The following is a 56,166-nucleotide window of genomic DNA, read 5'->3' as shown; positions in this document are numbered from 1 at the left end:
CGGCCGAAGTTCAACTCGTCGGCCACGGTGACGAAGTAGCGCAGCTGTCGCAACTCCACACGGTGAGCCTAATGCAGTGAGAGCCTGCGCCTACCAGGAGCGAGCGAATCGGTCCTGCACCGACGGATTGCACGCGTCCGGCGGCACGTTCCGATGAGTACCAGCACACGAAGGGAACGCACCATGACAACTGACCCCCGCGTAGCACTCATCACCGGCGCATCGCAAGGAATAGGAGCAGGCCTGGAGGCCGGCTACCGCAAGCTCGGCTACGCCGTCGTGGCCAACTCGCGCACCATCGACGGCGGGGACGACCCGATGGTGCTCGCCGTGCCCGGCGACGTGGCGCAACCTGGTGTCGGCGGCCGCATCGTGGACGCGGCGGTGCAGCGCTTCGGCCGCATCGACACCGTGGTCAACAATGCCGGCCTGTTCATCGCCAGGCCGTTCACCGACTACACAGACGAGGAGTACGACGCCATCACCGGTGTGAATCTCCGCGGCTTCTTCGAGATCTCGCGCGCGGCGGTAGCCCGGATGCTGGATCAGGGTGGCGGCGGCCATCTGGTCACGATCTCGACGACGCTGGTCGAACACGCCAACTCCGCCGTGCCGTCAGCGCTGGCGTCGCTGACCAAGGGCGGCCTGAACGCCGCCACCCGTGCTCTGGCGGTCGAGTACGCGACACAGGGAATCCGTTCCAACGCAGTGGCACTCGGAATCATCCGCACACCCATGCACCAGCCGTCCGACTACGATGCGCTGGCGACACTGCATCCGGTCGGCCATGTCGGCGAGGTCTCCGACGTCGTCGACGCCGTGCTCTACCTGGAGAACGCTCCGTTTGTCACCGGCGAGATCCTGCACGTCGACGGCGGCCAGAGCGCGGGCCACTGACATGGACGCCGCTCGAGTCGTCCTCGGTGTCATGGACGCATGGAAGGCGGGAATCGATGCCGGAGATCCCGCGCAGGTGGCCGCCGCATTCACCGAAGACGCCGTATTCCAGGGCCTGCGCCCGTACGGCGTAGGCAGGCATGCGGTGGCCGACTACTACGGGTCGCAGCCCGCCGGTATGACGGTCACCTACCACCTGCTGGAAAGCCGGCTCCTTGCAGACGATGTCGCGCTCGGCTACCTGACGGCGACCTTCTCCTACCCGGACCGTCCCCCGGTGGACCTGGCGATCGGCGTCACCCTCGTCCGGCTGGGCGGCGAATGGCAGGTGGCGCAGTACCAGGCATCTGCCGGCCAGCCCGCAAGTGCGGGCCGTTCACGGCTCGGGCACCACGGGCACGACAGGCGTTGACCTGATCTCCGCTCCGGCGGGAGGCGGGACCGGAGGTGGTTGCGCTGCGACGATCGGCGTTGCGGCGCCTGGGTTCTCGTCGTCGGAAAGTGGAGGCCAGTCCACCGAGGTAGGAGGCCACATCTGGACACTGCTTGTCGCCGGCCTCGACTCGGCGCTTTTGTCCTCGTCGTCGTCGCTGTCATCCGCGGACGCCTCGTCGCCTTCCGTGGCCACCACCCAGCCTTCCTATACCAATGTCGTACAGACCATTTCGGACAGGACGGGCTCGTCGTCGACCACGAGACGCGGATCGGGCCTCCTTCCGCGCGGCGCAAGGGCTGCCCACGCAAGGGCGCCGCGGCGCTCAGGGATGTCTCGAAGTACTGGGGCGCTGACACTCTGTGATCGTGGCGCGCGGGCGTGTACATCGCCTGTGACGACAGTGCGCCGCCCCTTTGGGGGCACCGTAGTACTTTCGGTGGCCGGCACACAGCGGCCACCAATGTCGCGCACATACGGTCCATAGGCTCCGCCACCAGACTGCACGTCGTGACGCACGTGCAGGTCGACTCGAGGCCGACGACCAGAGGAAACGATGACCGCATCTGAGACGCGCGCCCTGTCAGACCCGCGCTGGGTCAAGCCCTCACTCGGCGCGCTGCTGGTGGCGACCGCTGCCTTCTGGGCCGTGGGGCTGAGTCGCAACGGCTGGGGAAACACCTTCTACGCGGCGGCGGTACAGGCAGGGACGCGCAGTGGGAAAGCGTTTCTGTTCGGCTCCTCCGATGCCGCGAACTCGATCACCGTCGACAAGCCGCCGGCCTCGCTGTGGGTCATGGAGATCAGCACGCGGCTGTTCGGCGTCAACTCCTGGGCCCTGCAGCTCCCACAGGTTCTGCTTGGCGTCGCGTCGGTGGGACTGTTATATGCCGCTGTGCGAAAGCCTTTCGGCCCCGCGGCGGGATTGATCGCCGGCGCGCTCTTGGCGCTGACACCGGTGGCCACCCTGATGTTCCGATACAACAATCCCGACGCGTTGCTGGTGTTCCTGATGGTCGCCGCGACATGGGCGCTGCTACGCGGAGTCGACAGCGGGCGGACACGATGGGTTGTGCTGTGCGGTGCGCTGATCGGCTTCGGCTTCCTCACCAAACAGCTCCAGGTGATGCTGATCCTGCCTGCTCTGGCGATCGCCTACCTGGTCGCCGGTACGCCGCGCCGGTGGTGGGCACGACTGCTGCAGCTGTTCGCCGGATTGGGCGCGGCCGTCGTGGCCGCCGGCTGGTGGGTGGCGCTGGTGGAGCTGTGGCCGGAGGCGGACCGACCGTACATCGGCGGTTCCGCGAACAACAGCTTTCTGCAACTGACGCTCGGCTACAACGGCTTGGGCCGCATTTTCGGCGGCGGTGCGGGCGGAGCGGGTGGGCTGCCCGGCCCCCCTCCCGGTAATGCCGGGCCGGGACCTGAGGGTCCGGCGATGTTCGGCTCTGCAGGCATCACCCGGATGTTCAGCACCGAGTCGGGCACGCAGATTTCCTGGCTCCTGCCCGCCGCGCTGGTGCTGCTCATCGCCGGACTGGTGCTGTGTGGCCGTGCACCGCGCACCGATCGACGGCGCGCGTCCTATGTCATTTGGGGCGGTTGGCTTTTGGTGACCGGCCTGGTGTTCAGCTTCATGTCGGGAATCTTCCACGACTACTACACCGTGGCGTTGGCACCCGGTGTGGCAGCGGTGGTGGGCATGGGGTCGGTGCATCTCTGGCAGAATCGCGACAAACGTTGGGTGACAATCGTCGTGGCGCTGGTCGTCGGACTGACGGCGGCGTGGGCGTGGATGCTACTCGGCAGGACCCCCGACTTCGTTCCCGCACTGCGGTGGATCGTCGCCGGCCTCGGCGCGGTGGCGACCACGGCGCTCGCCGTCTGTGCGGCCCGGCCCGGGGTGACGGCGGCGGGTCGCGATCTCACCTCATGGGCGGCGGCCCTGGGCGTCGTCGCCGCGTTGGCCGGACCGGTCGCGTTCTGCGTCCACACCGTCGGCAGCGCACACCACGGACCCATCGTCGTCGCAGGACCGTCGACGACCGGGGGGATGCCTGCATTCCCCGCGGCCGAGGGGCCGGACGGCCGCGCCGGCCCGCCGCCGGGGCAGAGCGAACCGTCCGAGGAGGTCTCTCGGCTGCTGGCTGTGGACAGCGAGGACTTCACGTGGGTGGCCGCAGCCAAGGGATCGTTGGACAGCGCGGGGTATCAGCTCGCCACGGGTGATCCGGTGATGCCGCTGGGTGGTTTCGGTGGCGCCGACCCCTCGCCAACCCTCGAGCAGTTCCAGGACTACGTCAAGCAACGGCGCATCCACTACTACATCGAATCGTCGCTCCCGGGGATGCCGCCTCGGGCCGAAGGCCCGGACTCGACATGGGAATCCGACCGGATCAGCGACTGGATCGCGCAGCGGTACACCGCGATGTCGGTGGACGGTGTCACGTTGTACGACCTGACCTCCCCACGCTGAGGAGCTACCCGCCTCGGGGCGTGGGCGCGAGGATGCGGGCGGCGGCTTCGACCGCGGCGGCCCGGGCCATCGCGTGGGTGGTCGCGTTGCCGGGAGGATCCTGCGGCCAGTGGGCCCAGGCCATCCCGATGCCGAACAGCAGGACCAGCAACTGTTCCGGCTCCCAGCGGTCATCGATGTGCCCCGCGGCCTGCGCGGCCGCGATGGCGGCGGTGTCTCGTTCGCGGATCGGCCGTCCGTCCACTTCGGGTTCACCGAGCGCAACGCCTTCCAGTCGTGCCCAGGTGATCATGCGGAGATGTTCGGGCCTGCTGACCGCCAGGTCATAAATGTCGCCAGCGAATTCGGCGACAGCGTCGGGTCGGACACCGACCGACCCGAGGAACTCGGCGGTGTCGGTGACGACCACCTGGCGGAACAGCGCCTCCTTGTCGCCGAAGTGCGCGTACAAGCGCTCCTTGCTGGCGCGGGCCGAGCGGGCGATGCGGTCGATCCGGGCACCGGCCAGGCCGTGCCGGGCGAACTCCGCGCGCGCGGCGTCGATGATCACGTCGCGTAACTCACTGGCGCTTCTCACAGCGAGATCATAACCAAACGAACCAGTTCGTTCGGTACCGTGGAAGTCACAACACCGACCGCTCGCTCGGTGCGCCGAGGAAGGACCATCCCCCGTGAGGAACGCCGCCGCCAGGACCGACCAGATCATCGATCAACCCGCGCGCGTCCAGGCGCTGCGCAAGGTGGCCGAAGTCGTTGCCGACGGGCTCTGGCCGGCGATCGATGTCACGCTCCCCTATGTCGACGGCACCGAGAACCTTCCGCTCGACGGGCGATTCCTGCTCGTGGGCAACCACACTCAGAGTGGGATGGCCGAGGCGTGGCTGACGTGCCTGTCGGTGCGACGAACGCTGGGTGTGCGCGTCCGGCCGCTGACCGAACGCGGTATGGGATCCATGCCGGGGCCGGCCGGCGACATGCTGGCCGCATGCGGCGGGGTCGTCGGCACACCCGAGAACGCGACGAAGCTGATGCAGAACAACGAGACGCTGCTGGTGTTCCCCGGGGGCGGTCGCGAGATCGGCAAGTTCAAAGGCGAGGAATACCAGCTCAAGTGGAACGGCCGGGCCGGCTTCGCTCGGGTGGCGATCGCCAACGACTACCCCATCGTTCCAGTGGGGCACGTCGGCGGTGACGACATCTACCGCAGCGTTGTCACGCGGGACAGCCTCCTGGGACGGCTCACCGAGAAGCTCGGCGCGGCTGTCACCGGAAAGCCCGACATGACAATGCCTTTGGTGCGCGGCGTCGGGCCTACGCTGGTACCCAGCCCACAGCGGATGTACCTACGTTTCGGCCAGCCGATCACCACCACGCAGCCGGCGGGTGTGTCCGACGACGAGTGGGTGGCGACGGTGAAGAAACAGACGCAGACGGCTCTGGAGACCGTCCTCGCGGAGTTGCAGGATGTCCGTGCCGCAGACCCGTTCCGCGCACTGAACCCGCTGGCATGGCGTGATGCCGTGCGGCCCGAGCGGGCTTCAGCCTAGCCGTCATTGCTTCGACATCGCAGCATAGGCTCGACGGGTGGCGGACTCCCTCGACCCCAGCCAGATGCGCACCTACTTCGCTCTCACGGAGGCGGTCAGCATGCTGCAGTTCGCCGTGCAGCAGCAACTGCGGGCCGACGGGGATCTGAGCTACGTGCAGTTCGAGATCCTGGCCATCCTTGCCGACGCCGAGCAGCCGCTGACCATGACCTACCTGGCCGATCGGGTGGTCTACAGCCGTAGCGGGCTGACCCATCAAGCCGGACTGCTGCAGAGGGACGGGCTCATCACCCGCGACACCAGCGCCGACGACCAGCGGGCCACGGTCGTGCGCATCACCGCCGCGGGCCGGGCCCGTGTCGCCGACGTCCTGCCCGGCCATATCCAGGTCGTCCGAGAGCTTCTCTTCGACTCGCTGTCCGATCGCGATGTGACGCTTCTGGGTGACGTCATGACCCGGGTGCGCGACCACGTGCGGTCGCTGCCGTCCCGATCCGCGCGGACTCCCCGCAGGCGCTGAGCGCCCGCGGGGAGCTGCCCCGGGGGAAACGCCTGTGGCCCAGAGCTACTGGCCGCTGGGCACCAGGATGGTCTTGCCGTGCAACCGGCCGGCGTCGGAGTCGGCGTGCACGGCCGCGCCCTGCCCGAGCGGGCGGCGGTCAGCGACGTCGATGCGCAGATCTGCGGCATCGACACGACTGACCAGAGCGGCGAGCTGGGCCGCGTCGGAGCGAACGAAGACCCGCTGTGTGCGCACCCCGCGTTCGGTGCGCTCAGGCCCCGCCGTCATGGTGCCGACGTGAAATCCCCCGTCCACCACCAGGCCGAGGAGAGCCTCTGTCTGCTCGGGCGTCGTGCTGACCAAGTTGAGCACCACGTCGAACGGCGCACCCTCGACGGTGACGGGTGAGTCCCCATAGTCCACGTAGTCGACGATTCGATCGGCGCCGTAACCGCGCAGACGCTCGGCGTCACGCGCCCTGGCGGTCGCGCTGACGACGGCGCCGGCCTGCTTGGCCAGTTGAATGGCGTAGCCGCCGACTGCTCCCGAGGCGCCGTTGATCAGGACCGTCTGCCCAGCGGTCAGTCCGGCGATCTCGAACAAGGATTGCCAGGCCGTCAGACCCGCCACCGGGAGCGCCGCCGCATCGGCCAGCGCCACCGAGTGGGGCGCGGCGGCCAGTACCTCGACCGGAGCCACCGCGTACTCCGCGGCGGCGCCATCGGCGTCGAGCGGCAGCATCGCGACGACCGCATCGCCGACAGTCCAGCCGTCGACGTCCGCACCGAGTTCGGCGATGGTGCCGGCCACGTCCACGCCGGGGGTGTGCGGGAAGGTGATGGCGTACACCTGTGACAGGTAGCCGCCGCGGATACCGGCGTCCACCGGGTTGAACGCCGCACCGGCCACCTTCACCAGGACCTGGCGCGGACCCGGGACAGGCCGGGCGATCTCGGCATACTCCAGCACGTCGCTGTCACCGTAATTGCGGAAGTAGAGAGCCTTCATGATGTTCCTCCTCGCCTCATTTGCTTCGACATCGAAGCAGTTACGGAGGGGATAACCGCTTCGATGTCGAAGTAATTCCGGCGAGGCGTGAACCCGGTCAGCTGGGCAGCAGCGACCGCGCGGTGTCGAGGATCGTCTCGTCGACCGGGCGGGGCGACCACCCGAGCAGCGCCTTCGCTTTCGCGTTGCTGATCCGCGGGCGCTTGCCGAGATGTATCAGCACATCCCGGTAGGCGGGCTCGGACACGGCGAGCCGGCGGATCTCGTCCTCGGTGTACTCACTCGTCGGCACCTTCTCACCGGCGTCGCCAAGACCGTCGCGAAGAATCGTGGCGAGGCCGAGAAAGCTCTGCGGAGGCCCGTCGGCGACAACGAGTATCCGTTCGCCTGCCGCCTCCGGGGCGGTCATGGCCCGCAGGTGGGCGTCCGCGGCGTCGCGCACATCGACCACGCCGAAGTACTGCGGGACAACACGTTTCAGATCTCCGCTGAGCATCGACTGGACGAACCGCACCGACGTCGACAGATGTGCGCCGAGCGTCGGACCGAAGATGCCGACGGGGATCACGCTGGTGAGTTCCAGGCCGCCACCGTCGCGCGCCACGAAATCCCACGCCGCGCGCTCGGCGATGGCCTTGGACCGGACGTAGGCCGTGTTCTCATCGGCCGGGTTCGTCCAGTCGTCTTCGGACCATTCGTCGCCGTCCTTCGGCGAGTAGCCGACAGCAGCGAACGACGAGGTCAGCACGACGCGCGAGCATCCGGCGTCGCGCGCCGCGGCGAGCACCCGCACGGTCCCGTCGCGGGCGGGGATGATGACGTCGTCGTCGTTCTCCGGGTTCTCGGCGGGGAAGGGGGAGGCGACGTGGATGACGTAGCGTGCCCCCTCGGCCGCCGCAGACCAGCCGTCGTCGGCAGCGAGATCGGCGACCGCGAACTCGACCCGCTCTGGGGCGAGGCCGGCCGCGGACACGTTGTTGCGCACCTCGTCTGCCCTGCCTTCGCTGCGGACTGCGGCGCGGACGCGGTAGCCGTCATGGATGAGTCGGTTCACCACATGACTGCCGACGTAACCGGCGGCTCCCGTCACAAGGACGAGGGTGTCGTCGCCATCACTCGATGCAGTCATCTCATCCAACTCCGTTCCTTCTCAGGGGTTTTCGAGCCATCTACGTCTGCGGTCGCTCCCGTACCTGCAGGGTCAGGGAGCCGAAGGGAACTCCTCGACGACAGCGGTCGCCGCCTCGTCGATGATCGCCCGCATCGCCTGCTCGGCTTGCTTGTCTTCGCCCATCCTGATCGCCCGTGCCACCTCGTCGTGCAGGGCGATCGCCGCAATATTGGGCTTCTCGGGCATCATTCCGTGTTGCGTTCGGCCGGTGAGCACTTCGTCGACCACCCCGGTCAACGCCCGGAACATCTCATTGCCACTGGCCGCCAGCAGCGTCTGGTGAAACATCTTGTCCGCCAACAAGTACGCATCCAGATCACCGGAGCGGCCATGAACCACCATGTCGGACACCGCGGACGCCATGACCCGGCACTGATGTGGGGTTGCCCGCCGGGCCGCCAGCGCCGCCGCTGCCGGCTCGAATCCCAGGCGCAATTCCGACAGCGAGACCAGCAGCGCCGTGCGATCGCCGACGTCGAGCCGCCACCGGATCAGCATCGGATCGAAGACATTCCACTTCTCCGCGGGCTGCACGGTGATCCCCACCCGGCGGCGGGATTCGACCATGCCCATGGATTCCAGCACCCGGATCGCTTCCCGGGCGACACTGCGCGACACGCCGTGCTCCGCATTCACCCCATCCAGGGTGAGAATCCGTCCCGGCGGGTACTGGCCGGACACGATGGCTTTCCCCAGGGCAGTCAGCAGACTGCCGTGAAGAGCACCGCCATTCGGCCGATCAAGCACGGATAGATGATGTCAGACGCCCCCTTCAGGCGGTAGAGGATTCATTTTTCGCCTCAGCCCCTTGCATTAGTATGACGATTGATGGATGCTGTGTGACGTCGAGCACATCAGGACAGGCGGAGTACATGGCATCACCAATCGTCGTCATGGGGGTTTCGGGGTCGGGAAAGTCGACCGTCGGGGCCGCGCTGGCACAGCGGCTCCGCGCGCCGTTCGCCGACGCCGACGACTTCCATCCGCCGGCGAACATCGAGAAGATGACCGCCGGCCACGCGCTCAACGACGACGACCGGCTCCCCTGGCTGGAATCGATCGGCGAGTGGTTGGCTGCGCACGAGGGCGGCGGAGTGATGAGCTGCTCGGCGCTCAAACGCAAGTATCGCGACCAGCTGCGCAGGCACTGCGCAGAGATCGAATTCCTGCACCTGGAAGGCACGCTCGAGACCATCGGCCGGCGACAAGCCAGCCGGCCGGGACATTTCATGCCGGCCGCACTGCTGGCCTCGCAGTTCGAGACGCTCGAGCCACTCGAGCCCGATGAGCGCGGTGTCGCTATCGACGTGGACCAGAGCATCGATTCGATCATCGAAAGTTACATCGCCACAACAGTTTCTGACGAAGGAGAGGACGACCGATGATTCGGGGCGCTGACATCACCGTGGTAGGGGGTTGCTGTGGAGAACATTGATCCGGCATACGGGACGACAACGCTGCTGCTGATCGCCGCAGGCGCCGTCGCCCTCCTGCTGTTCTTGATCATCAAGGTGAAGCTGCACGCCTTCCTGGCGCTGGTGCTGGTGAGCGCACTGACGGCACTGGCCGCCGGGATCCCCGTCGCCGATGTTCCGAGCGCACTGTCCTACGGATTCTCCAACACGCTCGGCTCGGTCGCGTTGCTCGTCGGATTCGGCGTGATGATCGGCCGGCTGCTCGAAATCACCGGCGGCGCTCAAGTTCTCGCCGACACCCTGATCGGGCGCTTCGGCGAGAAACGGGCACCCTTCGCGCTCGGCGTGGCCGCGCTGCTGTTCGGCTTCCCCATCTTCTTCGACGCCGGCCTGGTCGTCTTCCTCCCCATCATCATGACGGTGGCACGGCGCTTCGGCGGCTCGATCCTGCTGTACGCGTTCCCCGCCGCCGGTGCATTCGCCGCCATGCACGCCTTGGTTCCGCCCCATCCGGGTCCTGTCGCGGCCGCCGAACTACTCGGCGCCAACATCGGGCTCACCCTGATCATCGGTGCACCGGTGGCCGTCGTGTCCTGGTACGTCGGCGCCTACCTGGTGTCCCAGTTCATCGGCAGGCGGGTACATGTCGACATTCCCACCTCGCTGTTCGGTGAGATCAACGGCGGCCGCGGCACCGACGGCGGTGTCGAAGACGGCGGTACGTCCACCGCCGGGACGACAGGTACCGCGACGACCACCACCCGGACTGCCCCCGCCTTCATCACGGTGCTCGGCGTCCTGCTGCTGCCGTTCGTGCTGATCTCGTTCAACACCGTCCTGGACACGTTGATGACGGCCGGCGTCATCGAGGATGGCGCCACCTGGGCGGAGTACCTCAAGCTGCTCGGCACCACCTCGATTGCGCTGCTCATCACCGTCATCGTGGCGACCCTGGTGCTCGGACTGCGCAACCGGTCGATGGCCGACGTCACCGATATTCTCGACAACGCGCTCGGCCCGATCTGCGCGATCATCCTCATCACCGGCGCGGGCGGGATGTTCGGTGGCGTGCTGAGGCTGAGCGGCATCGGCGACGCACTCAGCGGCTCGCTGTCGAACCTCGGCATCTCACTGATCCTGCAGGCGTTCATCATCTCCACGCTGCTTCGCGTCGCACAGGGCTCGGCCACCGTGGCATTGACCACGACGGCGGGACTGCTCAGCGCGGCCGTCGGCGCCGCCGGACTGGGCAATGTCCAGCTCGTCGCGTTGGTCATGGCGATCGCGGCAGGCGCAACAGTGCTGTCCCACGTCAACGACTCCGGCTTCTGGTTGGTCAGCCGGTTCTTCGGAATGGACGTCAAGACCACCCTCAAGACCTGGACGGTCATGGAGACGACGCTCGGGCTCACCGCCTTCGTGCTCGCCCTCGGGTTGTGGGCCATCGGCTGACGGCGTGCGGCTGGGTCACGGTGCGGCATCGAACCGACATCGGCTCCGATCGGTTACATAAGTCCCAGTCGTCACATTGGTAACATCGCCCGGTGCCCATAACCCGGCGTGAAGCACTGCGCTGCGCCGGCGTCGCGTCGGTACTTGCCGGACTCGGCGCAGCGGCGGGTGTCCGCACGCCGACGGCGAGCGCCGCCGCTCCCACCCTGATCGACTACGCCATGCGCCAGATCCCGGCGCAGGACATCCGGGCCGCGGGACACGCCGGGGTGATCAACTACGTCTCGACGTCCCGGCCCGGCTCGTCCTTCGGCGCCAAACCGATCACCCTGCCCTACGCGCAGTCGCTGACCGCCGCCGGCCTGGTGATCGTCAGCAACTACCAGTACGGCAAGCCGGGCGGGACGGCGCCATCGGACTTCACCCGCGGCTATCCCGGCGGCGTCCTCGACGCGCGCACCGCCTGGCAGCTGCACAGCGCCGCCGGCGGTGGCCAGAGTGCGCCGATCTTCTTCAGCGTCGACGACGACATCGACCGTGAGGCATGGAACACCGTGGTGCTGCCGTGGTTTCGCGGAATCAACTCGGTGCTCGGTGCGCAGCGCACCGGGATCTACGGGGGCATCAAGGCATGCATGTGGGCCGCGGCCGACGGTGTGATCGGTAGGTCGCGTTCCCCCGGCCACGTCTGGGCCTGGCAGACCCGGTCCTGGTCCAACGGCCAGATCTACCCCGCCGCCGTTCTGTACCAGCGCATCATCGACACCGCGTCGAATCCCGGACCCGTGGTCGGTGGCATCCGCGTCGATGTCAACGACGTGCTGGCGCAGGATTGCGGCCAGTGGAACTTCCATCCGTGAAGACGGTCCGGGCCGACTAGCGCCGCGGCGTCACGGTGATGTGCACGTGGTCGTAGTGGCCATATCCCGACGCCTGCGGACCGGCCGGCGTGTAGTACGTGCCACGCCAGATCACGTCCTGCAGCCCGAATCGGCCCGCGTTGCTCATGGCGTACGCGAGTATCTGGTCACCGAGCGCGATGCCCTCGGGGCTGTCGGAGTTCGGGATCATGATGTCGATCGCCAGACCGCTGGGATGCCACGGCTTGGAGTCCGGCCGCACCCCGTCGATGTCGGCGATCTGCGGGAACTGCCGGCTGACGGCCCGGGCAGCCACGACGGCGTTCGGCTGCAATCCGGCCTCTGAGGCGACGCCGACAGGCAGCGCCTCCGGGATTTCCGCGACGGCTGCCGGCGGCGGCGGCGCCATGTCGCCGGGCGGCAGGCCGGGCAGTGCAGCGATCACCGGGCCCGCCGGAGGGGGCGCAGCCGGCGGGGGCGCCGCATCGACGATCGCCTGCTGTTGCGGTGTCAGCGCCGCGTACTGCGCCTCCGCGGCCGCGATCTGACGCAACAGTTCGCTCAGCTTGGCCTGCAGTTCTGCGCGCACCGCCGCGGCCGCCTCGACCGCGGCGCCGGCGTCGGCGGCCGACCTCTCCGACGCCTGGGCGGCGGTGGCCGCGCGCTCCCGTGCGGCATGGAACGCCGCCAGTTGATCGGCGATCCCGGCGCCCACCGTGCGGTGCAGCGACAGCTGATCGATCAGCTGTTGCGGAGACGGAGCGGTCAGCACCGCCGCGAACTGGCCGTCGCTCCCGCTCATGTAGGTCATCGCCGCGATCCGGTCGACAGCAGCTTGAAAGGGCCTCAGCTGGGAGTTCGCGGCGTCCAGGGCTGCCAGGTCGGCGCGGTGACGGTCCGCGGCCGCCACCTGCTCGGCCAGTTTGGCGTCGGCATCGCGCTGGGCAGCGGTGACGGCCTCGCGGCTCTGCACCGCCTGCTGGGACAACTCGGTGAGCCGGGACAACGCGTCGGCCGCCGGGTCCGCGGTGACATTCCCCGTCGGCATGCACATCACCAGGACCGCGGCAGACACACCGCACGCTGTCCGCCGAAGGGAGTGGCGCACCCGGGTCACGCGGATTGTCACGATCCTTCGGTCGAGGACCGACTTTGGCCCGGCTGACAACGTCCCGGCAAGGCTACGAAGTGACACCGACGATGTCTACTCGGACGTGCGGTGACCGCCGACGATGAGCGCCGCGGGTCAGTCGTAGATGACGTCGCGGCCGCGACGTCTGAGGTCGGCCAGGCCCGCCCGCATCGCCTCGAGCTGGTCGTCGGTGTGTCCCACCCAGTCGGTGATCTCGCCGACGATCCGCACGGGTTCGCGGGTGCGGTAGGAGCGGGTCGGATTTCCCGGCAACTTCTTGTCGGTCACATTCGGATCGTCCTCGACGGGACCCTGCGGCTCCACCATGAAGATGCGGCAGCGGCCGTCGCCGGCGGCCAACTCTGCGCCCCACACCGCGGCATCCAGGGTCTGGGTCACGTAGACGTGGTTCATGATGCGACCCTCCTCGTAGTTCGACGGGCGACCGGGCATCAGCAGATCTCCGACGGAGAGGTCCGCTCTGGTGCCGTGCAGGAACGCTCCTGACTCGTGCACCTCGAATGGCTTCGGTGGCTGTGGCACAACGATTCCCCCTGTCCGATCACGTGACGTCCGATCACGTGGCCGGACGAGTGTGCACCGCCGAGGGGGTCTTGCCGCAAGACCCCCTCCTCGCCATACTGTGAAAGGGGCAGGGCGCGAATTCTTCGTGCATCCGCCGATGGCCTTACTCGCCCGCCGCCCCGAGCCGTACTCATCACAAAACCGTTCGCCCTCAGCGGCTTTCGGCGATCATCGCGCTTCGCGGGGCACGTGCCACCTGGAACCCGGGGGCAGGGCAGGTCATCGACGCCGGGGTTCTGCGCTGATGCAGGACTCTGACATCGTGGTCCAGGTTGTGGCCCGTGCCTCCACCGCGGCGTCGACCCGATGGGATGTTTGTATCGGGGTGGCCCGCGATGGACGGGAACTACTCGAAGATCTTGCCGGGGTTGAGAATGCCCGCTGGATCGAGTGCAGCTTTGATCGCCCGGTGAAGTCCCATGACGGTTGGCGACAATTCGTGCACCAAACCGCCGCGTTTGAGCAGTCCGACCCCGTGTTCGCCAGTGATGGTGCCACCAAGAGACAGCGCCGCATCGAGAATGTCGTCGAAAGCGGCGTTGATCCGCCGCCATAGGACCGCATCATCGTCGGGCGGACCGATGATCAACGGATGCAGGTTGCCGTCACCTGCGTGCGCGATGTTCGCGATCTGCACACCGTGTTGCGCCGCCAGCGCCTCGATACGGGCCAGCATCTCCGGGACGTGATCCTTGGGCACGCAGACGTCCTCGGTGATCACCGGTCCGAGTCGCTCGAGCGCCGGGTAGGCCAATCGGCGGGCTGCGAACAAGGCCTCGGCTTCGTCCGGATCGGTCGACCGTTCCGCCCAGGACGCGCCGCTGGCGCGGAAGTGCTCGACGATGGCCTCGGCCAGTGCAGTGCCGGTGGGCTCGGGATCATCGATCCGCGCGAGCAGCAGGATCTCTCCCGCAGCCGTCAGCCCCATCTGCTTCCACTCGTCGACGGCGCGCATACAGAACCGGTCCATGAGTTCGAGCGCCGATGGCGTGATGCCCGCCGCACCGACCGCACGCACCGCGGTACCGGCAGCCACCAGTGAGGGGAAGAAGCCCGCCACCGTGATCGGCGCGCCGGGCAGGGTGCGCAGCCGTACCGTGATCTCGGTGACGACGCCCAGCGTCCCCTCGGATCCGACGAGGAGGCTGACGAGGTCGTAACCGGCAACGCCTTTCGCGGTCCGGTGCCCGATGCGCACCACTTCCGCCGAACCGGTGACAACCTCGAGCTCGAGCACGTATTCGCGCGTGACGCCGTATTTTACGCAGCACACGCCGCCGGCATTGGTCGCTACATTGCCGCCGAGGGTGGACCAGGGCGAGCTCGCGGGGTCAGGTGGATACCACAGTCCGTGTTCGGCGACGGCCGCTCGGAGGTCATCGTTGACCACTCCCGGCTGGACCACGGCGAGGCGTTCCAACGGGTTGATCTCAAGAATCTGCGACATCGCCTCCAGAGAAAGCACCACGCAGCCGTCGATGGCGTTCGCGCCGCCTGACAGTCCGGTGCCCGCTCCGCGCGGGACAACCGGGATGCGGTGTCGCAGACAAACCTCGACCACCCGGCGGACCTCGTCGGTGCTGCGGGCACGCACGATGGCTGCCGGTTCCCCGGCGGGTGCACCAGCCGCCTGGTCCCGGCTGAGGCTGTGTGCCACGTCGGCGTCGATGATCACCCGGCCCTCGGGCAACGCGGCCTGCAGATCACGGATGAGCGGCCCACCAGCGGCCGTCGTCAGTGGTCGTGTCGGTGTCGTCATGCGCTGCCTCCCTTCGGTTGCTCACACCATGCGCCGCGTCGCCGTCGATCAGCACCATTGGCGACGGCTGCGAGGAGGAAGATCCGTGGATCGGCTCCGGGCAGAACCTGATACGGGAAGGCTAGCCGGGTCGCCCTACCCCACGGGGCGAGCCTGACGGATTGACGAGCGTGAGGAGGCAAACGAAGCGTGGCGGCCCAGTTGGGGTGTGGACTCGCCGTTTACGCCGAGCTCACCTTGTCCTCGTCCTTGCCCGCCAACCGGTCGTCCCACACCTGCAACACCTCGGGCGAGGTCCGTGGCGTCAACAGGCTGGCGATCACGTACACGACCAGACTCGCGCCCAGACCGTAGTAGATCGGTTCGTTGGCCAGTACGTCGCCGACGATGGCCATGGTGCCGAGGGTGACGACGGTACCGACGCCCATCGACCACAGCGCGCCGGTGCCGGTGGCGCGCTTCCACACGAAGCCCCCGAGGATCGCCACCAGCAACCCGCCGACCAGGATGTCGTAGGCGATGGTCAGTGCGGCGACGACGTCGTTGAGCAGGGCGGCGATCACGATCACCGCGATGCCGAGCACCACCACGTACCTCCGGTCCGAATGCAGGTCACGCTCGGCGTCGTCCCGTTCGGCAGATCGGCCGAAGACCCTGAGCAGCAACGGCTTCACGTCGGTCTTGGCCACCGTCGCCGTCGCGATCAGCGCCCCGGAGGCCGTCGACATCATGGCCGCCACGGCAGCGGCGAGCACGATGCCGCTGATGCCCACCGGCAGGATCGACTCGGCGATCTGGGCGTACACGTCGTCGCTGACCTCGACGTCGGGAAGGAACGTCGACGCCGCCATGCCGATCGCCGCGCCGGCGACACCGTAGAGCACGCAGTACAGCGCGGCGGTGGTGCCGCCCCACTTCGCGACGCCGGGTGACCGGGCGGTGAACACCCGCTGCCAGATGTCCTGGCCGATCAGCATGCCGAAGCTGTAGACGACGAAAAACGTGATGATCGTGGGCAGTCCGATGGCGCCGAGGTCGAACACCGTGTCCCCGGCCCGCTCTCGGATTCCGTCCAGTCCGCCCGCCCGGTTCCACGTGAACGGCAGCAGCAGGAAGAAGATGCCGACGGTCTTGAGGATGAACTGCACCATGTCGGTCAGCGTGATCGACCACATGCCGCCGATCGACGAGTACAGCATCACGATCGCGCCACCGATGATCACCGACACCGTGCGATCCGTGCCGAACAGCACGTTGAAGACGGTCGCGTAGGCGATCGTCGAGGTCACCGACAACATCAGGGTGTACGCCATCATCACGATGCCGGACGCTGCGGTCGCGTCGATTCCGTAACGCAGCCGCAGCATCTGGGCCACGGTGTAGACCTTCAACCGCTGGATGCGCCCGGCGAACAGCAGGCTCAGTGACAGCAGACCGACGGCGATCGCCACCACCAGCCACATGCCGGAGATGCCGTACTCGTATCCGAGGCCGACGCCGCCGACGGTGGACGCCCCGCCGAGCACCACAGCGGCCATCGTGCCGGTGTAGAGCGTGGGGCCGAGCCTGCGTCCCGCCACGAGGAAGTCCGCGGAGTCCTTGGTCCTGCTCTTACCCCAGAACCCGAAGGCCAGCATGGCGGCGAGGTAGACGACGATGATCGCGATGTCGAGCGGCTTACCCATGATGGGTCTCCTTGATCAGGTGGGTGGAAACATCCGCAGCAGTGCGGGCAGGACGACAACCGCGGGACCGCGGGTCGCGAACGTGCCGGCGAGTGCCTCGCCGACGCCGTCGAGCGTCGCCCGTTGTGCGGGGACGCCGAAACTTGTTGCCAGGGATACGAAATCGGGGCGGCTCAGCTCGGTGGCGGTGGCCTGGCCGAACGCATCGGTCATGTACTCGCGCAGGATGCCGTAACCGCCGTCGTCGACGATCAGCCACGTGACGTCGGCGTCGTGCTGGCGCGCGGTGGCCAGCTCGGCGATGGAGTACATGGCGCCGCCGTCACCGGACACCGCGAACGTGCGCCTGCCGGTGCCGATCGCTGCGGCGACGGCGGCAGGGAACGCGAAGCCCAATCCGCCTGCGCCCTGCGCCGAGTGGAACTGACCGTCCCGGGGATCCCAGGCCGACCACGCCCAGTAGCCGGCGATCGTCATGTCCCAGAAGGTTTGTGCCGCAGCGGGAACGGAAGCCCGCAGATCACGCATCAATGCCAGCTCCGCATCGCATGCCTGCCCGGCCAGCCGCTCCTGAACTGCGCGACGAAGGTCGCGGGCAATAGCCGCTCCGTTCCCGGTGCGGCGCGTCAGCCGCGTGCCGATGGCCGTCAGCGCCTGCGCGGCGTCGGCGTGCACGGCCAGCGCGGGATGGTTGGCCTCCAGCACGCGCCGCTCCGCGTCGATGTGGATCATGTGGCCCCGCGGGGCGAACGTGAAGTAGTTGGACGTCACCTCGCCCATCGCGGTGCCGACCGCGAGCAGCACGTCGGCGTCCTCGAGCAGGGCCGTCGTGTATCGGTCCTCGATCCACGAGGCGGCCGACAGCGGATGATCGAACCGGATCGCCCCCTTCCCACCGACGGTCGACACCACCGGTGCGTCAAGCAGTTCCGCCAGGGTCACCAACGCTTCGGGGCCACCCGGCGAGCGCCGCACTCCCCCACCGGCCAGGATCACCGGGCGCTCGGCGGACTGCAGCAATTCCGCGGCGCGGTCGACCAGCTCGGCCCGCGGCCGCCGCGCAGCGACGTCGGTGATCACCGACGACACCGGCGGCGCCGTGGTGTCCTCCTCCAGGACGTCCTGCGGGATCTCCACCCACACCGGCCCGGCGGGCGCGGACTGGGCCAACGACCACGCATCCGCCAGCAGCGACGGAATCTCGGCGGAGTTACGTGCGACAGCAGTGCTTTTCGTGACATTGACGGCGCTGCGTTGCTGGTCGTCGAGCTGATGCAGCATGCCCCGGCGCAGCCCCAACCCGGCGCGCGGCACCTGGCTGGCGATCACGATCAGCGGTACACCCGTCGCGTACGCCTCCTGCAGGGCACCGAGTGCGGTCAACGCGCCCGGCCCGGTCGACAGGAACAGCACACCGACCTCGCCGGTGGCCCTGGCGTACCCGTCGGCGCCGAAGGCCGAGTTGTTCTCCACCCGTGAGCTGACGAAGGTCAGGTCACTACGCCGGATGGCGTCGAACAGTGCCAGTGCGTTCTGGCCCGGAATGCCGAACACATGCGAGACGCCCAGTGCGGTCAGCGTTTCGACGGCAACGTCGGCACCGGTCCGGCTCATGTGCGGGCCTCCGAACGCATCGCCAGCAGCGACACCAGGTCGTAGGCGACATGCGAGGCGGCCACTCCGGTGAGCTCGGCGTGGTCGTAGGCCGGTGACACCTCCACGACATCGGCGCCGATCAGGTTGAGCCCCCGGAATCCGCGCAGGATCTCGAGCAGTTCGCGGCTGGTCATGCCACCCGCCTCCGGCGTGCCGGTGCCGGGCGCGTGCGCTGGATCGAGGACATCGATGTCGATCGAGACGTAGACGGGCCGGTCGCCCAGACGCTGGCGCAGCCGGTCGACGATCTCGCGTACGCCTTGGTAATACACGTCGGACGACGTGAGGATGCCGAACCCGAAGCGGCGGTCGTCTTCGAGGTCCTTCTTGCCGTAGAGCGGCCCGCGGATCCCGACATGGGAGAGCGCTTCGGTGTCGACGATGCCCTCCTCGACCGCGCGGCGGAATGGCGTGCCGTGGGTGTACTCGGCGCCGAAGTAGGTGTCCCAGGTGTCCAGGTGCGCATCGAAGTGCACGAGCGCGACCGGCCCGTGCTTGGCGGCAGCGGCCCGCAGCAGCGGAAGGGCGATCGTGTGGTCGCCGCCGATCGTGACGAGGCTGGTGCCGTCCTTGGTCAGGTCCACCGCCGCCGCCTCGATGGTCTCGATGGCCTCGTGAATGTTGAATGGGTTCACCGCGATATCACCGGCATCGACGACCTGGGCCACCTCGAACGGCGACACATCGAGTGCCGGGTGGTAGGGCCGGAGCAACCGCGACGACTCCCGGACGTGCGTGGGGCCGAACCGCGCGCCTGGTCGGTAGGACACTCCGGAGTCGAACGGCACCCCGACGATCGCGACATCGGCGCGCGGCACCTGGTCCAGGCGCGGCAGCCGCGCGAACGTCGCGGGTCCGGCAAAGCGCGGTGTCTTCGACGCGTCGATCGGGCCGAGCGGACTGGTCATGCGGTCACATCCTCTGTCTTCGTGGTGATTCCGGGCTTGTCGACCGTGGTGATCGGAGTGTCTGCCGCGGGTCCGGCCGGCACCAGGCGCGGCCCCTCCGGTCCGAACGCGTCGCGCGGTTCCGGGAAAGCAACCAACAGCACCGGGTACAGCACCGCGGCCAGGCCCAGGCCCACCGGGATCGACAGGTCGATGCCGCTGGCCAGATCGCCGAGCGGGCCCACGAATTGGCCCGGCAGGTTCACGAAGCACAGCGACAGCGCCGCCGACACCAGCCAGGCACCGAGTCCCCGCCAGTTCCAGCCGTGCGCGAACCAGTACCGGCCCCCTCGCTGCCTGCGGTTGAACACCTGCAGCGAATCCGAGTCGTACCAGCCGCGGCGGACCAGCCAGCCGATCATCATCACGACCATCCACGGCGCCGTGCACGTGACGATGAGCACGGCGAACGTCGAGATGCTCTGCACCACGTTGAACGCGAAGCGCCCCACGAAGATGAACAGGATGGCGAGGGCGCCGATGAACACCGTCGCCTGCACACGGCTGAATCGTGGGAACACACTGGAGAAGTCGAGTCCCGTACCGTACAGCGCGGTCGTCCCCGTCGACATGCCGCCGATCAGCGCGATCAGGCATACGGGCAGGAAGTACCAGCCCGGAGACACCGCGAGCAGACCGCCGACGTAGTTGCCCTCGTCGATGAACTGCGGGGCGTTGGTCGCGACCACCGCCGCGGTGACCAAACCGAACAGGAACGGCACCAGCGTGGCGAGCTGAGCGCAGAACGCCGCGGCCATCGACTTCCACGGCGGCGTCTCCCGCGGAATGTAGCGCGCCCAATCACCAAGGAAAGCACCGAAACTCACGGGATTGGACATCACGATCAGGGCCGCACCGACGAACGACGGCCAGTACAGGGCATTGGTGGCGGCGTCCGCGTCGGGGCCGAAGATCCCGGCGTACCCGGGGTCGAAGGTACCGCCGAACGCGACGATGCCGAGCAGGAACAGCACTGTGGCCGCGACGACGGCGATCTTGTTGACCAGCAGCATGAACCGGAAGCCGTAGATGCAGACCACCAGGACCAGCAGCGCGAAGACGCCGTAGGCGACACCGACCGCGATGTTGTTCGGGGCGGCGTCCGGAGCTCCGCCGAGCGCGCGGCTGACGCCGCCGACCAGTACATCCCCCGAGGTCCACACGGAGATCGAGAAGAACGCGACGGCGGTCAGCAGTGACAGGAACGATCCGACGACGCGGCCGTGGACACCTAGATGGGCCGACGACGAGACCGCGTTGTTGGTGCCGTTGCGCGGGCCGAAGAGCGCCATCGGCGCCAGTATCGCGGCGCCGAGGATGACGCCGAGCAGCGTCGCGAACAGCGCGTCGCGGAACGACAGCCCGAAAATGATCGGGAAGCTGCCGAGGACGACGGTGGCGATGGTGTTCGCGCCACCGAACGTGAGCCGGAACAGATCGAGGGGACCGGCGGTGCGCTCGGCGTCGGGAATCGGCTCGACGCCGTGCATCTCGATGTCGGTGACCTTGGGTGGGGCGGGACTGTCGGCGGACATGAGCGGCCTCTCAGGGCGCAGGGTGTGGTGCGGATCACCGTAGGACGGTCGGCGGATGCCTGCAAGCAGTTCGTTCGTTACGTCGAGGTTTCCGGTCACGATGTGCCGGTAAGTGCCGGACTATCGGTTCATAATGGTCAGATCACCGGTTATCCGCGCAGGATGAGTCGAGTGATCCCGGTCGAAAAATTCTGGAACCAATTTGGCGGAACACGCTGTCGGAGGCCACATGGACGAGATCGACGAGGCCATCGTGGAACTTCTCGAGGTCGATGGCCGGCTCACCCACCGCGAGATCGCGCGCACCGTCGGGTTGTCCCGGTCAGCAGCCGCCGCGCGGGTCCAGCGACTCCTCGCCAGCGGCCAGGTCATCATCCGCGGCGCCGCCCACCCAGCCGTCCTTGGCCGGCCTGCGCTGGCTCACGTCAGCATCGTCGTGGACGGTCCGGCCGCGCCGGTGGCTGCCGAACTCGCGCGCCGTGACGACGTCCCGTTCCTGTCGCTGACCAGCGGTCAGCACGGGCTCGTCGCCGAGGTGCGGTCCGCGTCGCAGCGCGATCTCCATCGCGCCGTCTCGGAGCTGCGCGCCCTCCCCGGCGTGTCAGGGGTGGACACAGTCACCTACGTCGAGGTGGTCCGAGACGTCATCGGCCCGGTCGGGGACGTCACCGCCGAGATCGACGACACCGACCGCGCCCTGCTGGCGGCGCTGCAGCGCGACGGCCGCGCCTCCTACGTCGACCTCGCGGCCCTGGTCGGGTTGTCCGCTGCCGGGGCTCGCCGGCGGGTGGTGCGGCTGATCGAGGCCAGGCTCGTGCGCATCGGCGCGGTGGTTCGCCACTCGGGTCAGGACCGGCAGAGCGCGATGGGATTCGGGGTCCGGCTGAACGGTGACCACCGCGACGTGGTGGCTGCTCTGACAGGGATGCCGTCGGTGATCTTCGTCGCCCGCACCCTCGGCCGGTTCGACGTGCTGGTCACGGTGCGGGCCTTCTCGGCCGCGCAGCTGGTCGACGTGCTGGACGCGGTGCGGGCGCTGCCCGGGGTGCGGGGGCTGGACAGCTGGACGCACCTCGACGTGGTGAAGGAGAGCTACGCGTCCGGACTGGACGGGGTGCCCGCCATGCCGTCGATGCGGCGCAGCGCGATCGCGAGCACCGGCAGATAGGCCGGCGCCCAGACCGGCGCACTCATCCACACCCGGCAACCACTGTCGCGCGGCTCCACACCGTGCCGGGTGGCGGGCACACCGGCGACGGTCCACGCCCACGTCCGGCCGGGATCGAGCTCGGAGATCACGAAGGGCAGCGGCACACCCACCGGCGTCCACACCCGGCCCGTCGCCCCCAGCTCGAACCCGGAACCGTCGAGTTCGGCGCCCACGACCGTGGGTCCCCATTTCGGCCACGCGTCCAGGTCCGTCAAGACATGCCACACGGCGTCCGCCGACGCATCGACGTTCCTGCTCACGCTCCACATCTGCGAGGGCATACCCGCCGGCGGGGCTAAGCGAACCTCGCGTGTAGCCGGGGCAGGAACCCGGCCAGATGGTTCATCTCCTGGGCGCAATGCACGAGCAGGTCACGCGGGTCGGGCAGCGCACGCGCGGCGACCGGCCGAACGACGGTGTTCGCCAACAGATTTCCGTGCCGCGCGCCGACGTAGGGTCCGCCCATCCAGAACCGTGACCGCATCTCGGCGCCCTCGGCCGTCGGACGCACATGGTGGACGAACCAGCCGATGTCGACGGGCACCTCCGAGGATCCCAGCCGCGCACACACCGCGACCGAACCGCCCAGCCGACCGCGCGGAAGCCCCATCTGCTCGGGGGTCAGGAAGCGGATCGCGGCCTTCGCGTAGGCCGAGCCGAGGTACTCCTCGATCAGCGAGGTGCGGCCGACGTAGTACCCGTCGCCGCCGCCGTCGGCCCAGCGCGCCGACGCGTGAGCCCGGGGGTGCCACAGTTTGTAGCGCCGCGTGTCACTGCCGTGCCAGCCGAACCACCAGTCCCACATCTGCGGTGTCACACCGGGCATGTCCGTGTGCACCGATACCTGGAAGCCACCGTTGGCCAGCCGGCCGTATCCGTTCTCGGTCTGGTGCGGTCCGTCGTCGAGAAGTGTTGCGGCGTACTCGAAGTCGAGAAGCACCTGGTCGGCCTGCGGACCGTGGTGCAGCGCGTCGACGACGTGCGCAGGCAGTGCGGCCATCCGGGGATCGAAGAACTCGCCGTACTCGGTGGCCCCGTCCTCGCCGCGATACCCCAGGTAGGCACGCGTGGACATCAGACCCGCCCCATCCAGCTGTGAAAGCGACCGCTCGGGTCGTACTCGGCACGAACGCGGTCGAGCTTGGCCATCGCGTCGGCCGTGGCGAAGGGGGCGGGACGCCGGCCCAAGTTCTCGTCGGCGAGCTGGATGCCGCTCTGCAGGTGTTCCATCGCGGCCATGTTGGATCGGGCCCAGTCGCCGTAGATGTCGTCGTCGCCCGCGTCCTGCCACACCCCGTAGAGGGCAAGGTAGATCTCGTCCTCGAGGCTGTAGGCCATGTCCTGCCGCTGGGGCGACGGACCCCAGTTGAGCCACAGGAAGTGGGCGGGGTGCGGCGGCATCGTCTCCAGAATGCGGGTGATCGCGGGCATCAGGTCGTCGGCCGAGGCACTGGTCCACATGTTGTCGGTGGCGTAGCGGTACCCGGTCGGATAGTTGCTCATCACCCCCGCGTACCAGGTATCGAGATCGGTGGGCGCGTACGGCACCGCGACCAGCGCCCGGTCCCGCACCGGGCACGTCTCCAGCAGCGCCAGCGCCGCGGTGGCCTCATGCTCGGTCTCGGCGAACACCGGTGACGCCATCACGATGCCCGGGGATTCCAGGCCCGCACCGGGTACCGCACGCGAGGTGACCATCTGGAACTCCACCCGCCGGTCCACCTCGGCGCTGATGGAGCGCGCCCACGGGAAGATCTCCTCGGCCAGCTCCGTGGGGTACACGTACAGGCTGCTACCGCACACCGGTGGACGCCGATAGAGCTTGAGGTGGAACGCGGTGACGACGGCGAAGAAGCCCGGTCCGGAACCTCGTGCCGCCCAATAGAGATCGGGGTGGTTCTCGGCGTCGATGTAGAGGCGTTCACCGTCGCCGGTCACGACGTCGAGGCCGATGACGCTCTCGCACGCCGGTCCGAGCACCCGGCTGTTCCAGCCGTAGCCGCCCTGCAGCAGGTAGCCGCCGATGCACACGCCTTTGCAGTGGCCGACGGGGAAGAACAGGCCCTGGTCCCAGAGCATGCCGGCCAGCACACTGCCGCCCATGCCGGGTCCGACAATCGCGGTTCCCGCCTCGGCATCGATGGTGCAGTGGTCCAGGCCGTGCAGGTCGAGCAGCACGCCGCCGTCGCGGACGTGATTTCCGGCCCAGCTGTGACCGCCTGATCGGACTCCGATCTGCAGATCGCGCTTGGCGGCATACCGGACGGTGGCCACCACGTCGTCGGCGTCGGCGGCCTGGACGACGACCTCGGGGTAGCGCTGCGGTGTGCGCGCGTTCCACACGGTTTGCGCACGTGCCTGCTCGTAGCCGTCGTCACCGCGGAAGAAGTGTCTGTGCGGGAGATCCATCTCATCCTCCATGAGATTCGGATAGTGAACCTTGTTGGTCCGTTCAGCGGATCAATATAGTGTCGGCATGGGCACCGCGGACGGTAACCGCCAAATTGACGGCAGTGACAACCACAGCAGCGACACCCGCGATGACGGCCTGCAGGTGTTGCGCCGGGCGGCCGCCGCCCTCGACGAGATCGCGACAGCGCCGGGACGGCTCCGGCTCGTCGACGTGGGCGCCAACCTCGGGCTCGCCAAATCGACCGCTCGCAGGCTGCTCGTCGCGCTGGTGGACGTCGGGTTCGCCGCCGCCGACGAGGGCGGCCGGTACCGGCTGGGTGACCGCCTGCTCGGCTTGGCAGGCGCCGACGGCACACACCTGGCCGCCCGGCTGCACCCGGTGATCGAGCGGGTGGCGCTGGCCACGGGCGAGACGGTGGACCTGTCGGTCCTGCGGGGCGGTCAGATGTGGTTCATCGATCAGATCGAGTCTGCGCACCGCCTGCGCGCCGTCTCCGCAGTCGGCGAGCGATTCCCGCTGCGTGACACCGCCAACGGCAAGGCCGCCCTGGCACTTCTCGACGACACCGAGATACCCGACGTGATGCGGGCCGAGATCGCCGAGGTGCGCCGGAGCGGGATCGGCTACGACCGCGACGAGCACACCGCCGGTATCTCGGCGGCGGGCGTCGCGGTGCGACTGGGAGACGGGCAGATCGTGGCGATCTCGGTACCTGCCCCCACCGACCGCTTCGCCGCGCGCGAGAGCGTCATCGTCGACGCACTACGTTCCGCCGCAAAGGAACTCAGCTGACGAGCGCCACCGCGAACCCGTCCCACCCCTTGGTGCCGACGGTCTGGATGGCCGCCGCCTCGAGCCGCGGATGGGCGCCGATCATGTCGAACATGACCCGGACCGCCTGCGCCTGTTCGTCGTCGGGCCGGGGATCGAGCACGCGGCCGTTGCGCGCGATGTTGTCGACGACGATGACGGTTCCCGGGTGGCCCAACGTGATCGCCCATTCGACGTAGGCGACGTTGTTCTCCTTGTCGGCGTCGATGAAGACCAGATCGAATTCCTCACCCCGCAGGCCGGGTAGCGAATCCAGCGCCGCACCGACCACGATCTCCACCCGCTCGGCCACTCCGGCCCGCTCGAGGTTGCGGCGCGCCACCTCCGCGTGCGCGGGGTCGAATTCGAGCGTGACGACGGCGCCGTCCGGCCCGACGGCGCGGGCCAGCGAGATCGTGCTGTAGCCGGCGAGAGTGCCGATTTCCAGCACCCGCCGCGCGCCGGACATCCTGACCAGCAGCGACAGCAGCTTGGCGTGCTGGGCCGACACCTCGATGGCCGGCATCCCGGCAGCGTCGGCGGCGTCCCTGGCCGCCCGAAGTGCGTCGTCCTCGCTGTGCAGGACACGGGTGAACAGGTCGTCGAGCGAAACCCAGTCGGGTGCAGTCACTGCGCCGACGTTACCCAATCACCTTGCGCAGGCGGGTGCCCCGCGGATACGCGAGCACCATGGGCTCGCAGCCGTCGCTGCGGGGGTGCGAGGTGAGCACCACCCGCGGCTCGTCGCCGTAGTTCATCGTGTGCACGTCCTCGACGTCGGCGACCACGAACACCTGGGGGTTCGGGTCGTCGTCACTCGTCATCGCCAGTCGATCGCCCGGCACCACGTTCTCGACCGCGACATAGGCCGTCTCGAATCTGTTCGTCATTACCGCACACCCTCCTTCGCGTAGACCATTCTCAACACGAAGGCCACCTCCGCGCCCATCACCGCCGCTGCCAGCTCGCAGAACGTGGCGACGAATTCCGGTCCGTGCGGCGGACCGGTGTCGCTGAGGTGATGAGCGATCTCGTGCAGCACCACCAGTTCCCGCAGCGCCCACCCGGACCGGTCCTCCGGCACCGCGATGGTGCCCGCGTCGCTTCGCCCCTGACCGCCGGCACGTTCGTAGTGCGCCGCGGTGGCGCCCCGACGCGACCGCACCCGCATCGGCGGCGTCGCGGGCCACCGCTCGCGCACCACGGGATGGGCCAGCACGTCGTCGACGTAGGTCTGCACGGACTCCACCGAACCGAACCGGGCCTCCGGAGGCAGCGTCAGCCGGGTTCCGAAGAACTCCACCACCGGGTCGCCACGCTCGGCCGCGCGGTCGAACATGGTCCGGACGAACCCCTCTGCGGCGTACACCTTGGCGCGCTGCGCATCACGGGTCACCTCTTCAGGGCCGACCGCGCCCCCGCCAGCTCCGGATTGCCACCCAGCCGGGCCCGCATACCGGCCCGGTCACCCGCCCGGCGCGCCGCCGACGAGTACCCTGCGGTAGCGCTCGTCGCTCGCCACGTGCCGCGCGCCTTGGACGCCTGGCGGTAGTAATCCTTGAGCTCAAGGTCTTTGTTACGCAACGCGATCGCCGTGCCCGGGATGCTCGCCGGACCGCTCTTGGCTTCGCGCTGCGCCTGATCGCGCGCATCGGAGAGCCGCTGGCCGACCCTGGCCCCGAATGCCAGCTGGAAGTTCAGGCGCGCGGTGATGGTCGGCGTCGGCTTGTGGGCGCCGGAGGCGATGTAGTCCTTGGACGCCCGCACCATCTGCATGACCAGGCTGGTGTACAGCGCATGGCTGGTGTCGATGTCCTCGGCGAAGCCGTAGGCGTACACGAACGTCGAGTTCGACGCGACGTCGCATTTGACGTCGTTGGCGGCCGCGATCACCACGAACAGCTGGACGTAGGTGCGCAGCCCCCTGGCGCCCGGCTCGCCGATGGTGATGGTGCGCTGCACCGGCGTCTGACCCTTGGTGCGGGTGTCGCTGTGGCTGCGGGCGACCGCGAGGTCGATCGACGTGGCGGTGGCCAGCCGCTGCGCGGCGGCCATGAACGCCTCGGCTTCGTGCGGGTTGTCGGTGCCCTCGGCCTGGCGCAGCAGCGCGGCGATGCGGGCCAGCATCTTCTCGTCGGTACTCATGGCCGCCAGATTAGAGATCCGGTGTGACGTGTCATCGACACGCAGTATCCCCCATCCCCACAGCGGTTTTCATCCACAGGAGGCTACTTGTCGACGAAGGTGTCCAGCGCGTCCACCACCTGGGGCGAGAGTGGATCCTGGGAGGCGTAGTTGGCGATGTTGTCGGTCGGGTCGTCGCGCAACACGTGGTTGACGCCCTTGAGTTCGACCACCGTCAACGCGGTGTGCGCGAGCGCGTCGACCAAGGGCTTCATCGCATCGCACCGGGCCTGGCTGTCGGAATCCGAACACGTCAACAGCACCGGAGTGCCGGCAGGGACCGCGGCGGCCAGGGCCACCGGGTCCACCTTGTCCGCCTCGACGACGGCCCCGACGTTGCCCGGGTTGACGATCGAATTCAGCCCGTCGGGAAGTTCGGGCACTGTTCCCCTGGTCCGGATCTGTTCCACCGCGGCCCGCCATTTCGCGATCGTCTCCGGCGAGCCGTCGGCCGTCACCCGGTTGGTGATGATGTCGAGGTAGCGTCCCGGCAACGGCGCAAACAGGCCGAGCGAGTGCACCTTCGGCGCATCAGGACCGGTGTCGCCGGCCAAGGCCAGCGCGTGGACGGTGCCCTCCCCGAGGGCGTACACCGAGATCCGGGCCGGGTCGGTGGCGGGGCGGCCGGCCAGGAACCGCACCGCCGCCCTGGCACCGGAGGTGTAGACGCCGCTGACGACGTCGGCAGGCTTGTTCTGGAAGGGGCCGAGCCCTGTCCGGCCGGTCCCGACCTTGTCGTAGCGCAGGCTCGCGACGCCGCGATCGGACAGCAGTTCGGCGAGCTGGCGCATGTTGCCGATCGGGCCCGCGACCTGATTGTCGCCGTTGCGGTCGGTGGCCCCGCTCTCGGAGATCAACAACGCGGCCGGCGCGGGTTGATCGTCGGAGCGGAACCGGTAGGTGCCGTGCAGGGTCAGACCGTCGGCGTCGAACGTCACATCCTCGTCGGTCCACGTCGGCTGGTCCCCGCCCGACTGTCCGCCCGACGAACATCCCGTCACCAGCATCATCATCGAAACAACAACGGCAGCAATTATTTTCACAGCTTCGACTCGATCCACGAGGTGACGTCGTCGAGCACCAGCGCCTTCTCGGGTTCGTTGAACACCTCGTGGTACAGGCCCGGGTACACCTTCAGATGCACATCGGCGGATCCGATGCAGTCCACCAGCCGCTCACTGCCCCTCACCGGGATCAGCCTGTCGTGGTCGCCGTGCACCACCAGCAAGGGCGCCGTGATGGCGGGCGCTCGCTGCGGCATCGTCTCGCCCACGCCGATCAGGGCTCTCCCGATGCCCGCGGGCAGCTTGCCGTGGTGCACCAGTGGGTCGTTCTCGTAGGCGGAGACGACCTGCGGGTCACGCGAGACCGCATCCGCGGGCAGATCCTCGACGGGCAGTCCGGGGGCGAGCCGCCCCAGCACCTTGGCCATCAGCAGCTTCACCGGCGGCACGGAATCCTGGGCGTCCACCGCGGGCCCGGACAGCACCATCGCGTCGTAGTCGTCCGGGTGCTCGACACCGTAGGCGAACACGATGCCGCCACCCATGCTGTGTCCCAGCACGGTCAGCTTCAGCTCGGGATGCTCGGATCTGGCGATACCGACGAGTGTGTGGAAGTCCCCGGTGTATTCGGTGATGTCACGCAGGTAGACGCGCTTGCCGCCGGAGCGGCCGTGCCCTCGGTGATCGAGTGCGTAGGTGACCAGCCCGGCCTCACCGAACCGGGCGGCGACGTGGTCGTACCGCCGGGCATGTTCGCCGAAGCCGTGGGCGACGACGACCACCCCGCGGGGCGCCGGGAACGTCGAGGTGACAGGGGTCCAGACGTCGTAGCAGATCCGGACGCCGCCGACGCCGTCGAAACTGCGTTCGGAGTGGGACACGGGCATGGCACTGAGACTAACGGTGACCTCCGGGGACCACCTGACGGTGCCGTCCGGGGCGGTGCGGGCAGGGATGACTCTTGTCGTACCCGGTGCGTAGGCTCGCGTTCGTGACCGTCTTGGCTCTTGATCAGGGCAATGCCGGAGACGCTTTTCTCGCCGATGCGCAGAAGTACCGGCGCGAGCTGCTCGCGCACTGCTACCGGATGACGGGTTCGCTGCACGACGCGGAGGACCTGGTCCAGGAGACGTACCTGCGGGCGTGGAAGTCCTACGCCGGCTTCGAAGGCAAATCGTCGGTACGGACGTGGCTGTATCGCATCGCCACCAACACCTGCCTGACGGCGCTGGACAACCGCAAGCGGCGCCCGCTGCCGAGCGGTCTGGGTGGCCCCGCCGCCGATCCCAACGACGACATCACCGCCCGCCCCGAGATCACGTGGCTGGAGCCGCTGCCGGAAGCACCGCGAGACGATCCGTCCGATCCGTCGGTGATCGCCGAATCCCGCGAGTCGGTCCGGTTGGCGTTCATCGCCGCGCTGCAGCATCTGTCTCCTCGACAGCGTGCGGTGCTGGTGCTGCGTGAGGTGCTGCAGTGGAAGGCGGCCGAAGTCGGTGAGGCCATCGGCGCGTCGACCGCGGCGGTCAACAGCCTGCTCCAGCGCGCCAGGGCCCAGCTGGAGGAGATCCAGCCCACGCGCGACGATGAGCCCGCACCGCCCGAGTCTGCCGAAGCCGCCGACCTGCTCGCCCGGTACGTGTCGGCGTTCGAGGCGTACGACATGGACAAGCTGGTCCAGCTGTTCACCGCCGACGCGGTCTTCGAGATGCCGCCGTTCGACACCTGGTACCAGGGCCCCGCCGACATCGTCACCCTGTCCAAGAACCACTGCCCTGCCGAGAAGGCCGGCGACATGCGCTTCCTCACCACCGTGACGGCCAACGGTCAGCCGATGGCCGCCCTGTACATGCTCAACCCGCAGACGGGCGTGCACGAGGCCTTCCAACTCCATGTCCTCGACGTTCGCCCCGCAGGCATCGCCCACGTGGTGGCGTTCAAGGAAGACGACCTGTTCGCGAAGTTCGGCCTGCCGGCCACGGTCTAGCTCCCCCGGCGGCGGCGCCGGCCGTCAGCCCCTGGCGGCCCGGAGACGGTCGAGGATCGCGGCGATGGCGATGCCGAACGCCTGCTGCTCATCCTTTGTGAGGCCGTCGAACACCACACCGCGCACCAGTTCCACGTGACCCGGCGCGGCGGTCTGCAGCGCCGCCAGGCCGGACTCGGTGAGGGCGACGGTGGCCCCGCGACGGTCGTCGCCGTCACCTTCTCGCTCCAGCAGCCCGCGCCCCCGCATCCGGCGGAGCTGATGTGAGAGCCGGCTCTGCTCCCACCCGATCAGGTCGCCCAACTCGTTGATGCGCATCGCGCCCCGCTCCGACAATGCGACCAGCACGTCGTAGTCAGAGAGCGACAGCTCACAGTCCTGCTGCAGCTGCCGGTGCATCGCGGTGTGCAGACGGCTCACCATGGCGAGGTAATCCCGCCAGATCAGCTGCTGCTCGTCGCTGAGCCATTCCATCCGTCCAGCCTAACCACGGAATACATGACACATCATCCATGTTGTCGACTGCAGCGCAGCCACCTAGGCTGACAAGGACTCTTCGAGGAGTGATCGCAGATGACCATCAGCCAGAGCATCGTCGATGTTCGGCGCGCCGGTGATCGCGCCAAGACCAAGATCGCGTGGCTGGACTCCAAGCACTCGTTCTCGTTCGGCGGCCATTACGAGCCCGACAACACCCATCACGGCCTGCTGCTGGTCAACAATGACGACATCGTCACGCCGGGCAGTGGCTTTGACACCCACCCGCACCGAGACATGGAGATCGTCACGTGGGTGCTGCGCGGGTCCCTGGTCCACCAGGACTCCACCGGCCACTCGGGCGTCATCTATCCCGGTCTGGCGCAGCGGATGTCGGCCGGACGCGGGATCATGCACTCCGAGAAGAACGATTCCTGGACGCTGACCGGCGAGCAGTCCCACAGTGAGCCGGTGCATTTCGTCCAGATGTGGGTCGTCCCCGACGAATCGGGAGCCGCCCCGGGCTACCAGCAGCTGGAGATCGACGACGAACTTCTGCGCGGCAGGTTGGTGACCATCGCCTCCGGCATGCCCGAGCACAGCGACGACGCCGCGATCACGATCCGCAACCGCTACGCCGCCCTGCACGGTGCACGTCTGGAGGCCGGCCAGAGCGTCGAGTTGCCCGAGGCGCCGTACCTGCACCTGTTCGTCCCCAGGGGTGAGGTGGTCCTCGAGGGCGCCGGCCCGTTGCACGAGGGCGACGCGGTACGGTTCACCGCATCCGGCGGCCAGCGCGTCACCGCCACCGAACCCGCCGAGATCCTCATCTGGGAGATGCATGCCGGACTTGCTGCGGCATAAGCAAATCGGAGCGCTACTGCTGGGTACCGTGCTGCTTGCCGGGTGTGCCGGCGCCGAGGAGCCTGCACCGTCGTCACAGTCCGGTACCGAGCAGTCCGCGACCGAGCCGTCCGTCGCCGCGCCCGGGTCGGGATCGGGGCCGGTGACCGTCCAGGTCGGTCCCGAACTCTCCGAGGCGCCGTTCGACGAGCCTCGCGAGGCCGTGGTGCCCGACGGCTGGACGCTGTCGGTGTGGGCGCGTACCTCCCGGCCACGGCTGGCCGCGTGGACGCCCGACGGTGCTCTGCTCGTGTCGGTGCCCAGCTCCGGCCGAGTACTGCAGTTCCGCCCGCGCGGCGACCAGCCGCCGGAAGAGACGGTGCTGCTGGAGGGCCTCGACGAGCCGCACGGCCTGGCGTTCGACGGGTCCACTCTGTATGTGGCGCAGAGCGATCAGGTGGATGCCTACGACTATGCGGGCGGCGCGGCGACCAATTCACGAACCGTCGCCGGCGGGTTGCCCGACGATCGCAGCCCGGACCTGCGCGGCGCCTACTCGCACGTCCTCAAGAGCGTTGCAGTCGGTCCCGACGGCGCGGTGTATTTCTCGATCGGTTCCACGGGAAACATCTCCGAATCAGACCGCAGCGCCACACCGCCGCGCGCGACGATCATGCGGGTACCGCCCGGCGGCGGTGCGGCCGAGCCGTTCGCCACCGGGGTGCGCAACGGGACCGGTCTGGCCGTGGCCCCGGATGGTGCCGTCTGGATCGCCAACAACGGCCGTGACAACGTGCAGTTCCCGGAGCCCGGCCCGTCCTACGGGCAGGTGCTTCCGGAATATGTCGGCGACAATCCGCCCGAGCAGATCGCCAAGCTCACTCCCGGTCGCGAGCTCGGCTGGCCGTACTGCAACAACGCCTTATCTGGTTCGGGCACTGCCGACCTTCCGTTCGTCAGGGACGTCCAGACCAACCCCGACGGGGACCGGCTGGACTGCGCAGCGCTGCCGCCCGTGGAGCAGTCCATGGGCGCGCACTCGGCACCGCTGGGACTCAGTTTCGTCGACGGCGAGTTGCCCGAGCCCTATGCGCGCGGCGCCCTCGTGGGTGTGCACGGCTCCTGGAACCGGCAACCACCGCGGGCTCCCGAGGTCTCGTTCTACCCGTGGTCCGGGGGCGAGCTCGGCGACCAGCAGACCCTGGTCGGCGGCTTCCAGACGGCGGACGGTCAGCGGTGGGGCAGGCCGGTCGCGGCGGTGGTCGGGCCTGACCGGGCGGTCTACATCACCGACGATGCCGCCGACGCGATCTACCGCCTCGCCCCGCCGGCCTAGTTACTACTGGTCGCGAGCTGGTTGAGCACCGTCGCCATCTGCTTCTCGGTGTCGCCGGCGCGCTTCTGGAACACCAGCGCCATCACCGGACCGAACAACCTGGCGGCGCCGAACATCTCGAGATCGGCGACGTAGGTGATCGCCGAACCCGTGCCCTCGGCGTCGACGGTGATCGTGTCGATGATTCGCGACGACTGGTTCTCGCCGACGAACACCAGCTTGCGGTCGGTGAGCTCTTCGAGCTTGTAGGTCAATTCGACGGTGACTCCGGCGATCGTGGACACGTGGTGCCAGAACGAGCCTTCGGTAACGGGACCGCTGTCGATGCGCTCGCACGTTCTGGTGCCCGGATCCCACTGTTCGGCATGCCCGAAATCCCTGAGGTAGTCGACCACGAGCTCCGGCGGCGTAGTCACGGTGAAGGTACGGGTGACGGTAGGCATGTTCGGGGATTACCCACCTCGGCGTCGGCCCCACCCCGGCGATGTGACTTCCCGATGACGTCGGCGCCCAGCAGAACGTGGCCGCAGCAAAGGGCGCAGCGACCTGACCGGAACCATCCTGTGATACCGCTGTGACGAAAGTTGACAGTGTGTCTACTGGGATTATTGTTGTGATCGCTTAATCCCCTGTCCGATGGGAGCCGCGGGTGCCGACTCCGACCGCAAACTTCCGGCGCGGCCTCACGGCCGCCCGGGTGATCGTCGCGGCGTCGATGTGCGCCGTCGTGGCAGCCGTCGCCGGGGCACCCGCCGCCCAGGCGGCCAGCGCGCGGGAACTGCTCGCCGGCGCGATCGCCAACACGCGCGGCTCGTACCTGGTGTACAACTTCGGCGGCGGCTTCCCTGCGCCGATGCTGAACGCGGCAGGCAACTGGTACGAGATGAACAATGGCGGCCGTCTGATGGTCATCAAGGGCGCGTCCGAGCGGATCGCGCCCCGGCTGCTCGCCGACTCGCACACCGGCTATCAGGCCCGCTGCGAACGCGACCCCCGAGCGCGCACCGGCGAGGGGCTCTGGCAGGCCTCGGAGACGTACTCGCCGCTGGAGGCGTGGCAGGCTCTCGGCCAACCCACCATCGCGATCAACGCCAACTTCTTCGACGTACGCGGTCAGCAGGGCGGCTCGTGGAAGTCGACCGGCTGCAGTTCGCCGCTGGGCGCCTACGTCGACAACACCCGGGGTCTGGGCCGCACCAACAAGGCGGTCACCGGGACGCTGGCCTACGCGGGCAAGCAGGGTCTGTCCGGCGGAAACGAACACTGGATGGCGCTGTCGACGATGATCATCCCCGTCGCCGGCGCGCCGTTCGTCGTCCCGCCCAGGAGCCTTGAGGACTACGACGCCGCCACCCCTGTCATCACCGGGCTGCTCGACAAGGGCACCCGGTTCGTGGCCGTCGCGGGACTGGGACTGCTTGCGCCGGGTGACACGGGACAGATGAACGACCCCGGTCCCAGCGCGGCACGCACCGCGATCGCCTACGTCAGGGATCGCGACGAGATGTACGTGTTCCAGGGCGGCAGCTACACCCCCGACCAGATTCAAGACCTCTTCCGCGGACTGGGCAGCGACACCGCTGTGCTGCTGGACGGCGGCGGGTCGTCGGCCATCGTGCTGCGCCGCGACACCGGCGGCATGTGGGCGGGCGCAGGCTCACCCCGTGGCTCCTGCGACACGATGGCGGTGCTGTGCGACTCCCGGGAACGCGCCCAGCCGGCGTGGCTGGCATTCAACTAGCGCTCCGCCAAGCCCTTTCAGGTCACAGCCGGCAGGCGCTGACCGCGGCCGCCCGAGTCTGGCGCAGATAGCCGGACCCGAAGAGCACCACGTGCGCCAGCAGCGGGTAGAGCTGATGCAGCCCGACGCGGTCGCGCCAGCCGTCGCGCAGCGGATGCTCCGTCTGGTACCCCGCGATGACGTCCTCCAGATACGGACACCCGAACAGCGCCAGCATCGCCAGGTCGGTTTCGCGATGCCCGCCGTGCGCGGCCGGGTCGATCAGCACCACGCCGTCCGGCGTCCACATGACGTTGCCGCTCCACAGGTCCCCATGCAGCCGGCAGGGCGTGTCGTGGTCGTCGAAATCACCTGCCCGACAACGCCGTATCACCTCATCGACGGTCTCGCGGGTGGCGTCGTCGAGGTCTGCCAGGTCAGCCATCGGCGTCAGCCGCCGATCGGCATAGAACACACCCCAGGATCGGTCGCTGCCGTACGCCATCGGCAGCGGGTGATGCAGCGGACCGAAGTAGCCCGGACCGCTCCAGTCCACGGGAGGCGCGCCGAACCCCTCGGCACCGGCGCCGTGAGTACGCGCCAGCCGCACCCCGAACTCATTCGCCGCGCCGCTGCTCGGTGCCGCCGGGGTCAACCGGTCCAGAGTCAGCGACTGCTCGTCCACCGCCACCACCCGAGCGCACGGAACACCGCCGTCGGCGTCCGCGAGCCACCGCAGACCGGCCGCCTCGCAGCCGAAGAAACCCGCAGGCGCCCTTGGGTTCTGCTTCGTGAAGGTCACTGCGGCTGTCCGTCGCCGCCGCGGCCGAACCAGAAGATGGCGGCGCTCGCGGCCACGATGATCCCGGCCAGCCCGATGATGGGAGCGACGGTGAAGCGCGTCAACGTCGCACCCACCGCCGCGCCCGCGCACATCGTGAGCACCACCCCGAAGCGCAGCTTCTCCCGATCACCGGTGCCACCGGCCAGCCTGCTGTCGAACCCGATGCCGACGATCGTGGATGTCAGCACCGTGGTCGACAGCTCCTGGATGCCGAACTGGCGCGCGGTGGCATTCTGCATCCCGAACGCCCACGCCAGGCCGGCGATCAGCACCAGCTTGGAGTCGTCGTGATAGTCCAGCACGCCGGTGCCCGCGAGGATCGCCAGGACCGCGAGCATCACGACTTCGACGCCGAGTGCCGACGTCAGCCATACACGCACGTTGCTGTCGAGGTGACGCGAAAATCGCCCTCCCACAATGGTTCCCACGACAAAGCCGGCGAAGGCCACCGCGGCAGCGGTCAAGTCGACACCGGAGTGCGGCACGAACCAGAAACCGAGGAAGATCACGTTCCCGGTCATGTTCGCGACGAAGACGTGGCCGAGCACGAGCACGCTGACCGCGTCGATCAACCCGGTCGTGAACGTCAGCAGAAGCAGGGCGGTGACTGTCTGGCGCCGCGATACCGGCGAGGGGGACAGCGCCATGTGGGCTACAGCTGCGGTGTCAGATCAAACGACGTCACGGTCGACATGCGGGTGATGCGCCATTCGCCGCCGTCGCGCTGCATCGTCAATCGGTACGACAGGTAGCGCAGCGCGGGAATGTTCTTGGTGACCGGGCTGGTGGCCACCGAGTTGGTGTAGACCAGGGCGGTGGCCTCGGTCGGAATCGAAGGCGGCGACACGGATTCGACCGCCGCACCCACCACCTGGGTGCTGTTGGTGACCTGGGCCTGCTTGTTCGGCTCGACGATCGCATCGATGTAGCGGCGGTACTCGTCGGCGAAGCCACCGTCCAGATAGACCGAAGCCCGGTCGGCCAGCGTCGACATGTCCTCCGGCGTGTAGGACCACAGCGTGGTGATCGCGTCGGCGGCGGTGCGGGCGATGTCGAGCTTTGTCTGCACCAGCGCACGCTCGGCGAGATAGGGCTGCACCATGGCCGCGGCGAACGCACTGGCACCGACGAACACCACCGCTGTGGCGGCGGCCGTGATGACCAGACCCTTGGGAGCGGGCCGGTGGGGCACCAGCACAACAGGTTCCGCAGACTCGACCTCCTCCTCGGCCGGGGCCTCGTCATCGGTCGTGTCGACGGCTGTGTCCTCGTCAGGCGTGTCCTCGGTGGCCGGCTCCTGATCGGCCGGGGCCTCGGCGAGGGCGGGTTCCTCAGCGGCAGCTTCCTGCGGTGCGGCGGGCGTCCGGGCGGCCCTCGCCGCCTTACCGACCGGCGTTCTCGCGGGTTCTTCCGGCGCCGTCACGGCGTCTTCACGCGTCGCCGGATCGTCGGCGGAGGACGGGGACTCAGGAGCTTCCGTGGGGATCGCCTTCGGCCGGCGCCGCAGGAACCGGCGACGTGGCTGCGCGGTCGCGGACTCGTCCTCGGTGGTCAGATCACCTGGACCAGGTTGCTGATCTTCCACTGCTGCCCTTCCTTGATAGTCGTTGCGACCCAGCGACTTCCGCTTTCCATGGTCGCCTTCCCATCCGGGGTCGGCGAGGTGACCTTGGTGGCGACCAGCACGTCGGCGCTGCCGTCGTCGTTCCATCGCTGGATGCCCGCCGCCAGCACCTGGCCGGTGCTCGGCTCGGATCGCGCCACCTGGATCAGGATCTCGTTGAGCTTCTCGTTGAAGTTTTTCGCGAACTCACCGGTCGCCTGCGCGACGATGCGGTCGGCGTAGTCGTTGGCGTGGAACGGGTCCAGGCTCGTGTACGTCACCATGAACTGCGTCGTATACCCCAGTGCCGCAGCGTCGTTCACTGCAGCGCGGCGGTCGTCCTGGTGCCGGACCAGCATGAGGGTACTCGCCGCGATAGCCGCCACCATCAGTACGGCCGCGACGATCGCGGTGACCGGCAGCCCCCAGCGGCGCGGCGACCTCGGGGTGGCGCGGAAGTAGTCGGAGCCGATGACGGTGTCGCCGGCATCCTCCCCGGTGAACCGGCGCCGCGGACTCACTGCCCCGCCTGGTTCATCAGCGGCCTCTTCAAGACGGTCAGGTTCGCCACCTTCCACTGACCGTCGGACGACTTCTCGAACTCGACCTGCACCGTCGCGGTGATGAACTTCATGTCATCGGGGTTGGTGCCGCGTTGTCCCTGCATCGCCAGCAGCATGGACACGCGGTCCGGCGTCACCGGCGGGTTGGTCAGCACCGCGCTGTTGACCGCCCAGTACTCGTTCGAGGTGGGGTTCGCTCCCTGCACGGCCTGCTGCTGGGCGATCAGCTGGTCGCGGTAGCCGTCGGTGGTCAGCGCCTGCGCCCTGGCGAAATCCTCGGGCATCGTGTCGACCCCGTAGCTCAGCATCTCCTCGACGATCCGCGGACCTGCGACGGCGACCTGGTCCCGGGCCGTGTCCACGGCCCGCTCGTGTCGGTAGACCACCCCGTAGCCGAGGGCCACGGCCGCCACGCACGCCACGGCTGCACCGGCGAGGACTTTGGCGACCAGCCTGCGCATGTCCCGGTGGGGTGCGGGGACACGGCGTACTTCCGTTCGTGCCAACAGATCTGCGAAGGTGCGGTGGCGCCGGTCCCACAGCGGCCACAACCAGCCGATGAACAGCGACGCGGTGTCCAGCAGGTGTGCGATGTCGCGGACGGCCAACCGCACGACTCCGGGGGCAGCGCCGTCCGCGCCGATCCGGACGGCGATGGCGAACAACGCACGCCCCAGCGTCCAGCCGGTCACGATCGGCAGCACCAGGCGATTCACGGCCATCAGCAGAAATGTGACCGCGAAGGCGGCGACGAACATCCAGCGCTCCCAGCCGTCGGCAGGAGCGGTGAATGCCAGCAGCGCCGTCGTCGCGAGTACACCGAGCCCCGGCAGCGTATCCACCGCGAGCGCGCCGGCCCGGGCCGGCCACGATGCCAGCACCACCTCCGGTGTCGCGTCCTCGGGTGGCGTGCCGGTTGTCGTGTCCAGAACAGCCGTCACGAGTTGACCTGATCCAGCCTGGCGATCCGGTACTGCCCCTCGTCGAAGGCCATCACGGCCCGTAACCGGTAGCCGACCTGCTGGTCGGCTGCCTCGGCGTTGGAGATCCTGACGCGGACCGCGACCAGCACGTTGATCGAACCGTCCTCGTTGTGCCGCTCGACCGCGGCACGCAGATCGTCGACCGCCACCGTCGCGTTTGCCGCCGAGTACGCCTCGGCGATCACGCTGCCGAACAACCCGGCCTGCACCCCGAAGTCGCCGGTGGAGCACTCCAGGATCTTGGACTGGGCCGCGGTCATCGCCGCCGTGTCCGGTGCCTGCGTCGCGCTGACGCAGTCCTTCGCTGCCGCCAGCGCGGCTTCGTCGTCACGTGCATTCGCGGCGGCCTGCTCGTTGCCCCGCAGGGCGAAATAGCCACCCGCGATGGCGCCGGCACTGAGCAGCACCAGCACCGCGCAGATGGCGGCCACCCAGCCGATCCCCAGGCGTGAGGGTCTGCGGGTGTCTGCCGGTACGTCCGCTGGGGACACCGCGTCGGCCGCTGACGACTCCTCAGGTGATTCGTCGGCGTCCGGTGCGGTATCGATTCCCAGGTCGTGGGGTTCCTGGTCTCCGATGGTGGGATCTAGCCGGCTGGCGCCAGCATCTCCTTCCATCCGTCGTCTCCTGCGTTGTTCGAGTTTCCGACGTTGTATCTGACGCCGTCCGGGCCGATGACCTCGCCGCTGCTCGGGCTGTACCCGGCGGTCGAGCCGGGAGCTCCCTGCGCCGGAGTATAGATACACGGGTTGGGCTGCTGACCGCTGCAACTGACGGTACCCGAGCCGGGCGGGCTCAACGGATCGCTGATCGGCGCCTGCGACTGCGGCGTCGGCAACTGGTCGGCGGGCAGCGGGTTCATGCCGTTGTTCACCGAGGGCGCCGGGACCACCGTGCCGGGCGCCACCCTCTGGTCACACCGTGCGCCGGGGGCCGGACACGGCAGGATCTGGTTCGGGTCTCCGTACCACGGGTTGGTGCCCAGCGGAACGTACGGCTGGTCGCTGCGGCACTCCTTCGGTGTCGCGGCGCGCTTGCCGGGCACGTCGGCACACGGGTAGTTGCGCGCACCGCGAACCGCGTTGCCCTGGTAGTCCTTCGGGATCTTGCAGTATGTACCCGACGGCAGCGGTGCGGTGCTGGTATCCGCCGGCGACCGCCACTCGGATGCCGGAAGGAACCCGGTCAGACACGGCGGCGGCTGGTTGATCGACAGGCCGAAGTGCAGCAGCCCGCCGTCTTCGAAGATGGAACCCATCTGCAGTGCCGAGCCGCCCTGCGGCAGGATCACCAGCGCCTGTTCGAGTCCCTTGTTGTACCGCTTGAGCATGTCGATCACCACGGACAGATTGGCCAGCGTCTGTGGCAGCGAATCCTGAACGCCGGTGAACACCGTGTTCACCTGATCCAGCGTGGGTGCTGCCTGCTCGATGCCGCTGCGCAGCGCCGCGTCCTGCTCGGCGGTCTGGGAGGCGATCACGTTCAGGTTGTTCGACCACTGCTGGATCGCATCACCGGACTGGACCTGGCTGTCCAGGATCGGCGCCGCGTTGGTGATGATGTCGTTGACCTGAGGCAGGTTGTCCCGGAAACCCTCGGCGAGGTTCGTCGTCGATTCGACCAGCCGCTGCAGGGACGGGCCCAGGCCGCCCACGGCCAGCGAGGTTTCGGTGAGCAGCGAGTCGATCTTCTCTCTGGGCAGCGCCGCCAGACCGTTGTTGGCCGCGTCCAGCGCCGGGCCCACCTCGGCGGGCACCGTGCTGTCGGTGATCGTCTGGCCCGGGCTGAGGTACTGGGTGGTCTCGCTGGTCGACACCAGATCGAGGTACTGCTCGCCGATGGCCGAGACCGAGTGGACGTTGGCCGACGCGTCCACCGGGATCTTGTACTTGTTGTCGATGCTCATGGTCGCCCTGGCACCGGTCTCGGTCGGCTCCACCGCGGTGACCTTGCCGATCTGGCTGCCGCGGTAGGTGACGTTGGCCGTCTCGTACAGCCCACCTGAGCGGGGCAGTTCGGCGTACAGCGAGTACTGACCGACACCGGCCAGGCTTGGCAGCCGCAGGTAGTACAGCCCCAGCACGCTCAGCGCGACGATCGTCAGGATGGTGAAGAGGATCAGCTGAAACTTGATGAACCTGGTCAGCATCGCTCACTCCCCCCTTTCGATCAGCGGGCCGTTCGGCGCCGAGTTCGGATTCGGCGTGAAGCGCACATCCGGGATCATCGTGTTCGGGTCGCGGCCCCACGCCTGTTCCAGCGCCCGGAGCATGCCCGACACACCGGTCCCGGACAGGAACCCGTTGTCGATCGCCGACAACGTCAGGTCGACCATCAGCGACACGTTGATGTAGTCACCGCGGACCGCCTTCGGCACGTTCTCGATGCTGAACGGCGCGGTGGGCAACATCTTGAGCGCACCGATGAGATACGGCGACGCCTTGGCCAGCTCGCGCAAAGGTCGCTGCAGGTTCGCCAGGTTCGTGTTCAGGTTGTCGCTGGCCGGTGCCAACGCATCCTCGGCCGCGCCGCTGATGCGGCCCAGTGCCTCGACGGCGTCGGCGAACAGATCGCGGGTATCCGCGAAATGCTTGATCAGCGGCGGGAACTCGGTGAGCACGGCGTCCAGCGTCTCGTTGCGCTGCTCGACGATGGTGAGCAACCGGTTCGTGGAATCGATGGCGCGGGTGATGTCCTCGCGCTGCTGATTCAGCTCGTCGGTGAACGTGTCCAACTGCCCCAGGAAGTCCCGGATCTGATCGGCGCGCCCGTTGAGGACGTTGTAGATCTCCGTCTGGATGGTCTCGAGGTTGGACACGCCGCCGCCGGTGAGGATGGATGCGATGCTGGCGAGCACCCGCTCCGTGGTGGGGAACGACGAAGCGTTCTGCAGCGGAATGACGTCGCCCGACTGCATCTTCTGCGGGGACGGGTCCGGCGGCAGGTCCAATTGCACGTGCTGGGAACCCAGCAGGCTGGTCTGACCGATCTTGGCCAGCGTGTTCACCGGCAGCTCGACCGAGGGCTCCAGGTCGAGCGTCAGCGTCGCGACCCAGTTCTTCAACTCGATGGCACGAACCCGCCCGACGTACACGTCGGCGACCCGGACGCGGCTGTTGACGTTGAGCGCCAACGTATCCGGCATCTGGACGTAGATGGTGGTGTGCTCGGACCCGGTGCCGGGGCCGCCGGGCAGCGGGACGTTCGCGATGCCCTTCCACGACCCGCAGGACGTGAGCACCACCGCGGCGATGCCGAGCGCGACCGTGCGCCGGGCCAGTGTGGTCAGCCTTCTCATCGTGTCCCTCCAGCCTCGGCCGGCAGCAGAGGTCCTGACGGTGCCGCGGGCGCGGGTCCCGGTGCGGGCGCAGCGGCCGGTGCCATGGCGCCGAGCGGATCGCCGGCGATGACGCCCGGCGCGGGCGCCGGCGGCGGTCCCGGCTGCGGATACCACGGTGGAGGCAGCGGGTTGTTCTGGTCGAACGCGTTCGGGGGCCCCGGCAGGTTGCCGTTGCGGGTGGTGCCGAACGCCGGCGGTGCGGGAGGCGGCACGATGTCCGGTCCGCCCATCAGCTCGGCCAGTGACTCCGGCGTCAGCATGTTCGCGGTGAGCGGCTGCACGTCGACACCCTGCATGCCTGGTGCGACAGTCCACCCCGGCTCATGGTTGCCGTGCGAGAACAGGGTGTCCCGCGACCAGATGCCCGGCACCGTCGTGTCCTTGTATCCCGGAGGGGGTTGCAGACGCGGCTCGGAGTAGGCGATCTGCTTGGGCAGCGTCATCGCGGTCTGCAGCTGGTTGGCACCGAACGGCAGGTAGTTGAACTTGATGGCGTCCAGGATCGGGCCGAGGTACTGCGCACACAACTCGGCCGACTCTTGGTATCCCAGCCGGCTGCCCGCCTGGATGGAGCTGCAGATGAACTCCATCGGGTTGGCGAAGTTCGAGATCACCGGCATGCCGACGATGCCGCCGGCGTTGGGCGAGGCGATGTTCAGGATGTTCGCGGCGAGGTTCGGATAGACGTGCAGACCGGTTTCCAGCCCGTCGAGGGGCTCGGGCTGCAGGAGGGCGGTGGTCGCGTCCGCCAGATTGTTGACGTCCTGAGTGAGAACCTCGCCGTTCTCCTCGATGAATCCCCGTGTGGTGCTGAGAAGTTCATTGAGGTCCTGCACCGCGTTGGCCACCTCGCGGTCGGTGTTGGTGAAGGCGTTGGTGAACTGCGCGAGGTCATTGTTCAGTGCGACGAACTGACGGTCGCTGGTGTGCAGCGCGTTGACGAACAGCGCCAGGCTCTTGACCACGCTGAAGAAGTCGCCGCGTCCCTCGTTGAGCGCGAAGAGCGCCTCCGACAGTCCGTTGAGCGTCTTGTTGAGTTGTTCACCCTTGCCGGCGAACCCGTCGGCGGCGGATTCGATGATGTCGCCGAATGGGCCCTTCGGCTGCTCCGGCGTGGGCCCGAGGTCGGTGAGCAGGCGGCTCAGCGAGTCCCGCAGATCGTCGTACTCGACGGGCACCTGGGTGCGGTCGAGATCGAGGACCGCGCCGTCGGACAGCGTCGGTCCGCCCGTGTAGGGCGGCGACAGCTGAATGGTGCGCGACGCCACCAGGCTGGGGTTCAGGATCGAGGCGGACGCGTCCTCGGGGACCTTGTACTTGTTCTCGTAGTGGAACGTCACCTTCATCTTGTCGCCGGCGGGCTCGATCGTGTCGATCGAGCCGACGCGCACACCCATGATCTGCACCTTGTCGCCCGGGTAGAGCGCCAGCGTCTGGGAGAAGTAGGCGACGACCGTGTTGGTGGTCGCCTTCTTGTAGAGGTTCCAGCCGAGGACGCCGGCGGCGACCACGACGACGAGCACGACGGTGCCGATGATGAGCGCGGTCCGGGACACCCCCGGCAGCTTCATGTTGCGGACGTTGAAGATTGTCGACATCGGTGTGAAACCCCCCTAGCCTTGCGAATTCGGTGGGAGGAACGGCGGATTGCCCGGCAACAGCGGCTGGCCCGCGGGCGCCGGATTGGGGCCTGGCCCCGGAGGCGGCGGCGGTCCGGTGAGGGCAGGCGGCAGCGGCGCGATGCCCGGCGTGAAGTCGGGCGGTGACGGCTGCGGCGACAGCGGCACGGTGCGCGCTCCCGGCGGTGCGGGCGGCAGCGGCGGCCGCGCACCGGGCACGTTCGGTGACAGCTGGCCGGGGATCGCGGCGGCAGGCACGCCCGGAGACGGTTGCGGCCCATGGACATTCGGGTCCGAGGTCGCGACGTTCGGACGCTGGTTCTCGTAGTTCGGTCCGTACGGGTTGTCACCGAAGGGGCCTACCGACAGATCCGCACACGGCAGCGGATCACCGGGCCGGGGCAGGCCGTCCGCCGGTGGCGTGTAGGAGCACGGCGTGCCGGGCGCAACCGCGGGGCCGGGGTTTTCGGGGGTGCCCTCGATCGGGGTGGGAGCCGGTGGCGGAGCACCGTTCTCGAAGCCCACGCCGTTCGGGTCCGGGAACCGGAACGCGGGCAGGCCCGCGTTACGCCAGAACTCCTCCGGGTTGATTCCGCGCTTCTTGAAGGCCGCGTCGACGAACGGCTGCAGGATCCAGTACGGCGCCAGGTTGACGAGCATAACCTTGAAGTACGGACCCGATGCCACCGCTTCGCCCAGTGACGCGGTGAACTTGGACAGCGCCGACAGCGCGTCCGCCAGGTCGTACTTGCGTTCCACCAGGATGCCGCTGATCACCCGCAGCTGTTCGAGAACCCGGTTGAGATTGGGGTTGTCGTCGATGAAGCCCCTGACCTGGGTGGAGAACGAGTCGACCCGCTCCAGCAATTGGCTCACGGCGTAGTTGCGTTCGTTGACCGCGGCCAACAGGGTTTGGGCGTTGACGAACAGCTGATTGATCTGCTCGCTGCGGTTGCCCAGCACCCCGGCGACCCGGTTGGCGCTGGCCAGCAGCTGCTTGATCTGGTCGTCGCGCTTGCCGATGGTGTCGGAGAACCGCGCAACCCCGTCGAGCGCCGCGCTCAGATGCGGATAGGTCTGGTCGATGGTCTCCGACAGCACGTTCAGCGAGTCGCGGACGGTCTTGGTGTCCCACCCTGCCGCGGAGTTGCTCACGTCGAAGAATGCGTCGTAGATCTGGTATGGCGTCGTAGTCTGGCCGAGCGGCAGAATGTCGTTGGCCTGCAACGGAACCGAGCCGCGCGGTTCGATCTCGATGTTGCGTCGGCCCAGGATCGTGTCGGTGCGGATGGCGGCGCGGCTCTCGGTGCCGATCTCGGTTCCGCCCAGCGAGTAGCCGATCAGTACCTTGTCGCCGTCGATGTCCAACGAGCGCACCACGCCGACGTCGACGCCCGCGATGCGCACGTTGTCACCGTTGTTGATGCCGCCGGTGTCCTTGAACTGGGCGTAGTAGGTGGGCGTGGCGAACAGCATCGGCACGCTGGCGAAACTCTGACCCACGCCGATCACGACGATCAGGATGATGATGCCCATCAATCCCGACCGGACGCGGTTGGACCCTTCGAGAACTCTCATTTCGGCGCGCACCTACCCGAGGGCTGGCTCCAGACCTTGACGGTGCGCACCGGGCCACCGGGTTGCAGGCCGTTGAGCTTCAACGACACGTCGCAGGCATAGAAGTTGAAGAAGTCGCCGTAGACACCGCCGGCACGGCCGATGATGTTGAGCGCCTCGGGAACCCGGACCAGGAGGTCATTGAGCTCGTCCTTCTGGTCGACCAACGGCTGCTGGATCTGTTCGAGGCGACCGACCGTGCTCTGCAGCAGCGGACGGTTGTCGGCGAGCAGGTCGGCGATGGTGCCCGCCGAGTCGCTGATGTCGCCCACGGCCTCGGCGAGCGGATCGGCACGATTCTTCAGCCCGGTGATGAGAACCTCGAAATTCTTGACCGTGTCGTCGAATTGCTGCTGGTGCTTGACCACGGTGGCCAGCACGGTGTTCAGGTTGTTGACCACCTCGCCGATGGCCTGGTCGCGGTCGGCCAGCGCCGACGTCAGCGACGCCGTCTGGTCGAGGATGTCGTTGATGGTGCCGCCCTGGCCCTGGAACACCGTGATGATCGACTGTGCGATCGTGTTGACCTTCTCCGGTTCCAGCGACTGGAAGACGGGGCGGAACCCGCCGATCAGCGCGTCGAGGTCGAGGGCGGGCTGCGTGCGTTCGATCGGGATGGTCCCGCCCGCGCCCAGCCTGGTGTTGCTCTCGCCCCGGGTGAGCTCCATGTACCGGTCACCGATGAGGTTGAGGTACCGCACCGACGCCGTCGTCTCGTCGAACAGCTCCAGCGAACGGTCGACGTCGAAATCGACCCTGACCTTCGAGCCGTTCTCGATCAGCACGACATCTTTGACCTTGCCGACCTCCACCCCGGAGGCGCGGACGAACTGGCCGGCACGCAGGCCGCTGGCGTTGGAGAAGATCGCCGAGTATCCGTTGGTGCGGTCGAAGCGCATCTGACCGAACACCACGACGATGATCGCGGTGAACACGAGGAGCACCAGCGAGAGTGCGCCCAGCTTGATGGCTGTTCCGGTGATTCTCATGGGTTGATCGTGTGCTCCCCCACCTGGCGTCCCCAGACGTACTCGGTGAACAGTGGCTGGCCCAGACCGATGTGGTTGTACGGAGCGATCGACGCGCCGGTGTCCAACACCAGATACGGCGCAGGCCACAGGTCCCGCGTGATGGGCTGCCAGCAGCCCGGCTTGCCGCCGGGTCCGCCCCTGGCGTTCACGCGCGGCAGGTTGTCCGGGTAGACGTACGCGTTGCCGGCACCGAGGCCGAGGATCTCGGAGTTGGTGCGCAGCGAGTATCCGTTGCCGCCGAGCGCGGAGGCGATCTTCGGCTCGACGTCGTGGTAGTTGCGGATGGTGCAGAACAGCGCGGGGCTGTACTCGTCGAGCAGCGCGGACGTGGGCAGCAGGTCCTCTGCTCCCCGCGTCAGGTACGGACCGCCCCGCTCGAAGATGTCGCCGCCGGTGTTTCCGAACCCGACGGCGGCCATGAGTGCCTGGTCGACGTTGCCCTGCTGTTCGTTCAGGGTGCGGGCGGTGGTGACCGCATTCTGCAGTCCGTCGAACAGGTCCGGCGCGGCGTCGGCGTACACCTCGCCCAAGTCGGCCAGCAGCTGGTTGTCCCGGCGGATCTGCGGCATCTGCGGGTTGATCTCGGCGAGGATCTGGTTGCCGTTCTCGATCGACTGCCCGAAGCGGTCGCCGAGCCCGTCGAGCGCCTGCGCGGTGGCGGTCAGCGTCTGGTTCAGCTTGATCGGGTCGACCTGTCCGGCGACCTCCACGACGGTCTCGAACAGCGTGTTGAACTCGGTGGTGACCGAGCTGACGTCGATGACCTGGGCGGCGTCGATGCGGGCCGTGGAGGGATCTTTCGGCGAGAAGAACGAGACGTACTTGTTGCCGAACACGGTCGTCGCGCTGATGTCGGCCTCGACGTTCTGCGGCATCAGATCCAGATACTTGGGATCCACCTCGAGCACGATCTTGGCGCGCGGGTCACCGTCGACGGCCACCTGTTGCACGTCGCCGACGCGACCGATCTCGACGCCGTTGTAGGTGACCTTGGCGCCCTTGTCCAGCGACAGACCCGACCGCCCGGACATCATCGTCAGCTCCGTGCGATTCAGGAAGTCACCGCGGAACTGCAGGTACACCAACACGATTGCGATGATCGTGATGATCGTGAGGACCAGACCCGCGATCTTGTACGGGGGCTGGCGCGTGTCGTTCACCGGGGCTGTCATCGCTACACCGTCAGATTGAAGTTCGGGTCGACGCCGTAGAGGGCCAACGAAGCGAACAGGACGACACACACGATGGCCACCAGCGATGCCCGCATCGACCGGCCGACGGCCTCTCCGACGCCGACCGGACCGCCGCTGGCGAAGAAGCCGTAGTAGCAGTGGTTCAGCATGACGATGACGGAGATGACGATCGCCTGCACGAACGACCAGAACACGTCATCGGGCCGCAGGAAGGTCCGGAAGTAGTGCTCGTAGGTGCCGATGGACTGGCCGTAGAACAGCGTGGTGGTCACCTGCGCCGACAGGAACGACATGATGATCGCCATGGCGTAGAGCGGGATGATCACGATGAAGCCGGCCATGATGCGCGTCGAGACGAGGTAGGAGATCGACTTGATCCCCATCACCTCGAGGGCGTCGATCTCCTCGCTGATGCGCATGGCGCCGAGTTCGGCTGTGGCACCTGCCCCCACCGTGGCAGCCAGGGCTTGGCCTGCGACGACGGGCGCGGCGATGCGCACGTTGATCAGGGCGGCGAAGAAGCCGGTGAACGCCTCCACACCGATGTTGCCCAGGGACGCGAAGCCCTGGATGGCCACCAGCGACGAGCCGGACAGGGTGACGAATCCGACGATCGCGACAGTGCCACCGATCACCGCCATGGCGCCGGTACCCATGCCGATCTCGGCGATCAGTCGCAGCGTCTCCTTGCGGTAGTAGCGCAGCGCGTGCCCGATCGAACCGATGGCGGTGACGACGAACCACGCGACGTGGCCCACGCTGTCGAGGCCCCGGCCCGGGGCCCCGACGAGCTTCTCGGCGCGTGCGACCCCGCGGGGAAACCGGGAGCGGAGGACGGCGGCGGTATCTGACACGTCAGCTCCCCGTTCCGAATCGGACACCGATGGTGGTCAGTACGACGTTGACGGCGAAGAGCGCGATCACGCACAGCACCAGGGTCTCGTTCACCGCGGTGCCGACGCCCTTGGCGCCGCCGGCGACCGTCAGGCCGCGGTAGCAGCCGACCAGACCGGCGATCAGCCCGAAGGTGAGCGCCTTGACGAGGGAGATGAGCACCTCGGGCAGGCCCGTGACGAGGGTGAGGGTCGAGACGTAGGCGCCCGCCGAGACGTTCTGCAGATACACGCCGAAGATGAAGCCGCCGACCAGACCGATGGTGATGACCGCGCCGTTGAGGAGCATGGCCACGAACGTCGACGCGACCACCCGGGGCACCACCAGCCGGTGGATGGGGTCGATGCCGAGCACTTCGAGGGCGTCGATCTCTTCGCGGATGGTCCGGGCGCCGAGGTCGGCGCAGATCGCTGTTGATCCGGCACCGGCCACCACGAGCACGGTGACCAGCGGGCCCAGCTGGGTCACGGCGGCCAGGGCGGCACCGGCGCCGGAGATGTCGGCGGCACCGAATTCGGTCAGCAGGATGTTCAGGGTGAAGATCAGCAGCACGGTGAGCGGGATCGACACGGCGATCGTGGGCAGGAACGCCACGCGCAGCAGGAACCAGCTCTGCAGGATGAATTCGCGCCACTGGAACGGCGGACGAAGCAACGCCTTGCCGGTCAGCACGACCATGCGAACGAAGCCGCCGACGGCTTCGAGACCCGGCCGCACCTGATCCCGGACGTAGCCGCTGAGATTCGAAGATGTCGTCATCGGCCGACTCCCGCGACCAGACCGGCACCGGCGTAGCGCATCGGCAGCATCTGTCGCACGCTCCCCTCCAGCCCGAACCCCGATCGTGTGAGCACGGTCTCCCTACCGGTCGGTAGTAAGACAGACCACCGGACTGTACCCGATGCTGTCAGCGCCATGTACCGCATCGGCGGGATTGAGTACGTAACCGTTAGCAAATGTCAGATCCCCCGGCTAATCCCGTTGCGGCACAGCTGAAACCGTTGGCGGAGTGGAACTTTCGCCCGCGTCAATGGATGTCTGCGCAGCGAAGCGTCGTCTCAGTTCCGTCTTGAGAACCTTGCCGGCGGGGTTTCGCGGCAGCGCGTCGATCACCTCGAGGGCCTTCGGAAATTTGTAGCGGGCGAGCCGTTCGGCGAGAAACTGTTCCAGATCTGCGAGCGCGAGGCTGCCATCCTGCGCCGATCCCAGCGAACTTCGCAGCACGGCCACAGCAACGGGAACCTCCCCCCATTTCGGGTGCGCGCGCCCGATCACCGCGACCTCGACGATGTCGGGGTGGGCGGCGAGGACGTTCTCGACTTCGGCGCAATAGATGTTCTCGCCACCGGAGATGATCATGTCCTTTTTACGGTCGACGACCCAGATGTAACCCTCATCGTCCTGACGCACCAGGTCACCCGAGTGGAACCATCCACCGGCGAACGCTTCGGCGGTGGCGGCGGGGTTGTTCCAGTAGCCGGCCATCAGCGTCGGGGCGCGGTACACGATCTCGCCGACCTGGCCCACCGGTACGTCGTTCATGTCCTCGTCGACGATGCGCGCGGACACCGTCGGGATCACCTTGCCGACCGAGCCGATCTTGCGCAGCGCGTCGTCGCCCAACAACATGCAGGTCACCGGTGACATTTCGGTCTGCCCGAAGGCGGCAAGGATCTGCGCTCCGGGAAATGTGTCAGACATCTGACGGAGCAGCGTGTCGGACGCCGGCGCGGCGCCCCAGGACAGGAAGCGCAGCTTCAGATCTCGCGGGTTCGACTGCTGGGCGGCGCACACCGCCTGCCACTGCGCAGGCACCAGGAAGATCCCGCTGACCTTCTCGGCTTGAAGTACGTCGAGAAGTTCGTTCGGGTCGAATGCGCCCACCGGGTAGAGCACCGTCGGCCTGCCGAGCAGCAGCCCGGAGACGATGCTGCCGACGCCGGCGATGTGGAAGAGCGGCACGCCGATGAAGCCGATGTCGTTGTTGATGTCCGCACCGTTGGTGAACAGGAGCGTCATCACCTGACCCGTCAGGTTGGTGTGGGTCAGCACAGCGCCTTTGGGCCTGCCGGTGGTTCCGGAGGTGTACATGATCAGAGCGGGCGAGTCGTTGGGGATGTCCACCGCGATGTCTGCTGCGGGCACCTTTCCTCCCGCGGACAGCACGTCGTCGTAGTCCAGGACGCCGTCGGTGGCGCCTCCGCCGGCGACGATGACCGTGGCCAGCGTCGGATCGAGGTCTCGGACGGCAGTCGCGACACCGGCGAGCACCGACTCGGTGATGATCACGTCGGCGGAACAGTCGGAGACCAGGAACGCGATCTCCGCGGGCGTCATCCGGAAGTTGACGGGCACCGCAATGCCGCCGAGTTTGTTCACCGCAAGCACCGACTCGATGAACTCCGTGCGGTTGAGCATCAGGATCAGGACCCGGTCGCCGAACCCGACGCCGCGCTGGTGCAGGGCCCCCGCCAAGGCACTGACGCGCGCCTCGAGTTCGGCCCAGGTGGTGGTGCGGCCCAGGAATCGCAGCGCCGTGGCGCCGGGCTGCATCAGTGCGTGCCGGGTGAGCTGGGTGGTCCAGTTCTGCCGACGGGCCAGGTAGGGCTGCTCGGTGGCGGCCCCCGGGAGTTCGGTCAACGTCTCCTGCTCCAGCGGAATGGGTTGCGGAAGGGTGATATTTGATCAAACATGATGTTGCCTCGGTCACACTATGGCTCAGGCGGCGTGGGGACAAGCCCCTCCGACGGGCCCGGGAACCACGCACCTGACACGCCGGAAAGGCGGCCCCACCGATGAACGCTCCCGCTCGAACGCCGGCCACGGGCGTGGTGCGGCGGGAGCAACTCTCGGACGAAGTCGCCGCCCGCCTTCGGGTCGAGATCATGACCGGCGCGGTACGCCCCGACACGTTCATCAGGCTCGACGAGACCGCCGCGCGGCTGGGGGTGAGCATCACTCCGGTGCGCGAGGCGCTGCGCACGTTGCGCGGCGAGGGCATGGTCGAGCTCGAGCCTCATCGCGGGCACCGGGTGATGCCATTGTCGCGTACCGACATCGAGGACATCTTCTGGCTGCAGTCCACCATCGCCCAGGAGCTCTCTGCGACCGCGGCACGCCGAATCACCGATGACCAGATCGACGAGCTCGCCCTGGTGAACGCACAGCTGGCGGCTGCCGTGGCCGATCACGATCCTGCACGGATCGCGTCCACCGAGTTCGAGTTCCACCGGGTGTTCAACCGCGCCGCCGGCCGGATGAAGCTGGCGTGGTTCCTGCTGCACGCGACGCGCTACCTGCCGCCGCAGCTCTTCGCCACCGACGAGACGTGGGGCAGGTCGGCCGTCGCCAGCCACGAGGCGTTCATCGAGGCGCTGCGCAGTCATGATGTGGACACGGTCGTGGAGCTGACCAAGGGGCAGTTCACCGACGGCTTGGCCCGGTTACTGGACTGGCTTGAGAAGGTCGGGCTCTGGAGCTGACGTCCGTGCGGCCGGCAATCACCGACCGTCGCGCAGCTGGGCGCCCACACATATAGAGGTGTGCCCACCTATGAGCGACACTGTCGGCGTCCGCGTAGGCCAACTATCGAACGAGCGACAAAGTCGCTCATAGCCGGGCAGCACCAGATGCCTGGGCGCGTCCGGCCAAGGTGCCTCGCCCGCCGCGCGCCAAGGACTTGTCGGCACCCTCTGACACTCTGCGGTCATGGCGACCAGACTCGCGCTTCGTGGCGTCGAACTGCGCTACGTGATCACCGACCACCTCTTCCGGCGCGGACCGCAGTCGATTCCCGACATCGTCGACGATCTGCACCACTACGGCTTCGAGGTCACGGCACCGGCGTCGAAAACCGTCTCCGACGCGCTGCGCTGGGAGGTTCGCCGCGGACGACTGCGCCGGCTCCGCCGTGGTCACTACGGTCCCGGCGTGATGCCCCGCGGCACCGAGCACCGGATCTACGCGAGGGCGATGGCATTACGCGCCCAGGCCGTCCTGCTGACCGCCCGCGATGACGAGCAGTGGTGGAACCTGGTCAGCACGGACTGGTGAGCGGTCCGCCTAGGACGCGGCCAGCTGCTCGGCGCGCGCCTTCAGATTGTCGGCGAGGTAGTCGAGGGTGTCACCGATCAGCTTCTTCACCATGACGGCGGGGACCGGCATCTTGGTCTCCACCTCGAGGTCGACGGTCAGCAGGGACGACGGCCCCATGGCCACCACCGAGAACCGCTGCTCCTGCTTCTCGAGATGATCGCCCTGCTGCAGGACCGTCTGGATCTGGTTCTCACCCGGGTAGTACACCGCCGAGATGAAGGTGCCGGACTGGCCCTGCACCACCACGTCGAGCCGCAGCTGGCTGGGGCGTCCGTCGTCGTACCGGGCGAGCACCCAGCATCCCTTGATCTCTTCGTTCCACAGGGGATAGTTCTCGAAGTCGGCGACGATGGCCATGATCGTGTCCGCCGAGGCCGCAACCTCAAGCGTCTTACTCACCAGCGGCATTGGCTGAGCATATCGACTCCCGGCGGCGGGTCTCGCCGGCCGTGCGAGCCGTCAGCACCCCGGCCCTGCGCAGGCCGGCGGACCTACTGCTGAACGACCTGCGGATCGCTTCCGGGCCCGGCGACGTCCACGCCGACACCTAGCGGCGTCTCCACCCTGACAGCCTCTTCCCTGATCAGGCCGCGTAGCAGCGCGGTGCTGAACTCGACGGCGATCTCCCTCGCGGTCCGCCTGCCGTGGGGCCGCAGCCACCGGTAGGAGCCCAGAGTCATGCCGATGTAGCCGAGGGCCAGGACATGGGAGTCGCAGTCGTAGAACTCGCCGCTGGCGATGCCCCGGTCGATCACGTCGCGAACGTGCTCGTACACCTGGGCTTCCTTCTCCCGGATGTAGGCCACCTGCTCCTCGGTGAACCACTCCGTGATGTAGGGGCCCTCCTGGAAGTAGACGGCGGCGCGCTCGATGTCGCTGGCGATACCGACGAGGAGGCGGCGGGTGAAGTGATAAATCGTCTCGCGCGCCGAGGCCGTCGGATCGTCATGCAGCGCATCGACCGTGAAGTCGGCGGCACCTTTGTAGATGTCGTAGAGGATCAGCGACTTGCTCGCGTAATAGTGGTAGACCGTGGCCTTGTTCAGGCCGACGGCATCGGCCACGTCGTCCATCCGGGTGCCGTGGTAGCCGCGCGCGGCGAACAGCTTGGTGGCGACCGCCAGCAACTCCTCGCGGCGGGACATCCCGTTGGTCGTGACGGATTCAGACATGGCGACTCACTATAGGCAGGCCGAGCGCGCAGCGCTCTACTAACTGGTTGGTTCAGTCTAGGCCGTTGCTGTGTTCTCCTGGGTCTCGCCGGTCTAGACTCAACCGCAAGCTGCCCTGGTGTGGCCAGAGGACGGAGAGGTATCGCTGTGGACCCGAATCCTGATTACGACGCAAGCGATGAGCTCGAGTACGGCATCAACTGGTTCGCCTGGATCCTGCGCGGGGTTTATCCACCACCCGCGTATCCGCCGGTCTGATCGACGTTGCGCGCCGCGAGGCGCTCGTACAGCCATGACCGGCTGTGCTGGTACAGACGCTGAGCCTGCCTGCTCAACACTTCGATCTCGGCCTTGCCCGCGTCGGCGGCGGCCGACACCTTCTCTCGCGCCTCGTTGCGCCAGTCCCTGGGCGGCACCGGTTCGCAGTCCGGGGGCCACTGGATCAGTGCCACCTCGGTACTCGTCGTCGCGGCGGCGTAGCTGTCCTCGCTGTAGCACTCCCCGCATTTGCGGCAGCGCACCTCGTAGCGCAGCTCTCGGCCCGTCTGCTCTGACGACGCCTCGATGAAGACGTAGTCCGCTACCGCCACGCATCGCGGACACCGTGCCAACCCGCGTTCCACTACCATGCTCACGCCGATATCCTGCGGCCCGCAACGCATCCCACCTATCGGTAATGCGATGTCGATGCGTGATCGGTGCCGTTTCGAGATCTGACTAGGCCGCGGCCTTGACCGCCCGGCCGACCTCGGCACGCAACTCCGCGTACTCCGGCGAACGTCGCAACTCGTCGGGATCGACACCGGATCGCGGCAGGTCGACCGCGATGTCGAGCGCCACCCGGCCCGGCCTGCGGGTCAGCACCACGATCCTGGACCCGAGGAATGCGGCCTCGTCGGCACTGTGGGTGACAAAGACGGTGGTCCTGCCGGACTCCGCGCTGACCTGACGGACGTCCTCCTGCAACCGCTCCCGCGTCAGCGCGTCCAGCGCCGCGAACGGCTCGTCGAGAAGGAACAGCGGCGTCTCCGCGGCGAGTGCACGGGCCATCGCGACGCGCTGCTGCTGGCCGCCGCTGATCTCCCAGATCCGTCGACCGCCGGTGCCTGCCAGCCCGACCCGGTCGAGCAACTCTTCCCGTCGCTCAGTTCGCCTGTCTCGCGGCACTTTTGCGTACTTCAACGCAAGGTCGACGTTGCCGCCGACCGTGCGCCACGGGAACAGCCGCGGCTGCTGGAACACCACCCCCGCGGTCACCCCCGGCGTCGGTGGCGATCCCGCAACCTGCACCGAGCCCTGGCTGGGCGACTCGAAGCCGGCGAGCAGCCGCAGCAGTGTGCTCTTCCCACATCCCGAGGCGCCGACGAGGACCAGGAACGATCCTGGCTCGACCGTCAGGTCGACCGGGCCCAGTGCGGTGACCTCGTCGCGCCCCTTCCCGTATCGGTGCGACACGGAGCTGATCCGGATCGCACCGTCCTGACGCGTCGCGGGTGCCGCATCACTGGGTGAGGACACCTGGAAGTCCCTTGGTGTAGATCGCGTCCTGGAACGTCTTCAGCGGTGTAGCGGCCGGGATCTGCTTCTGATCGGCGAGGAACTGCGACGCGCTCTCCAGGTTCACCGCGATGTTGCCCGGATTGCCCTCACTGCCAAGCCATTCCGTCGAGGCAATCTCTTCGGGCGTCAGGAACACGCCCTGCTTCAGCTGCCCGGCCGTCTCCTCGGGGGTGAGTCCGATTTCGGCGGAGACCGCCTTGGCGGCGGCGTCTGGATCGTCGGCGATGAGCGTCAGCGCGCGGGCCTCCTGCCGGCGCCAGGTGTCGACGACCTCGGGATTGGCCTCGGCGAACTCAGTGGAGACCACGCCGAGATCGAGTGTGGGCTTGCCGTCGGCTGCCAGCTGCTTGCTGGTGATCAGGTCCTTGCCGGTGGTCCGCAGCTGGTCCAGTGTCGGAAGCCAGGTGTAGGCCGCGTCGATGTCACCGCGCTCCCACGCCGCCAGTATGGCAGGCGGCTGCAAATCGACAAGCTGAACGTCGCTGGGCGACAGGCCATTCTGGCTCAAGGCGGCCAGCAGGCTGTAGTGGGCGGTCGACGCGAACGGCGTGGCGACCTTCTTGCCCCTGAGGTCGGCGATCGTATTGATGTTGGTTCCGTTGCGGGCG

Annotated in this window: 59 protein-coding genes and 1 pseudogene (2 of these 60 only partly in view); 17 read left to right on the top strand and 43 right to left on the bottom strand. The window is 67.9% G+C overall.

The genetic code is table 11. The annotated features are described in order from the left end of the window. Positions 1 to 59, bottom strand: partial view of a LysR family transcriptional regulator gene (locus tag EL337_RS00880; protein ID WP_048634859.1) — the 5' portion only. The gene continues 865 nt to the left of window position 1, outside the view; only the first 59 of its 924 coding nucleotides appear in the window; the start codon lies at positions 57 to 59; its stop codon lies beyond the left edge, outside the window. Positions 60 to 183: 124 nt separating this feature from the next. Here EL337_RS00880 and EL337_RS00875 point away from each other — a divergent pair, with 124 nt between their 5' ends. From EL337_RS00875 to EL337_RS00865, 3 genes are all read left to right on the top strand, one after another. Beyond that, positions 184 to 897 carry an SDR family NAD(P)-dependent oxidoreductase gene (locus EL337_RS00875; protein WP_048634860.1) on the top strand — a complete coding sequence of 238 codons (714 nt, stop codon included), beginning with the start codon at positions 184 to 186 and terminating at the stop codon, positions 895 to 897. A 1-nt stretch (position 898) separates the two neighbouring features. Further along, complete coding sequence (locus EL337_RS00870; RefSeq protein WP_048634861.1) at positions 899 to 1,309, top strand: SgcJ/EcaC family oxidoreductase; 411 nt, start codon at positions 899 to 901, stop codon at positions 1,307 to 1,309. A 577-nt stretch (positions 1,310 to 1,886) separates the two neighbouring features. Then, the gene (locus EL337_RS00865; protein WP_048634862.1) at positions 1,887 to 3,806 is read left to right on the top strand and encodes an ArnT family glycosyltransferase; all 1,920 of its coding nucleotides are present in this window, start codon (positions 1,887 to 1,889) and stop codon (positions 3,804 to 3,806) included. Between the two features lie 4 nt (positions 3,807 to 3,810). Here the strand turns inward: EL337_RS00865 and EL337_RS00860 are convergent, their stop codons facing one another. Then, positions 3,811 to 4,383 (bottom strand): TetR/AcrR family transcriptional regulator, encoded by a 573-nt coding sequence (locus tag EL337_RS00860; RefSeq protein ID WP_048634863.1) that lies wholly within the window; start codon positions 4,381 to 4,383, stop codon positions 3,811 to 3,813. A 94-nt stretch (positions 4,384 to 4,477) separates the two neighbouring features. Between EL337_RS00860 and EL337_RS00855 the strand changes: the two genes are divergently transcribed. Both EL337_RS00855 and EL337_RS00850 read left to right on the top strand, forming a co-directional pair. Next, complete coding sequence (locus tag EL337_RS00855) at positions 4,478 to 5,353, top strand: lysophospholipid acyltransferase family protein (RefSeq protein ID WP_048634864.1); 876 nt, start codon at positions 4,478 to 4,480, stop codon at positions 5,351 to 5,353. 37 nt (positions 5,354 to 5,390) lie between these two features. Beyond that, positions 5,391 to 5,873: a MarR family winged helix-turn-helix transcriptional regulator gene (locus EL337_RS00850; protein WP_048634865.1), complete on the top strand. Its 483-nt coding sequence runs from the start codon at positions 5,391 to 5,393 to the stop codon at positions 5,871 to 5,873. 45 nt (positions 5,874 to 5,918) lie between these two features. On the opposite strand, the gene EL337_RS00845 is transcribed toward EL337_RS00850, so the two are convergent. From EL337_RS00845 to EL337_RS00835, 3 genes are all read right to left on the bottom strand, one after another. Then, complete coding sequence (locus EL337_RS00845; RefSeq protein ID WP_048634866.1) at positions 5,919 to 6,863, bottom strand: NADP-dependent oxidoreductase; 945 nt, start codon at positions 6,861 to 6,863, stop codon at positions 5,919 to 5,921. A gap of 97 nt (positions 6,864 to 6,960) precedes the next feature. After that, the gene (locus tag EL337_RS00840; RefSeq protein ID WP_048634867.1) at positions 6,961 to 7,992 is read right to left on the bottom strand and encodes an NAD-dependent epimerase/dehydratase family protein; all 1,032 of its coding nucleotides are present in this window, start codon (positions 7,990 to 7,992) and stop codon (positions 6,961 to 6,963) included. 72 nt (positions 7,993 to 8,064) lie between these two features. After that, on the bottom strand, positions 8,065 to 8,781 hold the full coding sequence (locus EL337_RS00835; protein ID WP_048634868.1) for a FadR/GntR family transcriptional regulator: 717 nt from the start codon (positions 8,779 to 8,781) through the stop codon (positions 8,065 to 8,067). A gap of 125 nt (positions 8,782 to 8,906) precedes the next feature. Here EL337_RS00835 and EL337_RS00830 point away from each other — a divergent pair, with 125 nt between their 5' ends. From EL337_RS00830 to EL337_RS00820, 3 genes are all read left to right on the top strand, one after another. After that, positions 8,907 to 9,419: a gluconokinase gene (locus tag EL337_RS00830; RefSeq protein WP_048634869.1), complete on the top strand. Its 513-nt coding sequence runs from the start codon at positions 8,907 to 8,909 to the stop codon at positions 9,417 to 9,419. A gap of 36 nt (positions 9,420 to 9,455) precedes the next feature. Further along, positions 9,456 to 10,901, top strand: a complete 1,446-nt coding sequence (locus tag EL337_RS00825) for a GntP family permease (RefSeq protein ID WP_048634870.1) — start codon at positions 9,456 to 9,458, stop codon at positions 10,899 to 10,901. 92 nt (positions 10,902 to 10,993) lie between these two features. Next, positions 10,994 to 11,761: a DUF1906 domain-containing protein gene (locus tag EL337_RS00820; RefSeq protein ID WP_048634871.1), complete on the top strand. Its 768-nt coding sequence runs from the start codon at positions 10,994 to 10,996 to the stop codon at positions 11,759 to 11,761. A 16-nt stretch (positions 11,762 to 11,777) separates the two neighbouring features. Here EL337_RS00820 and EL337_RS00815 read toward each other — a convergent pair whose 3' ends face one another. From EL337_RS00815 to EL337_RS00785, 7 genes are all read right to left on the bottom strand, one after another. After that, positions 11,778 to 12,878: a VldE C-terminal domain-containing protein gene (locus tag EL337_RS00815; protein ID WP_048634872.1), complete on the bottom strand. Its 1,101-nt coding sequence runs from the start codon at positions 12,876 to 12,878 to the stop codon at positions 11,778 to 11,780. Positions 12,879 to 13,007: 129 nt separating this feature from the next. Further along, on the bottom strand, positions 13,008 to 13,436 hold the full coding sequence (gene arr / locus EL337_RS00810; RefSeq protein WP_048634873.1) for an NAD(+)--rifampin ADP-ribosyltransferase: 429 nt from the start codon (positions 13,434 to 13,436) through the stop codon (positions 13,008 to 13,010). A gap of 388 nt (positions 13,437 to 13,824) precedes the next feature. After that, positions 13,825 to 15,237: an FAD-binding oxidoreductase gene (locus EL337_RS00805; RefSeq protein WP_109860234.1), complete on the bottom strand. Its 1,413-nt coding sequence runs from the start codon at positions 15,235 to 15,237 to the stop codon at positions 13,825 to 13,827. A 221-nt stretch (positions 15,238 to 15,458) separates the two neighbouring features. After that, positions 15,459 to 16,922, bottom strand: a complete 1,464-nt coding sequence (locus EL337_RS00800) for a sodium:solute symporter family protein (RefSeq protein WP_048634874.1) — start codon at positions 16,920 to 16,922, stop codon at positions 15,459 to 15,461. Positions 16,923 to 16,937: 15 nt separating this feature from the next. Further along, positions 16,938 to 18,536 carry a thiamine pyrophosphate-binding protein gene (locus tag EL337_RS00795; protein ID WP_048634875.1) on the bottom strand — a complete coding sequence of 533 codons (1,599 nt, stop codon included), beginning with the start codon at positions 18,534 to 18,536 and terminating at the stop codon, positions 16,938 to 16,940. Further along, positions 18,533 to 19,486, bottom strand: coding sequence for an agmatinase (speB, locus tag EL337_RS00790; RefSeq protein WP_048634876.1), 954 nt, complete (start codon positions 19,484 to 19,486; stop codon positions 18,533 to 18,535). The genes EL337_RS00795 and speB overlap by 4 nt, the downstream gene beginning before the upstream one ends. After that, complete coding sequence (locus EL337_RS00785; protein WP_048634944.1) at positions 19,483 to 21,060, bottom strand: purine-cytosine permease family protein; 1,578 nt, start codon at positions 21,058 to 21,060, stop codon at positions 19,483 to 19,485. Before EL337_RS00785 ends, speB begins: the two co-directional genes overlap by 4 nt. Before the next feature lie 229 nt (positions 21,061 to 21,289). On the opposite strand from EL337_RS00785, the gene EL337_RS00780 reads away from it, so the two are divergent. Next, positions 21,290 to 22,228 carry an Lrp/AsnC family transcriptional regulator gene (locus EL337_RS00780; protein ID WP_048634877.1) on the top strand — a complete coding sequence of 313 codons (939 nt, stop codon included), beginning with the start codon at positions 21,290 to 21,292 and terminating at the stop codon, positions 22,226 to 22,228. Here the strand turns inward: EL337_RS00780 and EL337_RS00775 are convergent. From EL337_RS00775 to EL337_RS00765, 3 genes are read right to left on the bottom strand one after another with little or no spacing between them, the layout of a single operon-like run. Beyond that, the gene (locus EL337_RS00775) at positions 22,153 to 22,539 is read right to left on the bottom strand and encodes an SRPBCC family protein (protein WP_048634945.1); all 387 of its coding nucleotides are present in this window, start codon (positions 22,537 to 22,539) and stop codon (positions 22,153 to 22,155) included. The genes EL337_RS00780 and EL337_RS00775 overlap by 76 nt on opposite strands. A gap of 26 nt (positions 22,540 to 22,565) precedes the next feature. Beyond that, positions 22,566 to 23,345 carry a DAPG hydrolase family protein gene (locus EL337_RS00770; protein WP_048634878.1) on the bottom strand — a complete coding sequence of 260 codons (780 nt, stop codon included), beginning with the start codon at positions 23,343 to 23,345 and terminating at the stop codon, positions 22,566 to 22,568. Beyond that, positions 23,345 to 24,679: an FAD-binding oxidoreductase gene (locus EL337_RS00765; RefSeq protein ID WP_048634946.1), complete on the bottom strand. Its 1,335-nt coding sequence runs from the start codon at positions 24,677 to 24,679 to the stop codon at positions 23,345 to 23,347. Before EL337_RS00765 ends, EL337_RS00770 begins: the two co-directional genes overlap by 1 nt. A gap of 94 nt (positions 24,680 to 24,773) precedes the next feature. On the opposite strand from EL337_RS00765, the gene EL337_RS00760 reads away from it, so the two are divergent. Next, the gene (locus EL337_RS00760; protein ID WP_232786906.1) at positions 24,774 to 25,475 is read left to right on the top strand and encodes an IclR family transcriptional regulator; all 702 of its coding nucleotides are present in this window, start codon (positions 24,774 to 24,776) and stop codon (positions 25,473 to 25,475) included. Here the strand turns inward: EL337_RS00760 and EL337_RS00755 are convergent. The 6 genes from EL337_RS00755 to EL337_RS00730 all read right to left on the bottom strand — a co-directional run bounded on the left by EL337_RS00755 (position 25,468) and on the right by EL337_RS00730 (position 29,568). Then, entirely contained in the window at positions 25,468 to 26,124 is a 657-nt protein-coding gene (locus EL337_RS00755; RefSeq protein WP_048634880.1) for an O-methyltransferase, read from the bottom strand. The genes EL337_RS00760 and EL337_RS00755 overlap by 8 nt on opposite strands. A 10-nt stretch (positions 26,125 to 26,134) precedes the next feature. Further along, complete coding sequence (locus tag EL337_RS00750) at positions 26,135 to 26,383, bottom strand: hypothetical protein (RefSeq protein WP_048634881.1); 249 nt, start codon at positions 26,381 to 26,383, stop codon at positions 26,135 to 26,137. Then, entirely contained in the window at positions 26,383 to 26,832 is a 450-nt protein-coding gene (locus EL337_RS00745; protein WP_232786907.1) for a TIGR04338 family metallohydrolase, read from the bottom strand. The genes EL337_RS00750 and EL337_RS00745 overlap by 1 nt, the downstream gene beginning before the upstream one ends. A 53-nt stretch (positions 26,833 to 26,885) precedes the next feature. After that, entirely contained in the window at positions 26,886 to 27,638 is a 753-nt protein-coding gene (locus EL337_RS00740; protein ID WP_048634883.1) for a DUF2786 domain-containing protein, read from the bottom strand. A gap of 83 nt (positions 27,639 to 27,721) precedes the next feature. Further along, entirely contained in the window at positions 27,722 to 28,684 is a 963-nt protein-coding gene (locus EL337_RS00735; RefSeq protein ID WP_232786908.1) for a dienelactone hydrolase family protein, read from the bottom strand. A gap of 32 nt (positions 28,685 to 28,716) precedes the next feature. Continuing rightward, the gene (locus EL337_RS00730; RefSeq protein WP_048634885.1) at positions 28,717 to 29,568 is read right to left on the bottom strand and encodes an alpha/beta hydrolase; all 852 of its coding nucleotides are present in this window, start codon (positions 29,566 to 29,568) and stop codon (positions 28,717 to 28,719) included. Positions 29,569 to 29,642: 74 nt separating this feature from the next. Between EL337_RS00730 and EL337_RS00725 the strand changes: the two genes are divergently transcribed. Continuing rightward, positions 29,643 to 30,668 (top strand): sigma-70 family RNA polymerase sigma factor, encoded by a 1,026-nt coding sequence (locus EL337_RS00725; protein ID WP_048634886.1) that lies wholly within the window; start codon positions 29,643 to 29,645, stop codon positions 30,666 to 30,668. A gap of 24 nt (positions 30,669 to 30,692) precedes the next feature. On the opposite strand, the gene EL337_RS00720 is transcribed toward EL337_RS00725, so the two are convergent. Further along, entirely contained in the window at positions 30,693 to 31,142 is a 450-nt protein-coding gene (locus EL337_RS00720) for a MarR family winged helix-turn-helix transcriptional regulator (protein WP_048634887.1), read from the bottom strand. A 99-nt stretch (positions 31,143 to 31,241) separates the two neighbouring features. On the opposite strand from EL337_RS00720, the gene EL337_RS00715 reads away from it, so the two are divergent. Together EL337_RS00715 and EL337_RS00710 are read left to right on the top strand one after the other, a co-directional pair. Beyond that, positions 31,242 to 32,009, top strand: coding sequence for a pirin family protein (locus EL337_RS00715; RefSeq protein ID WP_048634888.1), 768 nt, complete (start codon positions 31,242 to 31,244; stop codon positions 32,007 to 32,009). After that, positions 31,987 to 33,324: a PQQ-dependent sugar dehydrogenase gene (locus EL337_RS00710; RefSeq protein WP_048634889.1), complete on the top strand. Its 1,338-nt coding sequence runs from the start codon at positions 31,987 to 31,989 to the stop codon at positions 33,322 to 33,324. Before EL337_RS00715 ends, EL337_RS00710 begins: the two co-directional genes overlap by 23 nt. Here the strand turns inward: EL337_RS00710 and EL337_RS00705 are convergent. Continuing rightward, entirely contained in the window at positions 33,321 to 33,767 is a 447-nt protein-coding gene (locus tag EL337_RS00705; protein ID WP_048634890.1) for an SRPBCC family protein, read from the bottom strand. The genes EL337_RS00710 and EL337_RS00705 overlap by 4 nt on opposite strands. A 206-nt stretch (positions 33,768 to 33,973) precedes the next feature. On the opposite strand from EL337_RS00705, the gene EL337_RS00700 reads away from it, so the two are divergent. Continuing rightward, positions 33,974 to 35,065: a phosphodiester glycosidase family protein gene (locus EL337_RS00700; RefSeq protein WP_048634891.1), complete on the top strand. Its 1,092-nt coding sequence runs from the start codon at positions 33,974 to 33,976 to the stop codon at positions 35,063 to 35,065. A 22-nt stretch (positions 35,066 to 35,087) separates the two neighbouring features. Here EL337_RS00700 and EL337_RS00695 read toward each other — a convergent pair whose 3' ends face one another. The 15 genes from EL337_RS00695 to fadD5 all read right to left on the bottom strand — a co-directional run bounded on the left by EL337_RS00695 (position 35,088) and on the right by fadD5 (position 51,371). After that, on the bottom strand, positions 35,088 to 35,846 hold the full coding sequence (locus tag EL337_RS00695; protein WP_048634892.1) for a fructosamine kinase family protein: 759 nt from the start codon (positions 35,844 to 35,846) through the stop codon (positions 35,088 to 35,090). Further along, positions 35,843 to 36,535, bottom strand: a complete 693-nt coding sequence (locus EL337_RS00690; protein WP_048634893.1) for a YoaK family protein — start codon at positions 36,533 to 36,535, stop codon at positions 35,843 to 35,845. Before EL337_RS00690 ends, EL337_RS00695 begins: the two co-directional genes overlap by 4 nt. A gap of 5 nt (positions 36,536 to 36,540) precedes the next feature. Further along, entirely contained in the window at positions 36,541 to 37,473 is a 933-nt protein-coding gene (locus EL337_RS00685; RefSeq protein WP_048634894.1) for a hypothetical protein, read from the bottom strand. Further along, positions 37,440 to 38,012, bottom strand: a complete 573-nt coding sequence (locus EL337_RS00680; protein ID WP_048634895.1) for an Rv1363c family protein — start codon at positions 38,010 to 38,012, stop codon at positions 37,440 to 37,442. The genes EL337_RS00685 and EL337_RS00680 overlap by 34 nt, the downstream gene beginning before the upstream one ends. Continuing rightward, a complete protein-coding gene (locus EL337_RS00675) occupies positions 38,009 to 38,995 on the bottom strand; it encodes an RDD family protein (RefSeq protein WP_048634896.1) in 987 nt (328 codons plus the stop codon). Before EL337_RS00675 ends, EL337_RS00680 begins: the two co-directional genes overlap by 4 nt. Further along, positions 38,992 to 39,654, bottom strand: a complete 663-nt coding sequence (locus tag EL337_RS00670) for an Rv1363c family protein (protein ID WP_048634897.1) — start codon at positions 39,652 to 39,654, stop codon at positions 38,992 to 38,994. Before EL337_RS00670 ends, EL337_RS00675 begins: the two co-directional genes overlap by 4 nt. Further along, positions 39,624 to 41,186: an MCE family protein gene (locus tag EL337_RS00665; protein ID WP_048634898.1), complete on the bottom strand. Its 1,563-nt coding sequence runs from the start codon at positions 41,184 to 41,186 to the stop codon at positions 39,624 to 39,626. Before EL337_RS00665 ends, EL337_RS00670 begins: the two co-directional genes overlap by 31 nt. 3 nt (positions 41,187 to 41,189) lie before the next feature. Then, a complete protein-coding gene (locus EL337_RS00660) occupies positions 41,190 to 42,335 on the bottom strand; it encodes a virulence factor Mce family protein (RefSeq protein ID WP_048634899.1) in 1,146 nt (381 codons plus the stop codon). Beyond that, entirely contained in the window at positions 42,332 to 43,975 is a 1,644-nt protein-coding gene (locus EL337_RS00655; RefSeq protein ID WP_048634900.1) for a virulence factor Mce family protein, read from the bottom strand. Before EL337_RS00655 ends, EL337_RS00660 begins: the two co-directional genes overlap by 4 nt. A gap of 15 nt (positions 43,976 to 43,990) precedes the next feature. After that, the gene (locus tag EL337_RS00650; protein ID WP_048634947.1) at positions 43,991 to 45,574 is read right to left on the bottom strand and encodes an MCE family protein; all 1,584 of its coding nucleotides are present in this window, start codon (positions 45,572 to 45,574) and stop codon (positions 43,991 to 43,993) included. Beyond that, on the bottom strand, positions 45,571 to 46,602 hold the full coding sequence (locus EL337_RS00645; protein WP_048634901.1) for a virulence factor Mce family protein: 1,032 nt from the start codon (positions 46,600 to 46,602) through the stop codon (positions 45,571 to 45,573). Before EL337_RS00645 ends, EL337_RS00650 begins: the two co-directional genes overlap by 4 nt. Next, a complete protein-coding gene (locus EL337_RS00640; RefSeq protein WP_048634902.1) occupies positions 46,599 to 47,816 on the bottom strand; it encodes an MCE family protein in 1,218 nt (405 codons plus the stop codon). Before EL337_RS00640 ends, EL337_RS00645 begins: the two co-directional genes overlap by 4 nt. 2 nt (positions 47,817 to 47,818) lie before the next feature. Next, on the bottom strand, positions 47,819 to 48,691 hold the full coding sequence (locus tag EL337_RS00635; protein WP_048634903.1) for an MlaE family ABC transporter permease: 873 nt from the start codon (positions 48,689 to 48,691) through the stop codon (positions 47,819 to 47,821). A gap of 1 nt (position 48,692) precedes the next feature. Continuing rightward, positions 48,693 to 49,490, bottom strand: a complete 798-nt coding sequence (locus EL337_RS00630) for an MlaE family ABC transporter permease (protein ID WP_048634904.1) — start codon at positions 49,488 to 49,490, stop codon at positions 48,693 to 48,695. Positions 49,491 to 49,703: 213 nt separating this feature from the next. Next, positions 49,704 to 51,371: a fatty-acid--CoA ligase FadD5 gene (gene fadD5, locus EL337_RS00625; protein ID WP_048634905.1), complete on the bottom strand. Its 1,668-nt coding sequence runs from the start codon at positions 51,369 to 51,371 to the stop codon at positions 49,704 to 49,706. 155 nt (positions 51,372 to 51,526) lie between these two features. Between fadD5 and EL337_RS00620 the strand changes: the two genes are divergently transcribed. Together EL337_RS00620 and EL337_RS00615 are read left to right on the top strand one after the other, a co-directional pair. Then, complete coding sequence (locus EL337_RS00620; RefSeq protein ID WP_048634906.1) at positions 51,527 to 52,213, top strand: GntR family transcriptional regulator; 687 nt, start codon at positions 51,527 to 51,529, stop codon at positions 52,211 to 52,213. 226 nt (positions 52,214 to 52,439) lie between these two features. After that, entirely contained in the window at positions 52,440 to 52,784 is a 345-nt protein-coding gene (locus EL337_RS00615; protein ID WP_048634907.1) for a hypothetical protein, read from the top strand. Positions 52,785 to 52,793: 9 nt separating this feature from the next. Here the strand turns inward: EL337_RS00615 and EL337_RS00610 are convergent, their stop codons facing one another. Together EL337_RS00610 and EL337_RS00605 are read right to left on the bottom strand one after the other, a co-directional pair. Further along, positions 52,794 to 53,234, bottom strand: coding sequence for an SRPBCC family protein (locus EL337_RS00610; protein WP_048634908.1), 441 nt, complete (start codon positions 53,232 to 53,234; stop codon positions 52,794 to 52,796). 83 nt (positions 53,235 to 53,317) lie between these two features. After that, positions 53,318 to 53,998, bottom strand: coding sequence for a TetR/AcrR family transcriptional regulator (locus tag EL337_RS00605; protein ID WP_048634909.1), 681 nt, complete (start codon positions 53,996 to 53,998; stop codon positions 53,318 to 53,320). Positions 53,999 to 54,148: 150 nt separating this feature from the next. Between EL337_RS00605 and EL337_RS28875 the strand changes: the two are divergent. Further along, positions 54,149 to 54,256: pseudogene (locus EL337_RS28875) on the top strand (CAP domain-containing protein); the annotation flags it as partial. On the opposite strand, the gene EL337_RS00595 reads toward EL337_RS28875, so the two are convergent. The 3 genes from EL337_RS00595 to EL337_RS00585 form a co-directional block, all read right to left on the bottom strand. Continuing rightward, entirely contained in the window at positions 54,226 to 54,627 is a 402-nt protein-coding gene (locus EL337_RS00595) for a hypothetical protein (RefSeq protein WP_048634948.1), read from the bottom strand. The pseudogene EL337_RS28875 and the gene EL337_RS00595 overlap by 31 nt on opposite strands. 88 nt (positions 54,628 to 54,715) lie before the next feature. Next, on the bottom strand, positions 54,716 to 55,516 hold the full coding sequence (locus tag EL337_RS00590; protein ID WP_048634910.1) for an ABC transporter ATP-binding protein: 801 nt from the start codon (positions 55,514 to 55,516) through the stop codon (positions 54,716 to 54,718). Then, positions 55,500 to 56,166, bottom strand: the 3' portion of a protein-coding gene (locus EL337_RS00585; RefSeq protein ID WP_048634911.1) for a taurine ABC transporter substrate-binding protein. Its footprint extends 368 nt past the window's final position; only the last 667 of its 1,035 coding nucleotides appear in the window; its start codon lies off the right edge, out of view; the stop codon is at positions 55,500 to 55,502. Before EL337_RS00585 ends, EL337_RS00590 begins: the two co-directional genes overlap by 17 nt.

The organism is Mycolicibacterium aurum, assembly GCF_900637195.1.
GTDB lineage: Bacteria > Actinomycetota > Actinomycetes > Mycobacteriales > Mycobacteriaceae > Mycobacterium > Mycobacterium aurum.
This window is presented reverse-complemented; position numbering and strand designations above follow the sequence as displayed.

Coding starts and splice junctions, on each gene's coding strand:
- EL337_RS00740 (WP_048634883.1), bottom strand. CDS start 27,638: ATGAGTACCGACGAGAAGATGCTGGCCCGCATCGCCGCGCTGCTGCGC.
- EL337_RS00750 (WP_048634881.1), bottom strand. CDS start 26,383: ATGACGAACAGATTCGAGACGGCCTATGTCGCGGTCGAGAACGTGGTG.
- EL337_RS00840 (WP_048634867.1), bottom strand. CDS start 7,992: ATGACTGCATCGAGTGATGGCGACGACACCCTCGTCCTTGTGACGGGA.
- EL337_RS00845 (WP_048634866.1), bottom strand. CDS start 6,863: ATGAAGGCTCTCTACTTCCGCAATTACGGTGACAGCGACGTGCTGGAG.
- EL337_RS00645 (WP_048634901.1), bottom strand. CDS start 46,602: ATGAGAATCACCGGAACAGCCATCAAGCTGGGCGCACTCTCGCTGGTG.
- EL337_RS00805 (WP_109860234.1), bottom strand. CDS start 15,237: ATGACGACACCGACACGACCACTGACGACGGCCGCTGGTGGGCCGCTC.
- speB (WP_048634876.1), bottom strand. CDS start 19,486: ATGACCAGTCCGCTCGGCCCGATCGACGCGTCGAAGACACCGCGCTTT.
- EL337_RS00780 (WP_048634877.1), top strand. CDS start 21,290: ATGGACGAGATCGACGAGGCCATCGTGGAACTTCTCGAGGTCGATGGC.
- EL337_RS00705 (WP_048634890.1), bottom strand. CDS start 33,767: ATGCCTACCGTCACCCGTACCTTCACCGTGACTACGCCGCCGGAGCTC.
- EL337_RS00620 (WP_048634906.1), top strand. CDS start 51,527: ATGAACGCTCCCGCTCGAACGCCGGCCACGGGCGTGGTGCGGCGGGAG.
- EL337_RS00765 (WP_048634946.1), bottom strand. CDS start 24,679: ATGGATCTCCCGCACAGACACTTCTTCCGCGGTGACGACGGCTACGAG.
- EL337_RS00795 (WP_048634875.1), bottom strand. CDS start 18,536: ATGAGCCGGACCGGTGCCGACGTTGCCGTCGAAACGCTGACCGCACTG.
- EL337_RS00670 (WP_048634897.1), bottom strand. CDS start 39,654: ATGGAAGGAGATGCTGGCGCCAGCCGGCTAGATCCCACCATCGGAGAC.
- EL337_RS00690 (WP_048634893.1), bottom strand. CDS start 36,535: ATGGCGCTGTCCCCCTCGCCGGTATCGCGGCGCCAGACAGTCACCGCC.
- EL337_RS00800 (WP_048634874.1), bottom strand. CDS start 16,922: ATGGGTAAGCCGCTCGACATCGCGATCATCGTCGTCTACCTCGCCGCC.
- EL337_RS00710 (WP_048634889.1), top strand. CDS start 31,987: ATGCCGGACTTGCTGCGGCATAAGCAAATCGGAGCGCTACTGCTGGGT.
- EL337_RS00715 (WP_048634888.1), top strand. CDS start 31,242: ATGACCATCAGCCAGAGCATCGTCGATGTTCGGCGCGCCGGTGATCGC.
- EL337_RS00595 (WP_048634948.1), bottom strand. CDS start 54,627: ATGGTAGTGGAACGCGGGTTGGCACGGTGTCCGCGATGCGTGGCGGTA.
- EL337_RS00730 (WP_048634885.1), bottom strand. CDS start 29,568: ATGCCCGTGTCCCACTCCGAACGCAGTTTCGACGGCGTCGGCGGCGTC.
- EL337_RS00660 (WP_048634899.1), bottom strand. CDS start 42,335: ATGAGAAGGCTGACCACACTGGCCCGGCGCACGGTCGCGCTCGGCATC.
- EL337_RS00775 (WP_048634945.1), bottom strand. CDS start 22,539: ATGTGGAGCGTGAGCAGGAACGTCGATGCGTCGGCGGACGCCGTGTGG.
- EL337_RS00770 (WP_048634878.1), bottom strand. CDS start 23,345: ATGTCCACGCGTGCCTACCTGGGGTATCGCGGCGAGGACGGGGCCACC.
- EL337_RS00615 (WP_048634907.1), top strand. CDS start 52,440: ATGGCGACCAGACTCGCGCTTCGTGGCGTCGAACTGCGCTACGTGATC.
- EL337_RS00745 (WP_232786907.1), bottom strand. CDS start 26,832: ATGTTCGACCGCGCGGCCGAGCGTGGCGACCCGGTGGTGGAGTTCTTC.
- EL337_RS00865 (WP_048634862.1), top strand. CDS start 1,887: ATGACCGCATCTGAGACGCGCGCCCTGTCAGACCCGCGCTGGGTCAAG.
- EL337_RS00630 (WP_048634904.1), bottom strand. CDS start 49,490: ATGACGACATCTTCGAATCTCAGCGGCTACGTCCGGGATCAGGTGCGG.
- EL337_RS00640 (WP_048634902.1), bottom strand. CDS start 47,816: ATGACAGCCCCGGTGAACGACACGCGCCAGCCCCCGTACAAGATCGCG.
- EL337_RS00610 (WP_048634908.1), bottom strand. CDS start 53,234: ATGCCGCTGGTGAGTAAGACGCTTGAGGTTGCGGCCTCGGCGGACACG.
- EL337_RS00720 (WP_048634887.1), bottom strand. CDS start 31,142: ATGGAATGGCTCAGCGACGAGCAGCAGCTGATCTGGCGGGATTACCTC.
- EL337_RS00650 (WP_048634947.1), bottom strand. CDS start 45,574: ATGAGAGTTCTCGAAGGGTCCAACCGCGTCCGGTCGGGATTGATGGGC.
- EL337_RS00735 (WP_232786908.1), bottom strand. CDS start 28,684: ATGCTGGTGACGGGATGTTCGTCGGGCGGACAGTCGGGCGGGGACCAG.
- EL337_RS00830 (WP_048634869.1), top strand. CDS start 8,907: ATGGCATCACCAATCGTCGTCATGGGGGTTTCGGGGTCGGGAAAGTCG.
- EL337_RS00875 (WP_048634860.1), top strand. CDS start 184: ATGACAACTGACCCCCGCGTAGCACTCATCACCGGCGCATCGCAAGGA.
- EL337_RS00655 (WP_048634900.1), bottom strand. CDS start 43,975: ATGTCGACAATCTTCAACGTCCGCAACATGAAGCTGCCGGGGGTGTCC.
- EL337_RS00665 (WP_048634898.1), bottom strand. CDS start 41,186: ATGCTGACCAGGTTCATCAAGTTTCAGCTGATCCTCTTCACCATCCTG.
- EL337_RS00870 (WP_048634861.1), top strand. CDS start 899: ATGGACGCCGCTCGAGTCGTCCTCGGTGTCATGGACGCATGGAAGGCG.
- EL337_RS00785 (WP_048634944.1), bottom strand. CDS start 21,060: ATGTCCGCCGACAGTCCCGCCCCACCCAAGGTCACCGACATCGAGATG.
- EL337_RS00605 (WP_048634909.1), bottom strand. CDS start 53,998: ATGTCTGAATCCGTCACGACCAACGGGATGTCCCGCCGCGAGGAGTTG.